Below are 57,671 nucleotides of genomic sequence, written 5' to 3' on the forward strand. Positions count from 1 at the left end.
GTCTCAACCCGCGCTGTTCTGCGGATAGCAGATGATCGAGAGATAGCGCATCGGCAGAACCGTCAGCACTTCCGGCCCATGCGGCGCATCGGCGTCGAAGAACAGGCTGTCGCCGGGCTTCATCGGATAGAGGTTGCTGCCGTGTCGGTAAACGACTTCGCCTTCGAGCATATAGAGGAACTCCATGCCCTCATGCTGGAAGGTGGGGAAGACATCCGAATCCTCGGTCAGCGTGATCAGATAGGGCTCGACGACGACACCGCTGGTATTCGAGCCGATATGTCCCAGCAGATTGTACTGGTGGCCGGCGCGCGTGCCGCGGCGCTCGACATCAAGCCCTTCGCCGGCCTTGACGAAGACAGCGCTGCGCTCCTCTTCGAAGCGGCGAAAGAAGGCGGTGACGGGAACGCCGAGCGCGCGCGACAGCGCCTGCAAGGTCGTCAGCGACGGTGAGGTGATGCCGTTTTCGATCTTCGACAGCATGCCGAGCGAAATATCGGTGGCGACGGCAAGATCGGCGACCGTGATGCCGAGCTTCTTGCGGAACGCCCGCACCTCGCGGCCGATCGCAACCTCCAGCACCTTTTCGCGAGTATCGCGAATGGCATGCGGGTTCTGGGTGAGCGGTGTGCGGATGGTTCGCCCGTCGGCTGCCTTGGGCAATGGCTTGGTCTTGGCCGCGGCGATGCCAGGCTTGGAATCTGAAGACTTTTTCGCCATGTCGCCGCCCCGAACCCTGTGGATTTATTTCACTCAAGGTGAACATATTCGTTGCCGATACATGAGCGCAACCGCCGCAACAAGCCCTGCGCGACGGATTGCCCGGTTTTCCCGATGTTTGGTCCGCGACCGCTTTTCCCCGAAAGTTGCGATCGTGCAACGCTGTTTCGACGCAAGCCCTGTTGACAGCGCGGGAGCGCCAATTACTGTCCCTGTCAGTGAAATTTGTTTCGTTAGGGAAATCAGAACGGGAGGTCCGCAATGAAAAGTCGTGTTGCCGTCATTGGTGCCGGACCGTCCGGTCTGGCGCAGCTCAGGGCCTTCAAATCGGCGGCCGACAAGGGCGCCGATATTCCCGAGGTCGTCTGCTTTGAAAAGCAGTCCGACTGGGGCGGCCTGTGGAACTACACCTGGCGCACCGGCCTCGACGAGCACGGTGACCCGGTGCATGGCTCGATGTACCGCTACCTCTGGTCGAACGGGCCGAAGGAATGTCTCGAATTCGCCGACTACACGTTCGAGGAGCATTTCGGCCGGCCGATCGGCTCCTATCCGCCGCGCGCCGTGCTGTGGGACTACATCAAGGGCCGCGTCGAAAAATCCGGCGTGCGCAAATGGGTGCGTTTCAACAGCCCGGTGCGCATGGTCACTTTCTCGGACGAGACGAAGAAGTTCACCGTCACCGCGCATGACCGCGCCAACGACGTCACCTACTCCGAGGAGTTCGACAATGTCGTCGTCGCCTCCGGGCATTTCTCGGTGCCCAACGTGCCTTATTTCGAGGGCTTCTCGACCTTCAACGGCCGCATCCTGCACAGCCATGATTTCCGCGACGCCATGGAATTCAAGGGCAAGGACATATTGATCATCGGCCGTTCCTATTCGGCCGAGGACATCGGTTCGCAATGCTACAAATACGGCGCCAAATCCATCACCTCCAGCTATCGCTCCAAGCCAATGGGCTTCAAATGGCCGGAGAACTGGAAGGAAGTGCCGCTGCTGCAGAAGGTCGTCGGCAAGACGGCGCATTTCAAGGACGGCAGCACCAGGGAGGTCGACGCCATCATCCTGTGCACCGGCTACCTCCACGCCTTCCCGTTCCTCACCGACGATTTGAAGCTCAAGACCGCCAACCGCATGTGGCCGGATAGTCTCTATGAGGGCGTCGTCTGGGAGAAGAACCCGAAGCTTTCCTATATCGGCATGCAGGACCAGTTCTACACCTTCAACATGTTCGACGCGCAGGCCTGGTTTGCCCGCGATGTCATCATGGGCCGCATCAAGCTGCCTTCGGCCGAGGCGATGACCGCGCACGGCGCGAAATGGCGGGCGCGCGAGGAGACGCTGGAAGACGCCGAGCAGATGATCTGGTTCCAGGGCGACTACACCAAGGAATTGATGGACCAGACCGACTATCCCGGCTTCGACGTCGAGGCTGTCAACCAGACCTTCATGGAGTGGGAACACCACAAGATGGAGAACATCATGACGTTCCGCGACAATGCCTACCGCTCGCTGATGACCGGTACGATGGCGCCTCTGCACCATACGCCCTGGCTGCAGGCCATGGACGATTCGATGGAGAGCTATCTCGAAGTGAAGGGCGTGGCGGCGGAGTAGGTTACGTTGAGGATAAAGTCGGTTCTGCTTAATCGACGACTGGCTGCTAGTAGAGGCATCTCAGTTTTAGATTAGCGTTTCTTCCTAAATTTCCGGAGGTCTGTTTCGAGTGTATAGTAAGTAGTTCCTCTATTATTTCCCTTTGTCTTTAATTCGTTGGATGACACCATAGCACGAACAGTAGATTGTACCAGTGTTTTGTCCTCTGATGTTGCCAAGGCCAATTTCGCTAAGTTTAAGCCGGGCACATTTTTCAGAGCGTCGTTGATTCGTATCTTGAGTGTATCAGAAGCAGAGTCCGACCGACTTGTAAGTGGTGGGGCCTCTTGCCGAATCAGAATCATAAGTTTTGCTTCGAGGTCAGAATTCGAGATATACTGAATTCGATCTATTCCTTTTATATCCGATGGTACTTCCTGGTTCTGATCTAGTCTAGGATTCAAAAGTATAAAATATCTCTTAGACAATCCAATAGCTATACCAAGTTCAAGGGCAACGTTAGGATTCCATCCTGTTATGTCAAAGAGTGAAATGTCAGAGCTTCTTATATATTCTGTGATTTTATGGAGTATATGATCGCTCGTAATCTGCTCGTCCGCAAATTTGAAGGTTACAGGGTAGGTTTTCGAAACAGAAGAAAACGTCGCCTTGTAGTCATCTAGCGGAAAAATTTTGTAAGGGCAGGCTACGAATACGCTAAGTTTAGACATTTTGATCGTTCCCCCTAATGAATAAAGATAGGTGACTCTACTCGAATCCGCAGAGAACATTAACGTTTGAATTGCAGTAAAGTCGAGGCGACAAATCTGAAGCGCTACCCCAATCTCGCCCGCGCCTTCGCCGTCCACGCATTGAACAGCCGGTCGGCGACAATGCCGATGAAGGCGATGGCCAGCCCTGCAACGATGCCGCGGCCGGAATCGGCCTTGGACAGCGCGATGAACACTTCCTGGCCGAGATCGCGGGTGCCGACCATGGCGCAGATGATGATCATCGCCAGTGCCATCAGGATCGTCTGGTTGACGCCGAGCATGATCTCCGGCAGCGCCAGCGGCAGTTGCACGCGAAAGAAGGTCTGGCGCTTGGTGCAGCCCGACACCTTGGCCGCCTCGATCAGTGCCGGCGGCACCTGCCTGATGCCGAGATTGGTGTAGCGGATGGCCGGCACCACGGCGAAGGCGACGGTGGCGATCATCGCTGTGACGTCGCCGACCCTGAACAGCATCACCACCGGGATGATGAAGCAGAAGGACGGCAGTACCTGCAGCGTGTCGATGATGGGCGTCACGATCTTCTCGAAACGGTCGCTGCGCGCCGCCATCAGCCCGACCGGAATGCCGATCAGGCAAGCGATGAAGGCCGAGATGCCGCAGAGATAGACCGTCGCCATGGTCTTTTCCCAGAGACCGGTGACGGCGCAGAAGGCGGTCAGCGCGGCGACGAGAGCAGCAAGGCGCCAGCCTGAAAGCTGGTAGCCGGCAAGGCCGAGCAGGAATACCGCTCCTAGCCACGGAAAGCCTTCGCAGAAGGCGCGCACCGGGTTCAGCACATTGAGGATGAGCGCCACCCGGAAGGCTTCGATCGTGTCGAAGAAATTGAGCGTGATCCAGTTTACCGCTGCCTTCCAAAGCGGCGCGGTGGTGAGGGTCATCGCTTTCGGCAGCGCCGCGAACGCTGGCACGAACAGGCCAAGCAGCGTCGTGATGGCGAGGATGGCGATGGCAAGCGTCAGATTGGGATAGCGCCGCCAGAAGCTTCGGCTGGCCTCCTGATGGACACTGCCCTTTGCCTGCTTGTGCGCGATAGCCTGGCTCAGCCGGTCGAGCGCGATGGCCAGCGCGACGATGGCCAGGCCGGCTTCCATCGCCTCGCCGACCTTCAGCGCGCGCAGCGCCAGGAGCACGTCGTAGCCGAGGCCGCCGGCGCCGATCATCGAGGCGATGATCACCATGTTCAGCGCCAGCATGATGACCTGGTTGACGCCGACCATCAGCGTCGGCCGCGCCGACGGCAACAGCACCTTCCAAAGTTTCTGGCGCGCCGTGCAGCCGGCCATCTCGCTGAAATCGTCGATCTCGGACGGCACCCTGGACAGGCCGAGCATCGTCGCCCGCACCATCGGCGGCGTGGCGAAGATGGCGGTCGCGATCATCGCCGAAACCGGGCTGTTGCCGAACAAAAGCAGCATCGGGATCAGGTAGGCGAAGGTCGGGATCGTCTGCATCAGGTCGAGCGCGGGCGAGATGATGAGCCTCTCGGCCCAGGGCTTGCGCCATGCCCAGATGCCCACGAACAGGCCGGTGACGATGCAGAACGGCACGGCGATCGAGATCAGCCCGAGCGTCAGCATGGCGCTGGTCCATTGGCCGAATAGCGCGATGTAAAGGAAGCAGCCGCCGACCAGCGCGCCGAGCTTCCAGTCGCCGGCGGCGCGTCCGGCGAGATATGCGGCGGCGCAGACGCCGACCCAGGACAGGCGCGGCAGCACCAACATGTCCGCGCCATGGCCGATCTTGAAATTCTTGGCCAGCAGGCTGAGCGCGAAATCCAGCGGCACGCCAAGCACAGCGGTGATCGAGCGGGTCAGCCAGGAGAAGTTCGACTTTATCCAGCGCATCAGCGCGCTGACCCAGTCGGCGACCGGAACGACCGCCTCAGCCGGATAGTTGACGGCCCAGGGCAGGCTCTCTTGCAGCAGGAACACGAGGAGCACGGCGGCGAGCGCGCAGGCCCAGATCGCCAGCCAGCGTTGAACCGGCGGCCTGGATTCGCTGGCGCTTGCCGTCACCGTCATGCGCCGGCTCTCGGGCGCTCTATGCCGGCCAGCAGATCGATCACCGCTTGCGGCGTCACTTCGCCGATCGGCTTGCCGGTGCCGTTGACCACGGCGAATGGCTTGCCGGCGGCAACGATATCAGCCGAGAAGCTTGATATCTTGGCATCAGGCGCCACGACACCGCCATGCTCTGAGCCGTCGCAGGCGCGCATCAGGCTCTTTGCCGAGATCACCTTGGCGCGGTGGACGTCGCGGGTGAATTCGGCGACATAATCGGTCGCCGGATTGACCACCAGCTCTTCCGGCGTGCCGATCTGGATGATCTCGCCGTCCTTCATGATGGCGATGCGGTCGGCCAGCCGGATGGCTTCGTCGAAATCATGGGTGATGAAGACGACGGTCTTGCGCAGCATGGTCTGCAGTCGCATCAGCTCGTCCTGCATCTCGCGGCGGATCAGCGGATCGAGCGCCGAGAACGGCTCGTCGAGGAACCATATCTCCGGCTTGGTGGCGAGGCTGCGGGCGATGCCGACACGCTGCTGCTGGCCGCCGGACAGCTCGCGCGGATAGAAATGCTCGCGGCCGCTCAAGCCGACAAGTTCGATGACCTCGCGGGCCCGCTTTTCGCGCGTTGGCCGGTCCTGTCCCTGGATGCCGAGTGGAAAGGCGATGTTCTCCAGCACGTTGAGATGCGGCAGCAGGGCAAAATTCTGGAACACCATGCCCATGCGGTGGCGCCTGAGCTCGATCAGCGCGGCATCGGAAATCTTCAGCAGATCCTTGCCCTCGAACTCGACCTTGCCATGCGTCGGCTCGACCAGCCGCGACATGCAGCGCACCAGCGTCGATTTGCCGGAGCCGGACAGGCCCATGATGATGAAAATCTCGCCCTGGCGGATTTCGAGGTCGACGGCGCGTACCGCGCCGACCAGCCCAGCCGCCGCGACCTCCGCCATGCTGGCCTTGCCGTCGCGCTCGCGGATGAAATTGGCCGCGTTCGCCCCAAACAGCTTCCACACATTGCGGCAGGCAAGCTTGATCGGCCGGGCATCCTTGCCGGCCGTTTTGAGACCCAGTTCAGTCGCTTCGCTCATGCAGTCGGCCTTCTGGAATCCGAAGAAGTCACATTGGCAAAGACCCCCTCATCCGGCCGCTTCGCGGCCACCTTCTCCCCGAGGGGAGAAGAGGTCGCCGGCGCCGACATTTGCCTCTTCTCCCCAGCGGGGAGAAGGTGGCCGCGAAGCGGCCGGATGAGGGGGCCTCACATGCGAGAGCCTGGAGCAAGAAACCCGGCCCCCGAGGGCCGGATCTCTTGGTTTCCAGTCGGAACGATCACTGCGCCCAGGCTTTCCAGTCGGCCTCATGGGCCGCGATCCAGGCGGCGGCGACGTCTTCCGGCGTCTTGCCGCCGAGATCGATCTCGCCGCTCATCTTGTTGAGCTCGTCGGTGTCGACCGTGTAGGCCTTCGCGACCTTGTAGGCGACCGGCCATTTGTCCTTCATGCCGGCCCAGGAATATTTCCAGATCTCGCCATGCGGCTTGCCGCAGTCATATTTGGCATCGGGATTTGCGCCCCATTTCGGGTCGTTGTAGCACTCCGTCGTATATTCGGGGAATTCGACCCACTCGCCCTTGTATTTGGCCGGCGCCCAATGCGGCGAATAGACCCAAAGCATGATCGGCGCCTTGCGCTGATAGGCTGAATCGAGCTCCGCGAACATCGCCGCGTCGGTGCCGGCATGGATGACGGTGAAGGGCAGCTTCAGCGCGACGACGCGCTCGTCGTCGTAGCCTTCCCATGTCACGGGTCCGCCAAGATAGCGACCGCTCGGCGCCGTTTCCGCCGTCGAAAATGCCTCGGCGCATTTCGGCTCCTTCAGCGCTTCCCAGTTCGGCAGGCCGGGGCACTTTTCCTTCATGTATTCGGGGAACCACCACTCTTCCTTGGCCTTCGGCCCGAGCGCGCCGAGCCGCTCGGTCTGCCCGGTCGCATCGGAGGCCTTCATGGCTTCGCCGGCCGTCGTATCCCAGAACTCCATGCCGACATCGAGATCGCCATTGGTTAGGCCGGTGGTCAGGCTGGAGAGATAATCGGCGGTCGGGTACTCGACCGTGTAGCCGAGCTTTTCAAGGATACCGCCGAGGATCTTGGCGTTCAGATTGACGCTGGTCCAGTCGAACAGCGCGATCTTGATCGGGTCGTTGGATTCAGGTGCGGCCGCTTGCGCCGCCGGCGTCAGCGCGCTTGCCGCGGCAAGTGCCAAGGCTCCCATTGATAAATTCGAAATCAAACTCCGAAATGACATGCTAGTTCCCCTGTCAAACTCTGGTGAAGATTATCGTCCATTCCCTTCTTGCGTCTTTTTTGATTGTGTTGGAAACGCTGGTCGTTGCGCAAGGCCGTTGGCGCCACATTGCTGCCGGAACTGATGCCGGCGCGGAAGGCGTGGTGCCCGATTTGATGAGGATGTCGTGCGGGATGGGGCCGCCTCATGGCTGCCCATGGATTGCTGCGCGAGCAGTAGCAGTCAGCCGTGGATCGATCGCCGGTCTTACGGTGCTCTGTAACCTGCGAGCCATCAAGGTCCCATGATCCCTGGCTCGGCAAACCATCTGGCCCGCCAAAGCCGTTTCATGGGATGAAATTATATATACCAAGGTTCATATCATGCAACGCATAATGCTATTTCTGCGTGCAATTCGCTGCTGTTCGAGTGTCCTCACGACATGATCAGGCCGCCATCGACATTGATGGTCTGGCCGGTGATGTAGGCCGCGTCGTCGCTGGCCAGAAAGCTGACCAGGCCTGAGACGTCCTCGCCGCTGCCGGCGCGGCCCATCGGGATATTCTTCACCCATTCGGCCATCAACTCGCCGGGCTTGTAATCACCCATCAGCTTGCCCCAGGCAGCGTCGTTATAGGCCCACATGTCGGTGTCGATGATGCCGGGACAGATCGCGTTGACGGTGATCTTCTCCTTGGCCACCTCCTTTGCCAGGCTCTGGGTGATGCCGACGACGCCGAATTTCGACGCCGCATAGTGCGGCGTGTAGATAAAACCTTGCCGCGCCTGGCCGGATGCGGTGTTGATCAGCCGGCCTCCTTCGCCATGCTTGCGGATGCGCGCGATCGCCTCCTGGCAGCACAGGAACACGCCCTTGGTGTTTACCGCCATCACCTTGTCCCATTCGGCTTCGGTCATTGCCTCGATCCTGGCGATGGTGATGACGCCGGCATTCTGCACCGAGATGTCGACGCGGCCGAATTCTTGTTCGGCCAGATCGTAGAGCGCGGCGACCTCGTCCTTCCTGGTCACGTCCATCCGCAGCGACGCCACCTTGGCGCCTTCCGCTTTCAGGCAGGCGGCGACTTCGTCGACGCGCGGGTCGATGGCGCCGACGACGACGGCAGCGCCCTCGGCCGCGAAGCGCCTGGCCATGGCCGCGCCAATGCCGCCGCTGGCGCCCGTGATGACCGCCGTCTTTCCCTCAAACCGCTTCTGCACTTTCCTGTTCTCCTACCAGCAGACAAAGCCGCCATCGACGATCAGGTCGATGCCGGTGACGAAACTCGAAGCGCGGCTGGCCAGGAACACGGTCGGGCCGACCATTTCCTCCGGCGTCGCCATGCGCCCCATCGGCGTGTCGCGCTCGAATATCTTGACTTGGTCGGCGACCTCCGGCCGCTTGTTCATCGGCGTCAGCGTGTAGCCGGGGCTGACCACATTGACGCGCAGGCCGCGATCGGCCCATTCCATGGCGAGGCTCTTCGACATGTGGATGACGGCCGCCTTCGACGAATTGTAGTGCGCCTGGGTCAGGCCGCGATTGACGATCGAGCCCGACATCGAGGCGATGTTGATGATCGAGCCCTTGCGCCGCTCGAGCATGGTGCGCGCCTCCGCCTGGCAGGACAGGAACACGCCACTGACATTGACGTCATAGAGCTTCCGCCATTTTTCCAGCGACAGCGTCTCGGCCGGCTCAGCCCCGGCGATCCCGGCATTGTTGACGGCGATGCTCAGCGCGCCGAGTTCTTTCTCCGTACGCTCGACCGCCGCCGCCAGATCGTCTTCGGAAGTCACCGTGCCGGTCAGCACCAGCGCCTTGCGGCCAAGCGCCGTGATCTTCTGCGCCGTCTCTTCCAGCCCGCCTTTGGAGGCATGGCCGAAACAGGCGATGTCGGCGCCGGCTTCGGCGAGACCAATGGCGATCGCCTGGCCGATGCCGCTGCCGGCGCCCGTCACCAGAGCCACGTCCCCGTGAAGATCGAATAGTGTCATCGTCGGTCCCTCTGCTCCAACCGCCGGATCTCCCTGAAATGAAGGGGCGCCAGTCCTGCTGGCGCCCCGCGCGGTCCGGTGCCTGGGAGGGTATCACCTGCTGCGCTTTGTTCCGATTCCCTTGCCGTGCCTCAACTCGTCGCGAGTTCCATCACCGCGACATTGCTGGCCTCGCTGCGGTCGAGAATGCCGCGCTGGCGGCCGCGGCTCAGCACCAGCACCCGATGCGACAGGCCGAGCACTTCCTCGAGGTCGGAACTCACCACCACCACCGCCATGCCGGAGCGGGCGAGGTCGGCGATGACGTCGTAGATCGCGGCACGCGCCCCGACATCGATGCCGCGCGTCGGCTCGTCGAGGATGAACACCTTGGGCGGCCGCGACACCCATTTGGCGATGATCACCTTCTGCTGGTTGCCGCCGGAAAGCTTGCTGACCGCCTGGTTCGGCTTGCCTTTGACGCCGAGCCTGGAGATGCCGGCCTCGGCGAATTTCCGCACCGCCTTTGGAAACACCCAGCCCTTCGGCGCGACATGGTCGAAATTGCCGAACGCCAAATTCTCGCCGATCGTCTGGTCGAGCACCACGCCTTGCGCCTTGCGGTCCTCGGGCACCAGCACGACGCCGGCCTTGATCGCCGCCGCCGGGCCATTGAGATGCACCGGCTTGCCGGCAACGCGCACCGAGCCCGACGAGATCGGATCGGCGCCGGCGATCGCCCGCACCAGTTCCGTGCGTCCGGCGCCGATCAGTCCGGCGATGCCGAGAATCTCGCCGGCCCGCACGGAAAAGCTCACCTTGTTGAAGCTCTTCTCCGGCGAGGACAGGTTTTCGACCTCAAGCAGCGTCTGGTCGCCCGGCGGCGACAGTTGCGGGAACATCCGCTCCACGCTGCGGCCGACCATCTGCTCGACTATCGCGCGCACCGGGACGTCGGCGCGTTCGTGGCGGGCGACGATGCGCCCGTCGCGCATCACCACAACGCGGTCGGCGATCGCGGCGATCTCGTCCAGCCGGTGGCTGATATAGATGAAGGACATGCCTTCCACCTTGAGCTTGCGGATCTGCTTGAACAGCAGTTCCGTTTCCTCGCCGCCAAGGGCAGCCGTTGGTTCGTCAAGGATCAAGAGCTCGGCATTCAGCGTCAGCGCCTTGGCGATCTCGACCTGCTGCTGGGCGGCGATGCGCAATGTGCGCACCTTGCGCTCCGGCGAGACGTCGAGGCCGAGGCGCCTCAACTGCGCCGACGCCTGCGCGTTCATCGCCGCGCGGTCGATGCGGCCGCCGCGCATCGGCAGGCGCCCGACATAGACATTCTCCGCCACCGACAGGTCAGGCAGCAGCTTCAGTTCCTGGTGGATCATGCCGACGCCGGCATCGATGGCCGCGGCGGGGGAGGCGGGGGAATAAGGTTTCCCCCGCCAGGTGATGGTGCCGGCATCGGGCTTGGTCGAGCCGGCGATGATGTTGGAGACGGTCGACTTGCCGGCGCCGTTCTCGCCGAGCAGCGCCACGACCTCACCCGGCCGCACCTCGAAGCTTGCATCGGCCAGAACCTGGACTGGTCCATAGCTCTTGCAGAGGCCGCTGACGAAGAGCCCGTTGTGCGGGCTTTCGCCATGGTGAGGATCAGGAGACATCGTTGCGCTCGTCAACTCTTGGGAATGCCAGGCCCTAGGGATGCTTGGCGATGAACTGCTCGACATTGTCCTTGGTGGTCAGCGTCGCGTCCTGCAGCTGTTCGGCGGGAATGGTTTCGCCGGCCACCAGCTTGATCGCCGCATCGACGGCAAGCCGGCCCATGCCTTGCGTCTGCTGCGTCGCGGTGACGTCGAAGACGCCGTCCTTCAGCGCCTTCAGCGCCGCCACGTCGCCGTCGAAGCCGGCAACCCAGACCTTGTGGCCGGGATTGGCAACCTTGACCGCCTGGGCAGCACCAAGCGCAAGAGCGTCGGCCTGGCCGATGACGATCGAGACATCGGGATGCGCCTGCAGCAGATCCTGCGTCAGCTTGAAACCTTCGTCCTGGTGCCAGCCTTCGCTCCACAGCTCGCCGACCACCTTGATGTCGGGATAGGCGGTCAGCGCTTCGCCGCAGCCCTTCGAACGGTCGACTTCCGGCGTCGTGCCCTTCTGGCCGTGGATGATGATCAGCTCGCCCTTGCCGCCGGCCTGCTTGGCGATGTAGTCGCACACCGCCTTGGCCGAGGCCACGCTGTTGGTGGCGATGAAGGTGTCGCCCGGTGCGCCATCGGCGTTGCGGTCGACATTGACGACCGGAATGCCGGCAGCCTTGGCGGTCTTGGTCGGAACGGTGGCGGCAGTGGCGCCGGCCGGGATATAGATCAGCGCGTCGATGTTCTGCGTAATCAGGTCCTGCACCTGGCTGACCTGCGTCGCCGAATCGCCCTTGGCGTCGACGGTGACGACTTCGATGCCCTTCTCCTTGCCGTAGGCTTCGACGGACTGCTTGATCTGGTTGAAGAAGTCGGCCTGCAGATTGGCGACCGCGAGGCCGAGCTTCTTGGCTTCCTTGGCCGAGGCCATGTCGGTGAGGCCGAGCAGCGGAATGACGGCCGCGGCGGCAAGCAGCAGTGAACGTTTGGTCAGCATGTGTTTCCTCCGTTGATGTTCAATCTGTCCCGCCTGCGCATCACGGCGCCCCTTGGCCGAACATTCCCAGTTTCGGATCGACCGATCCGTTTCCGCCCGGACATCCCAGGCGAATCTCATTGCGCCCCACTCTTCATTGCGCTCTGCGCCGCCAGGTGTCGGTGGCGACCGCCAGCGCGATCACCACGCCGATCACCACCTGCTGGATGAAGGGCGAGACGCCGAGCAGGTTGAGCCCGTTGCGCAGCACGCCGATGATGAGCACGCCGATAACGGTGCCGCCGATCGAGCCGACGCCGCCCGACAGGCTGGCGCCGCCGATCACCACCGCCGCGATCGTGTCGAGCTCATAGCCGAGGCCGGAGCTCGGCTGCACGGAATCGAGCCGCGCCGCGAGCACGATGCCGGCGAGACCGGCGAGCACGCCGCAGATCGCATAGACCCAGTTGGTCAGCGACTTGACCGGAATGCCGGAGAGCCGCGCGACCTCGGCGCTGCCGCCGATCGCATAGAGGCTGCGGCCGGTGGCGCGATAGTTCAGGAAGATCGCGAAGATGATGGCGAGTACGATCATCAGCCCGACGGTGACCGACAGGAAACCGAAATGACGGGTGATCGACAGGCTGGTGAACCAGTCGGGAAAGCCGACGATCTGCGAGCCGTCGGTGATCATGTTGCCGAGGCCCCGCGCCACCGACATCATGGCCAGCGTGGCGATGAAGGGCGGCAGTTTGGTAACCGTCACCAGCAGGCCTGACACCAGCCCGCACAGGCCGGCGACGACGAGCGCTGCGGCGATGCCCGATGGCAGGCCGAGATTGAGATAGTCGGGATGGGCGACAAAGCCCATCACCATGGATGCCAGCGCCAGCACGGAACCGACGGATAGATCGATGCCGCCGATCAGGATGACCAGCGTCATGCCGATCGCCATGATGCCGAGCACGGTGATCTGGTCGAGCACGTTGAGGACGTTGCGCACCGTCAGGAACGTGTCGGTGGTCAGCGTCAGCGCCAGGCACAGCAGCACCAGGCCGATCAGCGGTCCCATGGTTCCGGCGAACAGCGCCGAAAGCTTCGCGCCGGCCGCGGCCTGTACGCCGGTCCCGGCTTTCAAATCGCTCGCATCATTGCTCACAGCCACTTCGTCTCCTCCGTCAGCGAAGCGGCGATGGCCCGCCGTCCGCCTTGTTCACCAGGCACCTCCCTGTGAACAATTTATCTTTGATATGCAATTTTGTTCAGCTAAACTGTTCATTAGAAAATTGTCAAGGGCCGTTGCGCCATTCGGCGGCGTTTGCGCCGCCAGACGGTTTGCCCTCCAGGGAAGTCAAAGGCATGATGCCTTGCCGGAATCGGGTTCCCCGGTTCGCACGTCTCCTGGTCATGGGGGGACGGCGGCCGGGACAAGGTAGGACGGCTGTGGGCAGCCGTGGGAGGGCACGAGGATGGCGGTGATCGAGAACGAAAAAGCCTCGCGCTTTCCGGATGGCGAGCTGAAGGCCCGCGCCGCCTGGCACTATTATGTCGAGGGGCTGACGCAGGAGAGGATTTCCGAGATCCTCGGCGTCGGCCGCATCAAGGTGCATCGCATCCTCTCCGCCGCCCGCGAGGAGGGCATCGTCCAGTTCCGCATCCGCGACACCGTCGTCGAATGCGTGCAACTGGAAGAGAGCCTGAAGCAGCGCTTCGGCCTCAGCCAGGCCGTCGTCGTGCCGTCCGCCGCCGACAGGAGCAACGCGCCGCTGATGATCGGCCACGCCGCGGCCGCCTATCTGGCCGACAATGTGAACCCTGGTGATGTCATCGCGCTCGGCTGGGGCCGCACGCTGAAATTCGCCATCAACGAACTGCCGCGGCGGCCGATCGCGAGAACCACGGTGGTCTCCATGCTTGGCGGCCTCACTCATGCCCAGCCGCTCAACCCGACCGAGAGCGCCTGGGAGTTCGCCGAAAAGATCGGCGCCGAATGCTTCCTGCTGCCGGTGCCGGTCTATGCCGACAGGCCGGAGCAGCGCGACGCCTTCATGAGCCAGCGCAGCGTCCAGGATGTCGTCTTCCGCGCGCGCAGGGCGAACATCGCCGTGCTCAGCGTCGGCTCGTTCTCCAACGACAGCCCGATCGCCAATTACGGCTTCATCAAGCCCAGCGAACTCGAGGAATTGCAGGCGGCCGGCGCCGTTGGCGACATATTGTGCCATTTCATCGATGCCGAAGGCCGCCCGGTCGACCATGAGGTCAATCGCCGGGTCTGCGCCTATCCGCTGCAGGACCTCTCCGACATTCCCAACATCATCCTGGTTTCGGGCGGACAGGAGAAGGTGGCCGTCATGCGGGCAGCCCTTGCCAACGCCAGGGTTTCGGTGCTGATCACCGATGAGGATGCAGCCAAGGGCCTGCTCAACCGCTAGATATCGCGGCGCTGAGGATTTGAAAGAGATCAAGGCTGTCGCAGCCGATCTCAAATACAGCGGCGCAGAATTTCGCTCTGTAGCGATCCTTCCCACCCCCCTCTGTCCTGCCGGACATCTCCCCCGCAAGGGGGGAGATCGGCAATTGCGATGCCGTCGCTCATCCTGCAACGCTTGTGGTTGGCGAAAACGGTGATGAGGGCTCAATCTCCCCACTTGGGGGGAGATGGCCGCCAGGCCAGAAGGGGGGTGCTGTCCCGCCGACGCAAAGGCTGTCCGAAAGGTCTTCGACCTGTCAAAATCTCTAAACTTCTTCGCCAACTTCGCCGAGACGCGCGTGGATATCGCGCGTCGCGTGATAGAGGTCGCGGTAGATTTCTTTGCGCGTGCGGTAGAAAGGGACCAAATCGCCGACCGGGTCGACATGCCTGGTCGGCGCTGCCGTCATCGCTTCCGCCGCAGCCTCGGGTGAGGCAAACCATCCCACAGCCGAGGCTGCAAGCATGGCAGCGCCGAGCGCCGCCGCTTCGTTGACTGGCGAGACGGAAAGAGGTCGTTCCAGCACACTGGCCATGATGCGCATCAGCAGCTCCGAATTGGTGCCGCCGCCGGCCGCGATCATCGCCGTTGGCTTGCCGCCGGTCTGGCCCTCCATCGCTTCGCTGGCGATGGCCTGCTCGAAGGCGATGCCTTCCAACACGGCGCGGAAAAGATGCTTCGGCTCATGGTCGAGCGACAGGCCGACGATCGCGCCGCGCGCCGCGCCGTCCCAATAGGGGCTCATGACGCCGGCCCAATAGGGCATGACAAGCAGGCCGTCGCTGCCGGCGGCGACATCGACCGCCGCTTTCTCCAACGCCGCCGCGGAGGCCGAGCCGGTCGTGCGCACGATCCAGTCGACCAGTTGCATGCCGGAGCGCAGCACCGTCTCCAGCATGAAGCCGGAGCCGGTTGGCGAGACCAGCGTTCGAAACGTGTCGGACGTGGTGACCTCTTGGGAATAGCAGCCGCAGACGACACCGGAGCCAAGCGAGAGGTAGCTCTTGCCCGCGCCATGAACGCCCATGCCGAGGCCCATCGCCTGGCCATCGCCGGCGCCGGCGATGATTGGCGTGCCTGCCCTCAGACCGGTTAGTCCCGCAACGCCTTTACTAAGTCCGCCGCACACCGTGCCCGGCGCCACCAGTTCCGGCAACTGGTCCGGTCGCAGCCCGGCGGCCTCGACAAGGCGTGGGTGCCAGCTACCGTTCTCGACATCGAGAAGCCCAAGCGGGTCGGCACTGGCAGTGCTGGTGACCAGCCGTCCGGTTAGTCGATGGACAAAGAAGCCGTGCACGTCGACGATTGCAGCGGCGTTGTGGAGTGCCCGCGGCTGGTGCTCCGCCAGCCAGGCGATGGCGTAGAGCGCCGGCGTCGGGTCCGGCGGCTTGCCGCTCCAGTCGCGGATCGCCTCGCGCCCAAGTTCGGCCGAAAGCCTGATGACCTGCGGGCGGGCGCGCTCGTCCAACCAAAGAATGGCGGGGATCAGCGGCTTGCCGCCGCCGTCGATCAGCGTGAAGGTCTCGCGCTGGTGGGCGATGGAAATAGCCGCTACGCGCGCGGCGCCGACCTTGTCGGTGACCGCTCTCAACGCACCGAGCAGCGCCGTCCACCAATGTTCGGCATCCTGCTCGAAATGGCCCGGCTTGGGATTGGAAAGCGGATAGGTTTCACGCGCCTGGAACAGTTCCTTGCCGTCACGCGTGAAGGCTATCGCTTTCACGGCCGTCGTCGAGGCGTCGATCCCGATTACGACATCGTCCATCAGGTGGAGATCCGGTTGAGATCAGGCGGCGTTGGTAACGAACCGTCCGTCCGACTGGTCGAGACGACGGCGGATCTGGGTTATCACCATCGAATCGTCGGGTACACAATTTTCATAGGTGAGGAAGTCGCCTGTCTTGACCGGCTTGACCACCTTGGCGCGCTCGGCCAGCCCGAGCGGCAGCGCACCCTTGGCGCGCGCGTCCTCCCAGGTCATGGCGAAGCCGCGATAGTCGTTCTCGCCGATCATGCCGAGCGACTGTCCGAGCCCAAGGTCGCTCTTGGCCACCGCCACCGCCTCGGCCACCGGATGGTCGAGCGGCTCCATGTCGGCGCGCTTGTAGACCACGGCGCGCGCCGCAGACAGCGGCACTTCCAGGCTGGTCAGATGGTAGGGGCGGAAGATCGTGAAATAGGGGCCCTTGCCGACCTTGAGGTCGACCATGCGCTCCAGCACGCGCGGATGCCGGGTCTCGATGATGCAGAACACGCCGGGCGCCACGCCCTTGCCGATCGAATAGTCGACCACGCCCTTGCGATGCAACACGCCGCCATCTTCGCGCGGGCAAAGCACGTTGGCGAGTTCCTCCAGCGTCGCCGCCGGACCGTGCATGCCGGGCACATCGGGCACCAGGCCGGTGGCGTTGGCGATCGCCACCATTTCGATCGCCGTCTTCGAGCCGTCGACGAACTCGACCAGCATGCGCGCATTCATGTTGCGCTCGCTCGCTTCTTTCTCGTAGTCGGCCGGCATGGCGTCGATCTTCAGCGGATTGTTCTTGCCCTTGCCGGCGGCGATGATGTTGAAGCCGAGGCTCCTGGCAAAGCCGATGATCTCCAGCGTGCAGGCGGGCTCGTCGCCGGCCGCACCCGTATAGACCACGCCGGCCTTGCGCGCTTCTTCTTTCAGGAAACGCCCGATGGTGATGTCGGCCTCGACATTGAGCATGACGATATGCTTGCCGTTCTTCATCACTTCCAGCGCAAACAGCGTGCCGATATTGGGATTGCCCGTGGCATCGATGATGACGTCGATGCGGCCGGCGGCGGCCAGCGCATGCAGGTCTTCGGTCACCGCGAGCTTGCCGGCCTCGATGGCGCGATCGATCGCCGAGGCATTGGCCGCCTGCACGATGTCGGAACCGTCGTGGCCGGCGAGCAGCGCCGCGTCGATCGCCGCTTGTGGCCGGACCTCTGAAATGGCGCCGATCCGCATGCCCGGCATCAGCGCCACCTGAACGACGATGTCGGTGCCCATCTGCCCGGCGCCGGCAAGCCCGATGGTGATCGGCCCCTGCTTTTCAGCGCGCTGCAAAAGTTCCGCTGCGAATTGCGGATGGGACATGTCGCTTCCTCCAATTCCTGACGCGCCGCCGCGCCGAATTCATCTTTTGAACATTCCTATTTCCATTTGAAAAATATTTCAACGGTCAAATCGGCGGTTGCAGCCCAAAATTGCGATCTCTGCTTGCAGCGCGGTCGCAAGCATGCGCCGATTTGCAGGTGAAGCCGTTCTTTAGGCTGACGTGGTGGCCCGCTGCCTGGACGGCGACGCTGGCCAGCGCGCACTCAGTGGGGAAGACCGTTTCTTCGGGCTTGGCAGCTCGTCCGTCTCGCTTCTGTCAGCCGAAGCGAGGTATCTCCACGCCCGCGCCGCCTTGCAGGGCCGACTGATGGGCGCAGATTCCCGGAGCCGTCCAGTCGGCGGCAGTTATTTCATCGATGGCGGGCTTGCGATCCTCGATAATGCTGCGGACGAATTCATGGACCAGGTGTGGATAGGATCCGCCATGGTCGTCCGCTGCATGCCCGGCGATTTCGGCGGGAAGCAGCTGCGCGAAATCAGGCACGCTGATCCGCTCGGCCTCGGAGCGGCGGGCGCCAGGGAATTCGCCAAGCTTCGAAAGGCGAAACAGAACCGGTCTTTCCTCTTCGAGCTGCTGCCATTCGAAAGTGGCGTCCTCGCCGTAGATGTTGAACGCTTCCGTATAGCCGCGCGCCGAATGGAACAAGGCCCGCGACACTTCCATGGCCAGCGGTTCGTCGCGGTCCAGCGCAAAGATCGCGCTCTCGATCGGGAAGGGATTGCCGTAGGGCTTATGCAGCTCGTCACGAAGATGGCCGGAGCCAAGGCAATGGACCTTGCTGGCGCGGGTCCCGGCCAGCGCCAGCAGCGGCGCAATCACATGCGTCGTATACCACATCGGCGGCAGGCCGGCCCAATAGGGCTGCCAGTTCTCCATGTCCTGGTAGTGCGCGCCGCGCAGGAATTGCAGGCGGCCGAACATGCCTTGCCGGGCAAGGGTCTGCACATGCAGGAATTCTCGCGCATAGACCTGCGTTTCCATCATCATGTAGTTCTTGCCGGATTTTCGCACCGCCGCGATGATGGCGCCGATATCTTCGAGCGAAGTCGCCATCGGCACGGCGCAGGCGCAATGCTTGCCGGCCTCCAGCACCTGGATGGTCTGCCGCGCATGGTCGGGGATTCCCGTGGCGAGGTGCACCGCGTCGATGTCGGGATCGTCGAGAACCGCATCGAGGTTTTCGGCGAGCCGGCCGATCCCGAACGTCGCACCTTGTTCCACGCGGCGCGACTGCCGTCTGTCGCAAAGCGTGACGTGACCCACATCGGGATGCTGCCGGTAGATATCGACAAAGCGGCCGCCGAAACCGAGCCCGACAACGGCAATGTTGAGTTTTCGCGAAGCTGTCATTGCGGGATCAGCGCGCCAGCGGCGGGAACTGTCCGGCGATGTTCTGTACGAACTGCTCGTTGGCGTGGATGGTGCGGCCGGCATTATGTGGGGTATGCACCACGTTGTCGCGCCCGAGCAGAGGGTCGTCCAAAGCCAGCGGCTCGACGTCGAACACATCCGCGGCGAGCGCCAGTTCGCCCTCCAGCACACGGCGGCGCACGGCGGCCATGTCGCAGATTGTCGCCCGTGTCACCAGCACGACCAGGCAACCGCGCGGTAAGGCATCGATCAGCGCCGCGGTCACCAGGCCGCGGGTCGTGTCTGTCAGCGGCAGCATCGGCGCGAAGATCTCGGCGTCGCGCACCAGTTCCGCCAGATGCCATTCGCGCCGTGCCCCGGCGCGGTGAAAGCCGGGTTCCTGCGCGAACGGATCCCAGGACGCGACATCGGCGCCGAGCATCCGGCAGAAGGAGGCGAAGCGGCTGCCGATATTGCCGGCGCCGACGATACGCACGCGCTTGCCGGCGATTGTACCGTTGGCGAATTGCGGATCGTCGCCGAACTGGCTGCCCCGCTGCCCATGGCCCGCACCGGAAGCCGGCGGGCTGTAATCCCAGGGCGCCAGGTCGCTCAGGATCTGCCGGTGCGTCTGCGGAATCCGCCGCAGGGCGGCGAGGCTGAGCCCCAGCGCGAACTCGGCGACGGACTGGCCCCAATAGCCTTCGGATGTCGACCTGTAGATGCGGATTGACCGTCTTTCGGCCTCGGCGCGAACCGCCTCGCCAAGCTCGGACTCTCCCAGCCCGATCTCCTCCAGTCGCGGCAGCGCCGCCAGGCCCGCCAGATCGAGGTCGACGCCGAGAAGAGCGAGGCGACGCAGGCTGCCCGAGCTTTTTGGAATGGGCACAGGTTCGGCACCGCCAATCCGGACGAACTCCACCGCGCCGGTTCGCTCCCACAGGGCCTTCCAGTATTCCGCCGCGAAGGGCCAGATGCCATCGAAGTAAGAGTTCACGATGATGGCGCTGCGTTGCTCACTCATTTGTGCCCTCATGTCGGCGTGGCCAATAGTCGAGCAACTTAGAGAGCGACTCTCGCTATCTCTACGCAAATCCGGTCAAAAACTAAGCACTCTTGATCACGGGCCACTGAGGTCAGCAGCAGCCAATCTTTGATCGGTTGCGCATAGTTTTTGACCAAATTGACGGCGAAATGCCGAAGATTATGCCCTAGGTTTTATTCTGCTACACGCTCAAGTCGACGCCCCTGATCCAAGTTAAATCGCGCTGGTAGGCGCGCCAGCTAGGCCAGGCGGACGCTCGCCTATGGCCCTGCAAAGGCCCTGAAAAATGCGAGAAACTTTCGAAATAACAACCGGCAGAACGCCAACAATGGGAGCCTGTCATGACATTCTACAAGAGCGGTGAGGACCGCGTTCCTGATCACATTCGGCAATTGGCGGAAGAAACGAAGGCATGCAACATGGACCGCCGTGAGTTCTTGGCTACGGCGAGCGTGTTCGGTGCCACGACCGCAATGGCATATGGCATGCTGGGGCTGCCCGTTCCGACAAAGGCGATAGCTCAAGAACCAAAAAAGGGCGGAATCCTTAAGGTGGCGATGTGGGTCAAGGATCCGAAGGATCCTCGGATGGCCGATTGGTCGGAAATCTCGAACGCGGAACGACAGGCACTCGAGCCGCTCGTCGAATACACGCGTGACTATACCTTCGAACCCTGCTTGATCGAAAAATGGGAAGTAAACGAAGACGCCACGGAATACATATTGCATGTGCGTCCGCATGTCTCCTGGACTGACGGTACGCCGTTTACCGCCGACGACGTGATTTTCAACATAACGCGTTGGGCCGACAAAAGCGCAGAAGGCAATTCCATGCCCGGCAGGATCGGCACGCTCATGGATGATGCAACCGGCAAGCTGCGCAAAGGAGCTGTCGAGAAGGTCGGCGATATGACAATCCGGCTGAAGTTGTCTCAGTCTGACATTTCGATCATCCCGAACCTTTCTGACTATCCGGCCCTCATCGTACACAAGAGCTTCGACGCAAAGGGCGGCAATTTTGCCGCGTGCCCAATTGGTACAGGCCCGTTCGAACTCGTGTCCTACGACGTTGGTCAGAAAGTGGTTTACAAGCGGCGGGAGGATGGGAAGTGGTGGGGCGGCGAAGCGCTGCTCGACGGCATCGAATTCATAGACTACGGCACCGACCCCGCTGCGACGGTCTCGGCCTTCGAGGCGGGAGAAATTCATATCAACTACGAGACGACGGCTGACTATGTGTCGATCCTCGACGGACTTGGGCTGGTTAGGTCGGAGGTAATCTCGGCCGGAACGGTCGTGGCCCGCACCAACGTCAACAACAAGCCATATGGTGACCAAAAAGTTCGCAATGCATTGCAACGCGCGGTCGACAACTCGGTTGTACTAGAGCTTGGCTACGGAAACGCCGGCCAAGTTGCCGAAAATCATCATGTATGCCCGATACATCCAGAATATTTCGAGCTCGCAAAAGTAGTCACAGACAAGGTTCAAGCAAAGGCGTTAATGCAAGAAGCCGGCCAGTCGGACTTTGAGCATGAACTCATTACCCCTGACGAGGATTGGATAAAGGCCTCTGGCGATGCCATTGCAGCACAATTGAGAGAGGCTGGAATCAAGGTCAAGCGAACTGTGCTTCCAGGGTCAATCTTCTGGAATGATTGGACCAAATATCCGTATTCGATGACCGGTTGGAACATGCGGCCGCTTGGGGTTCAGGTTTTGGCTCTTGCCTATCGCACGGGCGAAGCGTGGAATGAGACGGGGTGGTCCAATCCTGAATGGGACGCAAAGCTGGACGCGGCACTCGCAGTCGCCGACGCCCAAAAGCGAAAGGAAATGATGAAGGACATCGAGCAAATCCTGCAGGATTCCGGCATCATTATCCAACCGTTTTGGCGCAAGCTTTTCAATCACTCCGTCAAGGCAGTGAAGAACGGCGGCATGCATCCCACCTATGTCCACGAATACGCCAAAGTCTGGCTGGACGAATGAGACAAAACGATCGGGACCGCAGACGGCCATGTTCGGTTTGGGAGTCTCGATCTTGGCAACCTAATTTAGACGTCTCCATTCACGCGGCGACATCCGAAATGATTTCTGGAATGCTCGATTGAAGCCGGACAGGGTATCGAAGCCTGCCTGCTGACTGATGTCCAAGATCGAAAATGTTGTCGACCGCAGGAGAGAACACGCGGATTGGAGCCGTAGGTTGAGCCAATAGGCTTGGGGTGATTTGCCCACTGCCTGTGCAAACAGGCGCCGGAAATGAGGCTCACTCAAGCAGCAAAGGGCAGCCAGTTTGGACACGCGCAGCGGTTCAGCATGATGACTTGCCAGATAGTTCAGGGCTGGGGCCACGCGCAGGAAGTTTGCGTGCGGAATGGTCGCCGGCTGGTCCTTTGGTGCGAGCCGCTTCAATTCGATCATGATGAGCCAGGTGAGCGCCTTGACCGCCGATTGGTAGTCCGGGCGGTGGTCGGTCAGCTCGGAGATCAACCGCCTTACAAGCGGCTGCACCGGCTTTGCTCTGTCCCCATCAAGGACATTGATAAAGTTTGGGCCGGCTAGTGGACTCGGATCAAGCAGAACCGCATCGGTCGATGGCCCGAGAAGTCGGACAGGATCGAGATTTATCCAGCTCCAATAGCTGTCGGTCCCAGGCGTGCTGCGGGCACAGTGCGGCTCGGCGGCGTTGATAACGGAAATGCTGCCTTCCATGAAGGGCATCACCTTCCCTGCAACGATGAAGATGCCGGAGCCAGCATGGCAGTAGCCTATCTCCAACTCCTCGTGGAGTTCGAGATAGTTGATCGGATGGTCCGCGTGCTGATGTAGCGGACCGCCGCCAAGTACCGGAAAGCTCGGCTCGAGGTGGATCGGAGCAAACTCAATGGGGTACGATAGGCCTGATCGGATTCGCACGGTTTTTGACCAGATTCACGGTGATACTGAAACATTTTGCTTGTAGTCAGGTAGCCGATCACCGGCAAGGGCTAAAGGTTCTGCGGTGGCTATGATTGCTCGCATTCCTTCCCAAGTCGCACAACCTGACGCCTTAAGGGAACTTGCGAGACGAACAAGGCTCGGAAGGCATCTCATGCGATCTCAGGACACTCCGCGAAAAATCATAATCGATGCCGACCCGGGGCAGGATGACGCGGTCGCGATCCTGCTTGCCCTGGCGAGTCAGGAAATCCAGGTCCTGGGAGTGACTACAGTGGCGGGCAACGTGCAATTGGCTCTTACCGAAAAGAATGCCAGGAAAATATGCGAGCTCGCCGGCAAAACGGAGACCAAAGTTTTCGCTGGCGCAAGTTGTCCATTGGTGCGCCCGTTGGTGACAGCGGAGGAGTGGCATGGGGAGGCAGGTCTTGGCGGACCAACACTGCCTGAACCCTTGATGCCCCTTCAGAAGCTTCACGCGGTCGACTTCATCGTACAAGCGCTAATGAACGAGGATCCTGGCACGGTCTCGCTATGCCTGCTTGGGCCGCTCACCAATATGGCGCTTGCCTTGATCCGAGAGCCACTCATCTCCAGCAGAATCGACCAGATCGTACTGATGGGTGGAGGCTTTTTCACGGGAGGCAATGTGACCCCGGCCGCCGAATTCAACATCTATGTCGATCCTCATGCTGCCGACATCGTATTTCGCTCGGGAGTGCCGATCGTTGTTATGCCGCTCGATGCTACAAACAAGGTGCTTACAACACGAGAGCGGGTAGCTGCGTTTCGTCGTCTAGGCACCAAAGTCGGTACCGCGACGGCTGATATGCTGGAACTGTTCGAGCGCTCTGACACAGGGAGGCGCTTCGGTGAAGGAGGGCCGCTGCACGACCCCTGTGTCATTGCCTATCTGATCAAACCGGAACTCTTCGCGGGCCGTGAAGTCAACGTGAGTATCGAAACTGTGTCAGATCTCACGATGGGCATGACAGTAGCAGATTGGTGGAGTGTCACGGATCGGCCGAAGAACGCCATAGTGATAAGTGAAGCGGATGCCGACGGTGTCTTCGCCCTACTGGTTGAGCGGCTAGAGAGACTTTAGCCGGGCCAGCGTTTCCGGCATCGAGGCGACAGCCATGGGGCAAATCTTCCTCGGCAAGGCGTCGGTGGCATAAGCGTGGGTCAGAAATAGCCGTCCGACGCAGCCGTGGCTTCCTTCGGGATTTCGACGCCGTCGACCAGGATCTTGTCGACCAGCTCATGATGGAAGCACACCAGCCCCTTTATGCGCTGGGCTTCGTGCACCGGCTCGGGATAGTACCAGACGAGGTTCTCGTGGCGCTTCTTGCCGGTCGTCACGTGATAATAGTTGGAAATGCCCTTGTAGGGGCAGCGCGAAATGTAGCGGCTGGGCGCGAACATATCGAGCCGGGTGTCGGAGATCGGCAAATAATGCCGCACTGGATGGCCGGTCTCGAACAGGAACACGCCGCGGCGCGAATCGGCCACCTGCTCGCCGTCGAGGATCACCTGCACGCGCCTTGATGAGAGCAGGCAGTCGACGCGGCGGAAAGGGTCGCGGGCATGGACGAAGATTTCCTCGTCCTCCTCGAACCAGTGGCCCATCTTGCTCCAATGGAAGGACATGTAATCCGCTATCGGCGGGCAGCCCTTGACCGGGTCGAGATAGCGCCAGGCGCCATCCTCGACCAGCGTGATGCCGGTGTTCAGCGAAAAATGGGTGGCGACGCCCTTGAACGGGTCCTCCGTCGTCGTTTTGCTCGGCAGCAGGAACTCCTCGCGCACATCGCCGATCGGAAAGTAATAGACCGGCAAATGATCGGATTCGTAGAAGACCAGCGCCTTGGTCGTGTCAGCGACGGTCATCGAGCCGACCTGCACGCGCAGCCGCTTGGGGGAGGGCATGGTGAAGGCGACGTAGCCCGGTTCGAACTCATACTGCGCGATAGTGTCGAGCAAGGGGAAATGCGGCCCGCGGCCGCGCAGATGAGGCTTGCGAATGGTAGTCTCCCGTTTCTTTTCTTTCGTGACTGGGCGTTGGTGCGCGGTCATGGTCAGCCTATGGACACGCGGTCGAGCAGCAGTCCGGCGGCGATCGGCGGCAGGCCGCTGACATTCTTGCGCACCGGCACCAAAAGGTCGGGGAAATAGCTGAAGATGACCGGCGTCTCGTCGAGCAGCAGTTTCTGGATGTCTGACGCTGCGCTCTGTTGCGCGCCGATATCGAGCGCCTTCAGATAGCTGGTGACCAGGCCGTCATAGGCGGCATTCCTAAAATGTGCTGCGTTCCATGGCCCGTCGCTGACCAGCGGGCTTTTCAGGAACACATTCGGCACGCTGCGATGCGCGTAGTCGGTGATGCCGAGCGGGCTGTCCAGCCAGTCCGACTGGCCGAACACCGCTTTGCCGTAATATTTGTCCTGGTCCTCGATGTTGAGAGCGATGCGGGCGCCGATCTCCTTGGCGAAGTTCTGGAACAATTGGGCATAGCCCGGAATGTCGGAATAGCGCAGCGTCGTCAGCGTCATGTCGAAGCCGCTGGCTAGGCCCGCCGCTTCGAGCAATTGCTTTGCCTTGGCGATATCCTGCACTCGCTGCGGCACCGATTTGTCGGTCGCCGGGAAGGCTGGCGCGAACGGGCTGTCATTGCCGGTCGCCGCCATGCCGCGGCACAGGCCATCGACCAGCTTGCCGCGGTCGATGCACAACGCCAGGGCCTGGCGCACGCGCTTGTCGGTGAAAGGCGCCATGTCGCAACGCATGTGCAACTGACGGTGGGCGGTCGAGGCGACGCGCAAGACGGTGATATCGGGGCTGTTCATCACCACCTGGCTGACATCGAGCGGGACGGCATCGAGCAGGTCGACCTCGCCCGCCTGCAGCGCCAGGATGCGCGGCTGCACGTCGCCGTAGAACTTGAATTCGAGGCGGTCGGGAAGCGCCTTTTCGCCCCAATAGTCGGGATTGCGGATGAAGGTGGCGCCGACCTTCGGCGTGTAGCTCTCCAGCCGGAACGGTCCGGTGCCCTCGAAGGTCTTTTCGTAGTCGCCCTTGTAGCTCGCCGGCAGGATGACGGCGTTGTAATTGTCGATCGACACCGAATAGGGAAAGCTGCCGTTCGGCGCGTCGAGATGGAAGGCGACGGTATGGTCGTCGACCTTCCGGGTGCCGCCCTTCGACAGCAGCCCCTTGAACACCGACAGCGCGTTCGAGGAGCCGCCGGTGTCCGAAAGCCGGTCGAAGGTCGCAACGACATCGTCCGCCTTGAAGTCCTCGCCATTGTGGAATTTCACGCCCTTGCGCAGCTTGAAGGTCCACACGCTGCCGTCCTCGTTCGGCGACCAGCTTTCGGCCAGCACCGGCTTCAAGGTGAGGTCTGGCTGGGTGATGCAGAGGAATTCGGCGGTCTGGAAAACCAGTTGGTAGCTGCCGCTGTCGTAATAGGTGACGGGGTCGATCGCGCCGCCCGGCGTCGCGACGCCGGCGCGCACGGTGCCGCCCGGCTTGCCTTCGGCGCGCGCCTGCGGTGCTCCAAGGCCAACCGCCGAGGCGATGCCGCCGAGAAACGGCAGCGACAGGCCAAGCATGCTGCCATGCCTGAGGAATTCACGCCGGCCGATCCTGCCGGCCAGCAACTCGTCGATAGCGGAATTTTCGATTGCGGTGAGGTTTCTGCGGGCGGTATCGATCGTCTGGAAATGCTTTGGCATGGCGGCATTCCTTGCTTATCGTGGGGGCTCCGCCATCTAGTTCACTGTTGACCGCACCCGGAAAGCGATATTTTTTGATGGGGGTCATCGAAATTTTCGATGCGAGGGGCCGGAGATGGACACCGAAAATCTGCGCAGCTTTCTCGAGGTTGCCGCCCATGGCAGCTTCACTGTCGCGGCCAACAGGCTCAACCTTGCCCAGTCCACCGTCAGCGCGCGGATCAGGGGCCTGGAAGAGCAATTGGGACGCCGGCTTTTCGTTCGCGACCGCGATGGCGTCGCGCTTACCCCGGCAGGGCGGCAGTTCCTGCCGCATGCCTCCTCGATCACTCGCACCTGGGAGCAGTCGAGACAGGACATCGCCGTTCCCGACGGCTATGAGACGCTGCTCAGGCTGACCGCTCCGGCCTATCTGTGGGACCGCATCACCTCGCCCTGGATCGCCTGGATGCGCGAAAGGCGGCCGAACGTTGCGCTGCGGCTCGAGGGCAGTTTCCCTGACCTGGCGATCGACCAGATGGCCGAGGGCCTGCTCGATATCTGCATCCTCTATCTGCCGCGGCCGCATCCCGGCATCGTCTACGAGACGCTGGCGATCGATCAGGTGGTCCTCGTCCAGCATGCCGCGCAAACCGGGTCATGGACCGAGAATTACATTCTTATGGACTGGGGGTTGGAATTCCGCATCGAGCACGACCGGGCCTTTGCGGCGATGGTGAAGCCGGCAATATCGGCCGGGCTGGTTTTCATCGGGCTGCAGCATGTGCTTTCGCAGCAGGCGGCCGCCTATCTGCCGCTCAGCGCCGTGAGCAGCCACATCGAGCACGGCGAACTGAAGCGCGTCGAGGGTGCGCCGGTGTTCCAGCGGCCGATCTACCTCGCCTATCCAGGCAATCCCGCCTCGTCGGACGTTCTGGATATCGCGCTTGCGGGACTGCGGACGCTGGCAAAAGACTGGTCGGGTGGCCAGGGTTTTTCGGAAGGCGACCGCGCTTTCAGCATGGCGGATTGAGATACACGCGAGGTGTCTTCAGGCCGGTTCCGTTTGCACCGCCTTCTGCTTCTGCAATCTTGCCAGTTCGGCATAGGGGATGTGGCAGCGGATCGTGTGTCCGGGCTCAGCCTCGGCCAGCGACGGCTCCTGCTCTTCGCAAATCGCCCCGAGCTTGCGCGGGCAGCGCGTATGGAACACGCAGCCCGATGGTGGATTGGTGGCGCTGGGGATTTCTCCGTCGAGGCGGATGCGCGACGTCTCCGTCTGGTCGAGCTTGGGCACGGCCGACAGCAGGGCTTCCGTATAGGGATGATGCGGCCCGGCAAAGACATTCTCGGACGGCCCCAGCTCCATGATGCGGCCGAGATAGAGCACGGCGATCTGGTCCGAGAGATAGCGAACGACAGCGAGATCATGCGAGATGAAGATGTAGCTGACATGCTCCTTCGATTGCAGGTCGGCGAGCAGGTTGAGGATCGCCGCTTGCACCGACACGTCGAGCGCGGAAGTCGGTTCGTCGCAGACGACGATGCGCGGCTCGCCGGCGAAGGCCCGCGCAATGGCGACGCGCTGCTTCAGCCCGCCCGAGAGCTGGCGCGGCTTGACGGCGAGATGCCGGTCGGTAAGCCGGACCGAACGCACGAGCTCATCGAGGCGGGCCTGCAGGGCGGCGCCGCTCAAGCCCGCCAGCCGCTTCAGCGCCCTGCTGATCAGGTGGCGGATCGAATGCGACCGGTTCAGCGCCGAATCCGGGTTCTGGAAGACGATCTGCATGGCCTTGATCTGGTCCGCGGTGCGGTTGTCCAGACGCGCTGCCAGCGGCTTGCCCTCGAGTTCAATCCTGCCGCCTTCATCGGGCGGCACCAGGCCGAGCAGCAGCCTGGCGATGGTCGTCTTGCCGCTGCCGGATTCGCCGACCAGGCCTAGCGTCTCTCCAGGCCTCAGGCTGACCGATACATCCTTCACCGCCCGCAGCGCATGGCCATGGCTGGCATAGGTCTTGTTCAATCCTTCGACGCGTAATACGGACTCGGCTGCTGCTTTCGGCGTGGAAGCCGCCGCATCGCTCGGCGTCGCGCGCGGCAGCGATTGCGCCTGTTCATGATAGTGGCAGCGCGACAGCCGGCCACCCAGATCATAGAGCGGCGGCAATTCGGTGCGGCAACGGTCCGTCGCCAGCGCGCAGCGATCGGCGAAGGCGCAGCCTCTGATCGCAGCACCAATGCCGGGCAGGAACCCTGGAATGGTGTCGAGGCGACCGTGATCCTTGCGCTGTCCGCCGCGCGGCAGGCAGCGCAGCAGCGCCACCGTATAGGGATGGCGCGGGTCGTTGAAGACGACGTCCGTCGGCCCTTCCTCGACCAGCATGCCGGCATAGAGCACGCCGACCCGGTCGCACATGTTGGAGACGACCGCCAGATTGTGGCTGATGAACAGGATCGAGGCGGAGAGTTCCTGCCGCAGCTGCGCGATCAGGTCGAGCACTTCGGCTTCCACCGTCGCGTCGAGGCCGGTCGTCGGTTCGTCGAGGATCAGCATGGTCGGGTCGTTGGCCAGCGCCATGGCGATGGCGACGCGCTGCTGCATGCCGCCCGAAAGCTGGTGCGGATAGCGCTGCATGACGCTGGCCGGGTCGGAGATGCGCACGCGGTTCAGCATGGCGATGGCCTTGTCGCTCGCGGCCTGTCCCGAGACGCCGCCAAGCTCAAAAATCTCGGTCAGCTGGCGGCCGATGCGCAGCGAGGGGTTCAGCGCCTTGCCCGGGTCCTGATAGACCATCGACACGCTTTCCGCACGCGCCCGCCGCAGCGCTTCGGCGTCGAGCTTCATGACATCCTGGCCGTCGAGCGAGATCGCCCCGCCGGTGATCGAGCCGTTGCGCGGCAGATAGCGCACGACGGTAAGCGCCACGGTGGATTTGCCGCAGCCGGATTCGCCGACCAGTCCGTAGGCTTCGCCCTGGCCGATGCCGAGGCTGAGGTTGCGCAGCACCGCCCGGTTGCGGCCGCCGACGCGGTAGGCCACGGAGAGGTCGTGCAATTCGAGCGCGTTCGCGGGTTTGGCGGGTTCAGTCATTGAGCGCCCCCTGGACACCGTCCGCCGCCAGATTGACGCCGATCACCAGCGAGGCGATAGCGAGCGCGTCGAACAGCACCGTCCACCAGAAGCCGCCGCCGATCATGCCGTAATTGCTGGAGATGCTCAGCCCCCAGTCGGGCGAGGGCGGCTGGATGCCAAAACCCATGAAGCTCAGCGTCGCGACCGCGAAGATCGCATAGCCGAGGCGGACCGTCGTCTCGACCAGGATCGGCGGAATGACGTTGGGCAGGATCTCGACGAACATCGTATGCAATGCGCTTTCGTGCCTGAGCTGGGCGGCGGCGACATAGTCGAGTTCGCGTTCGGCAAGCACGGCCGAGCGCACCGTGCGGGCGATGATCGGCGCGAAGCTGAGGCCGATGACGACGATGACCGTTGCCTTGGAGGTGCCGAGCGCGACGATGGCAAGCAGCGCGACGATGACCACCGGGATGGCCATGAAGGCTTCGAGGATGCGGCTGACGATGTCGTCGACGATGCCGCGGAAATAGCCGGTGAACAGACCGAGCGCGGTGCCGGCTATCGTCGCCAGCAAGGTGGCCAGCGGGGCGACGGTCAGGATATCGCGCGAGCCGACGATGACGCGCGAGAAGACGTCGCGGCCGATCTGGTCGGTGCCGAACCAGTGCTCGGCCGAAGGCGGCGCCAGCGCGTTGATGATGTCGTCGGCAAGCGGATCGTAGGGCGCGAAATGTTCGCCGAACAGCGCGCAGGCGACCCAGAACAGTACGATGCCGAGGCCGGTGAGGAACGTGCCGGACCTGAGCAGCGAGAAGAAGACCTCCGCCCAGGGGCCGCGCCGGCCGGTATTGTCGGGCATGCTGGTCTGGGCGTCGGTGGCGCTCATTGGTCTGTCCCCAGCCGGATGCGCGGATTGAGCACCGAGTAAAGAAAGTCGGCGGCAAGGGTTGCCACGGCATAGACGATGCCGATGGTCAGGATGCCGGCCTCCAGCACCGGAAAATCCTTGCCGCGCGCGGCGGTGAAGATCAGCGAGCCGATGCCCTGGTAGCGAAACAGCGTCTCGATGACGACGAGGCCGCCGATGAGATAGCCGGTCTGGGTGGCAATCACGGTGATCGTCGGCAGCAGCGCATTGCGCAGCACATGGCGCCAGATCACCGTTCGCCATGGCAGGCCCTTGAGCACGGCGGTTCTCGTATAGTCGGAATCGAGCGCCTCGATCATGCCGGAGCGGGCCATGCGGGCGATGTAGCCGAACAGCACCAGAAACAGCGGCAGCGACGGCAGGATCAGATAATAGAGCTGGGTGAAGAAGCCGGCATCCCTTGGCCATGCGGCCGAAATCGGCAGCCAGCGCAGCCAGACGCCGAAGATCAGAATGAGGATGATGCCGGTGACGAACTCCGGCAGCACCGTCACCGACAATCCGCCCAGGCTGATGATGCGGTCGAGCGGCCGGTTGAGGTTGAGCGCGGCAATGACGCCGCCGAGAATGCCGATCGGCACCACCAGCACGAAGGCGACCGCCGCCAGCTTCATCGAATTGCCCAGCGCATCGATGACGAAAGGCGCCACCGGCGAGCGGAAGATATAGGACGTGCCCATGTCGCCCTGGATGAAGTTCCAGATCCAGCTGCCATATTGGGTCAGCAGCGGGCGGTCGACGCCGAGCGAATGATTGAGCGCATCGACCGCGCGCTGGTCGGCGAACGGACCCAATATGGCCCGCCCGACATTGCCCGGCAGCACCTGGCCGCCCAGAAACACCATGATGCTCAACAGGAACAATGTGACGAGCGACAGGGCGATGCGTCGAACGAGGAAGCTTAGGATGGCACCGACTCCTTATGAAGCCCCGTGGTTCGAGACAAGTCGGGGATGTCGGACAAACTCAGCGCAGCCGGCGGATCGAACGCCGTGACCGGCGGAACGGTCCCCGAGAAGCGCGACACCTGGACCAGCGTCGAATTGCAGGTCGGCGACTGGGCCAGCCGCGACGTGCCTCGATCGGCCGTAAGCACATTCGGGTTGCCGTGCTTTTCCAGACTGGGCGACCGCCCGGGTTCGGAAGGATCGAACCAGGCGCCGGTCGGCAGTTGCACGACCCCCGGCATCAGCCCCTCCGTCAATATGGCGCCGGCCAGGCACGATCCGCGATCGTTGAAGACGAGAACGACCTCTCCGTCCTGAATTCCGCGCACTGCTGCGTCGGTTCGGTTGATCCACAGCGGGGCGCGGCCCGACACCTTGCCGGCGCGGCTGACCGAGCCATGGTCGTACTGGCTGTGGAGCTTGTCGGCCGGCTGCGGCGACAGCAAGTGCAGCGGGAACTGTCCAGCCAGGCTGCTGCCCAGCCATTCCAGCGGCTCACGCCATACGGCATGGCCTGGACAGTCATCATAGCCGAAGGCATCGATCGTCGAGGAAAACAGCTCGATGCGCCCCGATGGGGTCGCCAGCCGGTGCCGCTCGGGATCCGCGCGGAAAGTGCCGAGGAATGTCTGCGAGTTGATTTGCCGCCTCAGCTCGGCATGGCCGTCATGCCAGAAGCGCTCGAATGGCGGCATCTCGATGCCGACGGCGGCCGCGTTCTTCGCTGCCTGCGAATAGAGAAGCTGGATCCATTCGTCCGCGTCGCGCCCTTCGGTGAAGGGTTCCCGCACGCCAAGCCGCGTGGCCAGATCGGCAAAGATCCGGTAGTCGTCGCGCGCTTCCTCGACCGGTTGGATGATCCGTTTCATGGCGACCATGAGATTATCGCGATTCGAGAAGGCGAGATCATTTCTCTCCACCGTCGTCGTGACCGGAAGCACGATGTCGGCATGCCGCGCCGTCGCCGTCCAGAAGGGCTCGTGGACGATGATCGTCTCCGGACGCTGCCATGCCTCGACGAGCCGGTTCAGGTCCTGATGATGGTGGAACGGATTGCCGCCGGCCCAGTAGACCAGCCTGATATCGGGATAGGACAGAGCGGCGCCGTTGAACTCGAACGATCCGCCCGGATTGAGCAGCATGTCGGCTACGCGCGCGACGGGTATGAAGCCCGATACCTTGTTGTGGCCCTGGGGCAGGGACGGCCATCGAAATCCGAGCTCCGGTCTTCCCGCGCCGTTGGTCGAGGAATAGCCGAAGCCAAATCCGCCGCCCGGCAATCCGATCTGACCGAGCAAGGCGGCGAGCGTGATCGCCGCCCAGTAGGGCTGTTCGCCATGGTCGGCGCGCTGCAGCGACCAACTGACCATCACCATTGTGCGCTTGGCCGCCATCTCTCTCGCCAGCGCCACCATCCTGTCCTCGGCCATACCGGTCAGGGATGCCGCCCATGCCGGGTCTTTCGGCTGGCCGTCGCTCTCGCCCATGATGTAGGCCCGGACGATCTCGAAGCCGGTACAGCAGCGCGCCAGAAACGCTTCGTCGTGGCGGCCCTCGCTGATGAGGGTATGACACAGAGCCAGTATGAGGGCGGTGTCGCTGTTCGGCCGCAGCGCAAGCCACTCGGTGTCGACGCCTCGCGGCGCATCATCGCGTACGGGCGACACGTTGATGAGCCGGGCGCCGTTGCCAACCGCCTTGCGCAAGGCGGCGGAAGCCTCGTGCCGGCCCGTGCCGCCACCCTGGATCTGCGCGTTGCGCCAGGGCAGCCCGCCGAAGGCGACGATCAATTCGCTATGCCGCACGATGCCGTCCCAGGTGGAATGATTGCCCGTAAGGCCGTCGGTACCGCCAAGCACATGCGGCAGGATCACCTCGGCCGCACCGTAGGAATAGCTGAGGATCGAGCGTGTGTAGCCGCCAACCGTGTTGAGGAAGCGGTGCACCTGGCTCTGGGCATGGTGGAAGCGCCCGGCGCTGGCCCAGCCGTAGGATCCGGCATAGATCGCAGCGTTTCCGTGCTCGACGCGGACCCGGTCCAGTTCGGCGGCCACAAGATCCAGTGCCATTTCCCAGGGGACTTCGACGAAAGCTTCGCCGCCGCGCCGGCCGCGGCCGGTCGATCTGTCTCCTTCGAGCCAGCCACGCCTGACGGCGGGGCGCGAAACGCGCATATCTCCCTCGGTCGTGCCGAGCAGGGACCTGCCGATCGGCGACGGATCGGGATCGCCGCTCCACGGCTCGATACCGACAAGCTTGCCGTTCTCGGCACTGACCTCGTATGTCCCCCAATGCATGGTGGTGAGCAGGGTTCTGGACTCCATGGGATGCGTCAATGCTGGATCATCGTCCCGCCATGGCCAATGCCGGGCAAGGCGCCGACCACCCTGTCCCGGCTGGTCGCGAAGTGCCAGCCCCTTTCTCGGGGCTGGCGGTCGCGGGCATCAGCTCTTCCTCCCGGTCAGGCCTTCGCGGCCTTTTCCAGGAACAGCTGCGACATGGCGGTCGGCTGCACGCCGGTCAGGCCCTTCGTGGTCGCCGTCAGATAGTCGTAGAAATAGCCGAAGATGACCGGCGTTTCCTCGAGCAGCAGCTTCTGGATCTTGCCGGCGTCCGCCTTTTGCGCTTCGAGATCGAGGGCTGCGATGTAGCTGGTCGCCAGCGTGTCGTAGTCCTTGTTCTTGAAGTGCGCCGCATTCCAGGTGCCGTCGCTCTTGAGCGGTGCGGCCAGGAAGACGTTGGGTACGCCGCGATGGCCGTAGTCGGTGATGCCCATCACCGAGTCCAGCCAGTTCGACTTGCCGAACACCGCATCGCCGTAATAGGCGCCCTGGTCGAGGATGTTGAGTTCGAGCTCGACACCGATCTCCTTGACCCAGTTCTGGATGAGCTGGGCATATTCAGGGATTTCCAGATAGCGCTCGGTGGTCAGCGTCACCTTGAAGCCGTTGCCGGCGCCGGCTGCTTCCATCAGCTGCTTGGCCTGCGCGATGTCCTGCTGGCGCTGCGGCACGGTCGGATCGGTGGAAGGATAGGCCGAGGCGAATGGGCTGTCATTGCCTTCGATGGCGCGCCCCTTCATCAGGCCGGCGACCAGCTTCTTGCGGTCGAGGCAAAGCGCGATGGCACGGCGCACGCGCGGGTCCTTCAACGGATCGGAATCGCAGCGCATGTGCAGTTGCTGGTGCGCAACCGATTTCAGGCTGATGATGTCGATGGCCGGATCGGTGAGCAGGCCGACGCCGGCCAGCACCGGCAGCTGGTTGATGATGTCGACCTGGCCGCCCTGCAGCGCCAGGATCATCGGCTGCGTGTCGGCGAAGAAGGTGAACTCGGTGCGATCCGGCAGCGCCTTGTCGCCCCAGTAATCGTCGTTGCGCACGAAGGAGGCGCCGACCTTCGCCGTGTACTTTTCCAGCTTGAAAGGCCCGGTGCCGTCGAAGCTCTTCTCGTAGTCGCCCTTGTAGCTCGCCGGGATGATGACGGCGTTGTAGTTGTCGGACGACACCATGTAGGGGAAATTGCCGTTCGGCGCGTCGAGGTGGAATTCGACGGTGTAGTCGTCGACCTTCTTGGTGGCGCCCTTCTGCAGGATGCCGGTGAACACCGACAGCGCGTTGGACGAATTGGCAGGATCGGCGAGGCGGTCGATGCTGGCCACCACGTCATCCGCCTTCATCTCGCCGCCGCTGTGGAACTTGACGCCCTTGCGCAGCGTGAAGGTCCACACCGTACCGGTGTCGTTCGGCTTCCAGCTTTCGGCCAAGGCCGGCTTGAGCACGAGGTCCGGGCCGTCGATGCAGAGGAATTCGGCGACCTGCTGCAGCACGACAAGGCCGCCGGCGTCGGCGATGGTCACCGGGTCGATGGCCGCGGCGGGCACGCTGCTGGCTACGCGAATGGTGGCGCCGGCGGCGCCCGCGGCGCGGGCGAGCGAGGGCGCGGCGCCTAGGCCCGCGGCCATGCCAATGCGGCCGAGCAGCGGCAGCGACAGGCCAAGCAGGCTGCCGTGGCGGACGAAATCGCGGCGGCTGACACGGCCGTCGACAAGACCGTCGATGAGATGGTTTTCGAGCGGCGAGCGATTGCGCCGGATGAGATCGAGAATGCGATAGTTCTTGCTCATGGGTTCTACCCTTTCCCCTGTGTTCTTGTGATTGACGAATTCAGGATGTTCTCCGTATCCCGGCCGTCAACGAGGTTGTCGAGACTGTAGCATGCGGTCTTGGCTGGTCCATCCCGTCCTTGCGGCGGAGGGGCCGGTTTTTCTTAAGGCACTGCTTCTACCTGTTCATTCCCATTCGTGGCTGCGGCTTTCCTGTTGTATCTGTCTCCTGTCGGTTCGTGTGATCACTCCTAGTTCAACGGCAGGCGCCGATAGGTCCCCGGCTTTGCCGGGTCATGATATTTGTTGCACGGTCCGTTCTCGATGAAGTCGCGGTGGCAGGCGGCGAGGTTTTCGCGCGACAGGGTGACGCCAAGGCCGTGACCTTCGGGCACCCGCACGACATTATTCCTCGGCGAAAACGGCCCTTCCTCAATGACATCCATCGGCAGCATGCGAAACAGCGACTGGTTCGGTTCCCTGATCCAGCCGAGTGCCGCGCACAGATGCAGATAGGCGGCGCTGCCGATACCGCTGTCGCCGCTGTAGCACCAGAAATCGATGCCGGCATGCTCGCAGGCGCCGACAAAGCGCAGCATGCGGCCGATGCCGCCATGCATGGTCGGATTGCCGACGAAGGCGTCCGGCACTTTGGTCTCCATGGCGCGCGCTATGTCGATATTGTGGGTCGAGAACGGGATCGAGCAATGACGGCGCAATTCGCGCATCTCCTCGATGGTCGCCACCGGGTCTTCCCAGTTGCGCACGCCGAGCTCCTCCAATGGCCGCGCCAGCCGTCGCGCCGTCGCCAGCGAATAGGCCTGGTTGGAATCGATGCGGATCATCGCGTCGTCGCCGAGTTTTTGGCGGATCGATTCCACCATCTTCAGCGAGACCTTCGTATCCCCGGTCGAAAACTTGCCCTCGAAGAAGGTCGTGCCATGTGTCTCATGCAGCTGGACGCAATAGTCGGCGACCGCTTCTGGCGTCTTCTCGCCCTTCACCTGAGGCCCATCGCCGCGCAGCGAGAAATAGTCGGTAAAGGGGATCTCCTTGCGCACCGCGCCGCCGAGCAATTGGTAGAGCGGCTGCCGCCACGCCTTGCCGCGCAGATCCCACAGCGCCATCTCGATGGCGCCGAAGGCCATGATGCGGCTGCGGTCGTTGATTGACTGCACGCCGGTCCAGTAGGGCAGGCAGGCTTCTTCGGCGCCGGCGATGTCGAAGGCGTCGCGACCGACCAATCGTGCCGCAAGATTGTCATTGATGATCGCCGCGGCCGCCGGCGTCGGCGCCTCGCCAAGGCCGATCAACCCGTCCTCGGTCTCGACTTCGACGATGGTTGGCGAAAACCCGTCGAGCTCGCCGAACACCCAGGCGTATGGCGCCTCCAGCCGGAGGTTTATCGGTGTGGCCTGGATGCGACGGATCTTCATCTCAACTGCCGACCTCGAAGAAGGGTCTGCCAAGCAGATCGGGAACGACATCGATGCCGAGGCCCGGTCCGTCGGGAATGCCCATGCGGCTGCCCGTGACCGGCGGCATGTTCGATGCGGTGCGCACCGTCACCCATTCATGGAAGGCGATGGCATGCAGCCGGCGTTCCTGCGGCGTCGACAGCGACAGATGCGCCATGGCTGATGTGTCGATCTCGGCGCCGCCAGTGTCCTCGACGGTGATCATGAAGCCGAGATCGACGGCAAGGTCACGGATCTGGCGCGTCTTCGTCACGCCGCCGAGCCGCGAGATCTTGAGCGTCAGCCCGTCGGCCGCGCCCTTGCGGTGGATGTCGAGCATGTCGTCCAGCGAGGCGACGGATTCGTCGAGCACCATCGGCTTGTCGAGCGAGCGGCGCACCGACATGCATTCGTCGATCGTCGTGCAGGGCTGCTCGAACGTGTAGTCGATGGCGCGCGTCGCATCGGCGAACTGACGCGCCTGATAGGGCGTCCAGCCGGCATTGGCGTCGCAGAAGATGACGGTGCCCTTCGGCACTGAAGCCGCGACCGCGCTGACCCGCTCGATGTCGTCATGGACATTGCCGCCGACCTTTACCTGCAGCCGGTGGAACCCATCCTTGACGATGCGCCTGGCGAGTGCCGCCATGGCATCGACCGTGCCATGCGTGACGACCTTGTAGAGTTCGGCCGTCTCGCTCTCGCGCCCGCCGAGCAGCGTGACCAGCGGCACATCGGCCGCGCGTGCCGCCAAATCCCAGCAGGCCATGTCGAGCGCCGACTTGATATAGGGATGGCCCTTGAACACCGTGTCCATCAGCCGGCCGATGCTGGCCAGCCCGCGCGGGTCCTGGCCGATCAGATGCGGCGCGATTTCGACGACCCCGGCGCGGGTGCCGGCAGGGAAGGCGGGCGAGTAGAAATTCCCGAGCGGCGCCATCTCGCCCCAACCGGTCAGCCCGCTGTCGGAAGTAATGGCGACGATCACCGCGTCGAAGGCGTCGGCGACGCGCCCCTTGGACATGCGGTAGGGTCCGTCCACGAAGGGCTGCACGACATGGTAGGCCTTGATGGTTTTGATCCGCACGTTTCTCTGTCCATTGTCTGTGATGCCCCGACGAAGCCGCCAATTGGCGGCTTCTGTCGGCCTAGCCGTCCATGGCGGCTTCCGTCGGTCTCAGCCGCCTTCCGGCCGGCCGCGCGCGTGGCCGGCACGATCGGCCCTGGCGCCCTTGGATGCCCGCTGTTCGAGGCTGCGCGCATAGGCAAGCAGTTCCTCGAAATCGAGATCGATGTGCTCGCGGGCATGGCGCTGGGCGGCGCGCATGTCCTTGCCTTTCAAGAGCCGCACATAGGTTTCGTGAACGTCTTCGGCCGGCACCGGCTCGTTGCGTGCATGCTGGTGTAGGGCAAAATACATCTGCAGCCGGCTGGTCAGCCGCTGCCAGGTCTCCAGCAGCACCGAATTGTCCGACCATTCGTAGATGAGGCCGTGCAATTGCAGCGCCGTCTCGATCTGCCTTGTAGTGTCGAGGTCGCGGGTCGCCTGCTTCACCGCCTCGTGGCGCCGATCGAGCTCGGCGAAGAAGCGCTGGTCGCGCAGCTTCCAGGTCAGTTCGATGGCGAATTCGTCCAGCACCTTGTTGAGCGAATAGGCATCGTCGATATCCTTGGCGGTGACGTCGATGACAAAGGTTCCCGCATAGGGAATGCTGGTCAGTATGCCTTCCTGCACCAGCTCGCGCATCGCCTCGCGCAGTGGCGCGCGGCTCACCCGCATCTGTTCGGCAATCCTGAGTTCGTTGAGTTTCTGCCCTGGTTCGAGCTGGCCGGTCAGGATCGCGCGCCGCAGCAGCGCCACGATCTCGGCCCTGCGTGTCGTATCCGCGATCGGACTGAAATCCAGCTTGCCCATTCGGCTACTCCAGAGGTACCGAAAGCTAGACAAGCAGATTGTCGACAATCTAACAAGAGGTTATTTCTGGATTCTGGTTTTGAGGTCTGTTGATGTTCAGGCTGGGCCGAGCCGGAAACCCAAGACGGATTGAATCCGCCCTTTACTTTTCCGGGCGTTGGCGCTGCCCCCTCACCCTTACCCTCTCCCCGTTCTCCACGGGGAGAAGGGCCCGCAGGGCGATGAGGGGCGGCGCCGGCTTCGACGATTGATATCGCAAACCTAGAAACCCGAGCGCCTCAGGCCGCCCTGCCGTAAAAGCCGACCCGCTCTTCGTCGCTGAACATCACGCCTGGCTTCTCGTAATAAGAGAACACCGCGATCATGCGTTCGCGCTCGCCCTCGACAGTGGTGACGCGATGCGCGGTGTTCCTGCCGCGGAAGATGTTCAATGTGCCTGGCTTCATGCGCAGTATCTTGGCCTCGGGGTCACGCCCTTCAAGCAGCTTGGCGACGCCCTCGTAGTTGGGATTGTCTTCCGACCTCAGGTCGGTGCGGTATTCGAGATCGCCGCCGCGTTGCGATGCCTGCAGCAACAGGGTCGTGGTGAATTCCGAACGGTCGAAATGCCAGTTCAGGGCCTCGCCGGCGCGGTAGGCCATCACATTGGTGCGCGCCAGCGGGTCCTGCATGACATGCAGCTTCGTCTTGCCCATCGCCGCCGCCAGGAAGCGCAGCAGCGGTTCGTATTCATATATGGCAAGCACGACGCTGCCGGGAATCTGGTCGGCGCAGACCGTGTGGCTGATCGTCTCGACCTTGCGCAGCGCCGGATGGTCGGGCGCCAGCTCCGGGATCGATGGCTTGAAGTAGATGTTATGCATCCGCTTGTGCATGTGCGATCGCGTGGCCATCACAGGCTGGATTTCCCGCGCCGCCTTTTCGGCCACTCCGGGGCGCAGGAAACCTTCGAGATTGAACATGCCGTCGGCTTCCAGCGCCGCGACCGAGGTTTCCACGAGGCGCTTCCATTCGGCACCGCCCTCGCGGTCGAGCGGGTAGCGGTCCAGGTCGAGAATGTCTTTCATCGTTGCGTCCTCGTGAAATCCTGCAGCGACTAGACAGCAAGGAAATCTTTCTCTCAACGCGGAAAATTGTTAGGCTTGCATAAGGAAAACTTGGGAGAGGGCAGGATGGAAAAACTCCCGCCGCTAAATGCGATCAAGGCTTTCGAAGTTGCTGCGCGAGCCGGCAGCTTTACGCTGGCCGCCACGGAGCTCGGCGTGTCGTCGGCGGCGGTCAGCCAGCAGATCCGCAATCTGGAAAACTGGTTCGGCAAGCAGCTGTTCGTGCGCAGCGGCAACCGCATCGCGCTGACCGATGCCGGCCATGCGATCTACCCGCAGACCGCACGCGCCTTGGGCGACATCGCGGCCATTGGCCGGCGCATGCTGGAAGGGGGCTTGAGAACGCGTCTTGTCGTCAGCGTGCCGTTCTCGCTGGCCGAACTGTGGCTGGCGCCGCGGCTGGCCGTGCTGCTCGATGCCTTTCCGCGGATGGCGATCGACATCCGCGTCGAGGATGACCCAGTCGATGTCGTGCGCCAGAACATCGATCTGCGCATCAGCTATGGCGACTATCACTATCCTGCGCTCAGGATGGTCCGCCTTGTCCATGACGATGTGCTGCCGGTCGCGGCGCCTGATTTCTGGCAGCGTCACAACAACGGCGTCTCCGGCCTGGCGGAGCTGCATGAAAGTCTTTTCATCCACACCAATTGGGGGCCGAACTATGCCTCGCACCCAAGCTGGGCGGACTGGTTCTCGGCCGCCGGCGGCAGCCGCGCGCCCGATCCCTCGCACGGACGGCGCGTCGGCCTGTCCAGCCTGGCGATCGCCTCGGCGAGGCTGGGTCTCGGCATTGCGCTTGGCCAGCGGGTCATGGCCCGTGCCGATCTCGAAGCAGGGCGTCTCATCGCGCTCTCGTCCGTTTCGGTCCGTCTCGGCCAGCCCTATTGCGCCTTCATGGCTCCCGCCAAGGCCGAGCGCGCCGACGTGGCCGGTCTGGTCGAGCTGCTTGGAGCAATTCCAGGAAAAGTGCACAGCGGTTTTCCTGGGAAAAGCGCGCAACGCTTTTCCCAGGGAATTGCGTAAAAACAAACATAGCAAAACGGCGCCCTCGACGTGGGGGTCGAGGGCGCCACAGGACCGGGTCTGATGGGGGTTATCAGGTAGCCGGTTTCTGTTGTGGCAGGGGCGAAACCGGCATTCCCGGTCCGATCTTCTGCAGATTGCCGGTGATCACCTGGTCGCCTTCCGACACGCCGCTCGATATGGCGATGAGATCGCCATTGATCGGTCCGAGCGAAACGATGCGCTGGTCGACGGTGTTGCCCTTGCCGACGACATAGAGGTATTTGCCGAGCTGGCTCGAGCCCAGTGCCGTCTGCGGCACCATCAGCGCATCGGGCTGCTGCTTGATGTGCAGCCTCACACGCACATATTGGCCAGGCAGCAGCGTGAACTTGGCGTTGCCGATCGTCGCCCGTGCCGTGATGGTGCCGGTCGAATGATCGATCGTGTTGTCGATGAAGGTGAGCTGACCTCTCTGGCGCGGTTCCGTATCGCCTGGAAGCAGCACATCGACATCGACAGGCCCCGCCGCGCGGGCTTCCTCGATCTGTGCCAGATCCGTTTCGCTCGGATTGAAGGTGACATAGATCGGATCGAGCTGCACCAGTGTGTTGAGCACGGTGCCGGCGACGCTGACCAGCGTTCCGATCGAGGCCTGATTGCGGCCGATGCGCCCGGCAAACGGGGCGCGGATTTCGGTATAGCCAAGGTTGAGCTCGGCGGTCCGGACGGCGGCCTGATTTACAGCGAGCGACGCCTGGGCCTCGCGCAAGGTGCTGGTGCGCTGGTCGAACGCATCCTTGGCGATGTATCCGCTCTTGGCGAGTTCGGTGCCGCGGCCGAGATTGGAGCGTGCGTAGTCAAGCGTTGCCGTGTCGCGTTGGACCTGAGCCTTCGCCTGGTCAAGGGCAGCCTCGAAATCCTGCGGGGCGATCTTGTAGAGAAGATCGCCTTTGCTGACATCGCTGCCGTCGGCGGCAGCCTGCTCCTCGAGATAGCCCGGCACGCGCGCCTGCAGCGTGATGCTGCGGATCGACTCCACCCGGGCCGCATAGTCGAGGTAGATCGGGATCGTCTTCTTGACGACGTTCACCACCGGCACCGGCATGACGAACGCTGCCGGCGCAGGTGTCGCGGCCGCTGTGCCGGCATTGAGGCTGAGATTTCCCATGTCGAGCCAGTGAACGCTCGCCATCGAGATCGCCCCCAGCGCGACAGCCGCTCCCAACGCGATTTTCCATTTGCGCATGATCGATGTCTCCAATCCTATTCGGCCGCTTCCGCCAATCGCACAGGCGTTGGTTCGGCAGTCGGTTCAATATGGTCTTGTTCATGTTCGGCCGCGGGTTTGCTCTGCCCGCGGCCCTCGCGCAGTTGCTCGATCACCGCATAGAAGACCGGGACGAACACCAGCGACAGGATCGTTGCCGCGACCATGCCGCCAAAGACGGTGGTGCCGATCGACTGACGGCTCGCTGCACCAGCGCCTGTGGAGAACATCAGCGGCAGCACGCCGAGGATGAACGCGAAGGCGGTCATCAGGATGGGCCGCAGCCTGAGCCGCGCCGCTTCCATAGCGGCATCGACGATGCTCAGGCCTTCCTCGCGCCGACGCCGGGCGAACTCGACGATCAGAATGGCATTCTTCGCCGCCAACCCGATCAGCATGACGAAGCCGATCTGCGAATAGACATCGATCTGCATGCCACGCACCAACAAGGCAACAAAGGCACCGAACAGGGCAAGCGGCACCGCGAGCAGTACCATGAAGGGCATGGCCCAGCTCTCATATTGGGCGGCAAGGATCAGGAAGACGAAGATCATGGCGAGACCGAAGACAATCGAGGCGATCGATCCGGCCTTGAGCTCCTGATAGGTGATGCCGGTCCATTCGTAGCCGAAATCCCTCGGTAGTGCCGTGGCGGCGGCGCGCTCCATGGCCGCCACCGCCTGGCCGGACGAGAAGCCGGGCGCGGCGCCGCCATTGATCAGGGCCGACGCATTGTTGTTGTAGTGCGGCACGGTTTCCGGGCCGACGATGGGCACCAGCTTGCCAAGCGTGCTCAATGGCACCATGCCGCCGGCGGCGTTGCGCACATAGAGCCGCGAAATGTCGGCAGCACCGGCGCGCGCATCCTTGTCGGCCTGAATCGTCACACGAAAAGTGCGACCGAACAGGTTGAAATCGTTCACATAGAGCGAACCGAGATAGATCTGCAGCGTGTTGAACACATCAGGCAGGCTCAAGCCCAGCAGCTTCGCCTTGTTGCGGTCGAGGTCGTAGTTGAACTGCGGCGTCGAGGTCGAGAACGACGAGAACAATTGCTGCGGGTTGAGCTCGGGCTGCTTGCGCGCCTCGGCGAGCACGGCTTGCGTCGCGTCGTTGAGGGCGGCGCTGCCGCGGCCGGTCAGATCCTCGACCTGGAATTCGAAACCGCCGGTCGTGCCGATGCCGGGGATCGAAGGCGGATCGAAGCTTAGTGCAAACGCTTCCGGAATTTCCATCAGCTTCGAGCGCACGTCGGCGACGAGCTTCGAGGCGCTCTGGTCAGGGCCGCGCTCGTCCCATGGCTTCAGGATGGCGAATTCGACCGCCGAGTTCGACTGGGCGGCGCTGGTCAGGAAGTTCAGGCCGCTGATCGAGCCGACGATATCGACGCCGGGCGTGTTCTGCAGGATGTCGCGTGCCTTCCGGGCCACCGCGTCGGTGCGCTCCAGCGACGCCCCATCGGGCAACTGGATAACCACGAAGAAATAGCCCTGGTCCTCGACCGGAAGGAAGGTCGAGGGCAGACGCTGCCAGACGAAATAGGTCGCGACGAGTCCGGCCGCGAACACCCCGAGCATGATCCAGCGCAGGCGGATGAGGAAGCGCACGCCATGGGCATAGGCATGCGACAGCCGTTCGAAGCCCGCATTGAACCAGCGGAACAACACGAACTGGGTCTCCGGGCGGTGGCGCAGGAAGGCGGCGCTGAGCGCCGGAGTGAGCGTCAGCGAGACGAAGGCGGAGATGCCAAAGGAGATCGCGACCGTCAGGGCAAACTGGTTGTAGAGCCGGCCGGAAACGCCGGGTATGAAGGCGACCGGCACGAACACGGCCATCAGCACGGCGGTCGTTGCGATGATCGGGCCTGTGACCTCGGCCATTGCCGCGCGCGTGGCGGCCAGCGGTTTAAGGCCGGCCTCCAGCTGGCGCTCGACATTCTCGACGACGACGATCGCATCGTCGACGACGAGGCCGATCGCCAGCACCATGCCGAGCAGGCTGAGCATGTTCAGCGAGAAGCCGAACATGTACATGACGACCAGTGTGGCCACCAGCGACACGGGAATCGCGATCGTCGGGATGATCGTGGTGCGCCAGCTTTGCAGGAAGATGAACACGACGGCGACAACCAGGACCAGCGCCTCGCCAAGCGTGACCAGCACGTCATGCATGGAAGCCGAGACGAAGCGCGTCGTGTCGTAATGCATGGCGTAGCTGACGCCCTTCGGGAAGCGGCCCGACAGTTCCTGCATCTTGTCCTTGACGCGCTGCTGCAGATCGAGCGCGTTCGAACCCGGCATCTGGTAGACCGCGAGCACCACGGTCGGATCCTTGCCGAAGAAGGCCGACGACGAATATTGCAGGGCGCCGAGTTCGATGCGGGCAACGTCGCGCAGCCTGACCAGCGAGCCGCTCGCGGCATCGGCGCGCACGACGATGTCGCCGAATTCCTCGGGATCGCTCAGTCTGCCGACTGCGTTGACCTGCATCTCGAAGGCGGTGCCGGCCGGCGCCGGCGACTGTCCGATCTTGCCGGCCGCGACCTGGACATTCTGCTCGGCGATGGCGTTTTGGACATCGACCGCGGTGATGCCGAGATTGGCAAGCTTGTCGGGATCGAGCCATATGCGCATCGAATAGCGCCGCTCGCCGAAGATCTGCACGTCGCCGACGCCGGGCAGGCGCTTCAGCGGGTCCACCACCTGCAGGTAGGCGAGGTTGCTGAGCGCCACCGGATCGACGGAGCCGTCGGGCGAGGTTAGGTTGACGATCAGGACGAAATTTGGGTTCTGCTTCCTGATCGTCACACCACCCTGGTTGACGATGGCCGGCAGCGAGGATGCTGCCTGCGACACCCGGTTCTGGACATCGACGGCGGCGGTGCTGAGCGAATAGCCGACCTCGAAGGTGATGGTGATCGTCGAGGAGCCGTCATTGGAGCTCGACGACGACATGTAGGTCATGCCCTGGACGCCGTTGATCTGCTGTTCGAGCGGGGTCGTGACGGTGTCGGCGACCACTTGCGCGCTGGCGCCGGGATACTGGGCGCTGACCACGACCTGCGGCGGCGTGATGTCGGGAAACTGCGAGACGGGCAGCAGGAAATAGCAGATCGTCCCGGCGAGCACCATGATGATGGCGATCGCCGATGCAAAGATCGGACGGTGGATGAAAAAGTTCACCATGAAACGCACGCCTCGTTAAATGCTTTTGCTTCGCCAAATGCCTTGGCAATCCTGGACAGCCGCCGGCTGTGCCCGGATCCCGCGTCTGCTGAAAAACGAGACGGCGGCGCCTTGCTGTCCGGATACTGCTCTTCCGCCAGCGACCGCAGCATCCTCTCGAATGCGCGCGGGTCGACGCGGTCCGCCTTCATCACCAGCCGGATCATCGGATCCCGGATGGCTTCATCGATTGTCAAATCCTTGCGCTGCGACATCGAAGCGGCTCCTTGCTGGCGATTCGCATCGAATGATCGCGAATCGTTTTTGTCGTTCTCACCGGCCGAAGCCGCATGACAGGCAGTCCTTGCCCTGGTTCCGTCCCGGCTGTGCCTAACGGCGATGCCAATCGTTGACGGGGTGCAAGATAGGTGTTACCAGTAAGTAACATTCGTGAAGTTACAGATCGGTAACACCCTAGTCAAGAGGTGTGCCGAATTTTTAGGGAGCCCCCATTCTTAGGGAACCAAGGAGACTTCGATGGCAGATGGCACTTCGGAACGCGTCCGGCCCCGGGATCGGATCCTGGAGACGGCGCAGGACATGTTTCACAAACATGGCATCAAGGGCGTCGGCGTCGACGCCATCACCGAAGCCGCCGGCACCAACAAGATGACGTTATACCGTCATTTCGAATCCAAGGACGATCTGATCATCGAGTGCCTGCGCGCCACCGCATCCAAGGCCGGCGCGATGTGGGATGCATTCGAGACTGAATATCCTGGCGACAAGCTCGCGCAACTGCACGCCTGGGTTCGCAAGGCCGCCGAGATGCTCAGCGCCGACAGCCGCGGCTGCGATATGGCCAATGCCGCCATCGAATTGAGCGAGACCGATCATCCGGCAAGGCGTGTAATCAAGGAACTCAAGGATGCCCAGCGCGAGCGCCTGGTGAACCTGTGCCGGGAGGCCGGTGTTGGCCAGGCCGAGCTTCTCGCCGACACGCTGTCGCTATTGCTCGAGGGCGCCCGCGTCAGCCTGCAGAGCGTCGGCGCCGAAGGCCCCAGCGCGCAGTTCGTCCGCATGGCTGAAGGCCTGATCGCATCGTTCAAGGCGCGATAGGGCTCTGCCTGCGCCTCCGCGTTTTTGCCGCGGACGACATCTCCAGGAACGAAAATGAAAAAAGCCCGCTGCCGGGAGGAGGTGGCAGCGGGCTTGATTTCGAACACGGCGCGGGAGGAGGTGCACCGAATTCAAGGCCGGCATCGCATCTGGGAGGAGTAGATGGCCGACACCTGCGAACTTACGGATTGCCTAACGATTCGGCAATTGCAAAAGATGCATAGCAGATGTGCAGATTTGCCGTATCACCGCTGAAGCCGGAGAACGGCATCATTGCACCGGGACGTTTTCCTTGAAGATCAGGCGTGGCTCGATGAATTTTCGGGTCAGATAGGGCGCCGAGGACGCGATCGAGCCGAGCAGGCGAATGACCGACTGCTCGGCGATCAGCCGCGCATTCTGGTCGATGACGACATCGAGCAGGTCGTCGACGAGATAACCGCGTGTTGCCCGCGTCAGGTCATGGCAGATGAACACCGGCTTCCTTTGCGGCCTGGCTTCCAGCAGCGCCTTCGCCACGCCCGAGCGTCCGGCGCCGACGCAATAGATGCCGAGCAGCTCCGGCTCGTTGTGCAGTGCCTGCATCGTCGCGGTGTAGCTGATATCAGGCTCGTCGTTGATCTCGACGGCGCTGGTCACGGTCAGATTGGGGAACTCTTCGCTCAGCACCGAGCGAAAGCCCATTTCGCGTTCCTCGTGCCCGCGATAGGAGCGTGAGCCGACGACCATTGCCAGATGGCCTGGGCGTCCGCCCAGGAAACGGCCCATCAACAAGGCCGCGGTGCGGCCGGCAACGCGGTTGTCGATGCCGACATAAGCCGAACGTGGCGCGCCCGGCACGTCGGACACCAGCGTGACGAGGCGGATGCCGGCCTCGACGATCTCGCGCAGGATGTTGCGGGTTCGCGGGTGATCGATCGCGATCACGCCGACGCCGTTTGCCCTAAGCGAGAGGTTTTCGATCGCCGCCTGCAATGCTCCGGGCGAAATGCCGGCGAGGTTGTGGATCCGGCAGGAGGCGACCAGCGGCAGGCGCGCCGCGTAGTCCTCGATGTGCCTTGCCAGGTCCATCATGAAGGCGTTGGAGCCGATCGGCAGGAAGAATTCGAGATGCGCCGGCCGCGAGGGCAGCGCCACCTGGTCGACCACCGGCAGATAACCGAGCTGCTTGGCCGCTTCCATCACGCGCTGCCGGTTGGCGGCACTTGCGCCCGGCCGGTTGTTCAAGACCCGGTCGACCGTCGCGGTCGACAGTCCGCAGCTCCTGGCTATATCCGAAACGGTGGCTTTCATGGTCCCAGTCATAGGAGCGGATGCGATCCCGTGCCAGACATGCGGCTACCGGCTCTGGTTGAGGTGTTCAGGCTCCCGAATGCTTGCCGTCGGCGATGGCGTCGCGGATCTCCTTGTCGGACATGCCGGTGATGATCCGCTCGACCTCGGCGACGTTGGTCGTCTTCGGGTCGATGTCGTCGGCGACCACCTTGCCCCGGCGCATGACGACGATGCGGTCGACCACCTGGAAGACATGGTGGATGTTATGGGCGATGAAGATGCACGAGTGGCCCGAATCGCGGGCGCTGCGCACGAAACTCAGCACGCCTTGCGTCTCGGCGACGCCGAGATTGTTGGTCGGCTCGTCGAGGATGATCAGGTCGCTGTCGAAATGCATGGCCCGCGCGATCGCCACCGCTTGCCGTTCGCCGCCGGAGAGCGAGCCGATCGGCGTCGTCGGCGGGATGTTCTTCGAGATGCCGACCTGCTTCAGCAGATCGCGGGCGACCACGTTCATCGCCTCCTGATCCATTCGGTTGAGGAAGCGCGGTGGCTTGATCGGCTCGCGCCCGAGAAACAAATTGCGGGCGATCGACAATTGCGTGACCAGCGCCGAGTCCTGATAGATTGTCTCGATGCCGTGGGCGATGGCGTCGCTGGTGCTGCGGAAGTCGACCTTCTTGCCGCGGATGAAGATGTCGCCGCTGGTCAGCGGAACCGCACCCGACAGCACCTTGATCAGCGTCGACTTGCCGGCGCCATTGTCGCCGAGCAGCCCGACGATCTCCCTTTCATTGACATGGAAATTGGCGTCCACCAGCGCCTGCACACGCCCGTAGGACTTGCGGATGTTTTCCATGCGGACAAGCGGTTCGGCCACGGTTCACGTCCCTGCCTGATGCCGGCGTTCCAGCCATGAGTGGAGCGCCATCATGCCGAGGATGATGGCGCCGATGAAGATGTTGTAGGCAAGGCCCGGCACGCCGATCAGCACGATGCCGTTGCGCATGACGCGCAGGATCAGGATACCGAGCACGGTTCCGATGATGGTGCCGCGCCCGCCGGTCAGCGCGGTGCCGCCGATCACCACCATGGCGATGACTTCGAGTTCGTAGCCGGTGCCGCTGTTGGGGTTGGCCGCCGAGGTGCGCAGCGAGGAGATGACGCCGGCGAGCGAAGCCATCAGCGACGACAGGATGAACAGGCCGATCTTGACGCCGCTGACATTGACGCCGCGCGCCCTTGCCGCGTTGGGGTTGCCGCCCGCCGCCTGGATCCAGTTGCCGGTGCGGCTCTGCGTCAGCACATAGCCAAGCGCGATTGCGGCTGCGATGAACCAGAACAGCGACATGTAGATGCGGAACGGCCCGATGAAGAAGTCGCCGACCAGCACTTCCGCGAGCCAGCTGCCTTCGGCGCTCCAGGTGCGTTGCGGGAAACCGTCGGTGACGAACAGGGCAGTGCCGCGCACGACAAGCAGCATGCCGAGCGTCACCAGGAAGGACGGGATCTTGAGCTGCGTGACGAACCAGCCATTGACCAGCCCGATGAAGGCGGCGACCACCAGCGCGATGAGGAAGCCCATTTCCAGCGAGGTGACGCCGCTGTTGAACAGGGTCCACATCAACACCGGCGAGAAGCCGAATACCGATCCGACGGAGAGGTCGAATTCACCTGAGGTCATCAGCAGCGTCATCGCCAGCGCGATCAGGCCGAGCTCGACCGTGAAGGCCAGCGTGTTGGAGATGTTCTGCGGCGACAGGAAGCTGGGGTTGATGCTCCAGAAGACAGCGATCTCGACGACGAGCAGCACGAAGGGACCGAATTCGGGCCTCGCGATCAGGCGTTGGATGAGGGAACGATTTTCCACCTTGGACCCGCGAAAATGAGTGGAATTGCCTGGAACCTGCACCGCATCCGGCAGGTCGGCGGAAGGGAAGGACAGTCGCGACCGCAGGTGCGGCCGCGACTATTCTGATTGCGGATTATTTGCCGGCCAGGATCTTGTCGTAAACCTCGGCGGTGTCCTTCTCGTAGAGCGCGCCGGTGATCACGTTGAAGCCGGGTGGGATGCCGCTGGCGGCCATGTTGGCCAGCGAAAGCGCGACATAGCTGGTCGCCTGCGGATCCTGCCACTGCGCGGCATTGACGTAGCCGTTCAGCACTTCCTGGGTGGTGTCGAGCGAGTTGCCCCAGCCGACGACCGGGATTTCGCCCGGCTTGACGCCGACCTGGTCGAAGACCCGCTTGATCGAGCCGGTGACCAGGTCGCCGAGGCCGATGATCGCCTTGACCTTGGCCCTGTTGGCGGTGAGGTAATCGACCATGCGGTTGATCACTTCGGCCTGGTCTAGCGTGGCTTCGGTGATCTCATAGGTGATGCCGAGCGGCTCGAAGACGCTCTTGATGCCTTCCTCTTCCTGGACGCCATAGGTAGCGCCGGGAATTTCGACCGGCATCCAGACGAAGTCGCCCTTCTTCACCAGGCCCTTGTCGACCAGATACTGCGCCCAGTGCCTGCCGAAGGTGACGTTGTCGCCGCCGACATAGGCGTTGAAATTCGCCTTCGGGTCGGGCGTGTTGAAGTTGATGATCGGGATGTTCGCCGCGCGGGCTTCCCCAACGATCTCGACAAGGCTGCCCGGATCGGGGCTGGTGGTGACGATGCCGTCGGCCTTGGCCGATATCGCCGCGCGCACCGCCTCCTGCTGCGACGCCACGTCGCCATTGTGGAACGAGGTGTTGACGGTGTTGCCGGTGTCCGTCGCCCATTGCTTGGCGCCGGCAAGGAAATAGGTCCAGACCGGGTCGGCCGGGCCGCCATGCGAGACCCAGTAGAAGGTCTTGGCCTGTGCCGCCGCCGGAATGGCCAGCGCCATGATCAAGCCGAATACAAGCAGTCGTAGTCTTGTCAGCATTTGATTTCCTCCCATTTTGAAAGTGACCTCCACATCGGGCGATCCGGGCAAAGCCCTGACCGTACCTCCTGTCATCGCCGATCCGGACGCTCCAAGAGCATCCCCTTTTTCGGTCGATGGCAAGCCTCCATCCACCAAAGGATGTTGGCGCAAGGCACGGCGCCATCAGCAATCCCATCAGATTGCATCAGTTTGGCTGATATTTTCCAAGCGGGAAGCACCGCAGCAGCGCCTCAGGCGCTGCTGCGGTGCCGGGTAGGGGAATGCATATTGAAAGCCGGCCTGCCGCCGGTGCCTGCTCAGAACCGATAGGTCAGACCGCCCTTGAGCGCATTGGTGCTGGTCTCGCTGGCCAGCTGGCCTTCATAGTCGACGTTCAGCGAGAGGTTCTGGCTGACATTGAAGTCGAAGCCGGCGCTGAGAACGAAACTGTCCCTGGCGATCGGCGTCCCGGCAACGCTGAAGCTGCCGCCGGTCTCGATAAACGACATGGCAAGCTCCGGCGTCACGTCGCCATAGGCATGGCGCCAGGCGAGCGTGGCATGCGGGGTCAAGGTGCCGGCGCCGACGACGAAGCTTTTCGCCAGCCGCAGGCCAAGCGTGGAATAGGGCACGTCAAAGGAAAGGCCGGACGAGCTCAGGCCGGTGGCGGGCGCATTGGTCTCGCTGAAGCTGTCCGTCTCGATCCGGCTCCAGGCCATCTGCGCGAAAGGCTCGAAACCCATGCCGCCGGCTTCCGCCGCATAGGCGGCTTCGACGAAGAGATTGGTGGTCGACCCGTCATAGGAAGCTATCGGCTGTTCGGCGACGCCGAGCATGCCGGCGGTGCGCTTGGTATCGATGTCGCTCCAGCCATGGCTGGCGCCGCCGCGCAAACGGAAATCGTCGAAGCTGGCGCCCGCATAGGCCGCAACCAGAACCGTCGAGGCATCGGCGCTCGACAGCCGCGCGTCGACATCGCTGCTGGCCGAGGCGTAGCCGGCGGCAATGCCGAACGTTGCATAGCCCATGGTCACATCCGCGCCGGCGAGAAAGCCGCCAAGGGAGCTGTCGAGCTTGGCCGCGTCGCCATTGCCGTTGGCGCTGTTCCACTGGCCGAAGCCTTGAGCCCAGGCGGAGTAGACCGGTCCCGTCGCCCCGGCTCCCGGCGCATTCATCGGAAACGGGCTGGCCGGCGAGGTCGGACCATAGGCCAGAACGGGACCGTCGAAGGCGAGCGCCGCCGTGGCGGGCGACGTGCCGGCCGAGGCTTGGCGCAGGCGGCCGACCAACGTGTCGGCGACCAGCGTGCTTTGATTGAACAGCGTGTTGCCGAGCGAGGCATGCGCCTCGCCTGAAAGCAGGTCGTAGCCTGTCGCGATGTCGTCTTCTTCGCCGGCGGTCGCGGCGGCGAGCGTGGAATGGAGCGTGCCGCCGCCCGCTGCGCTGAGAGCGTCGGCGACCGCCGCCTGGTTGGCGGTCTTGGCGAAACTGGCGAAGGAGACGCCGTTCGACGCCAGCTCCAGCGTTATCGAAGCGCCATCGCGCCCCAGTGTCGCGTTCGTGAACAGGAAGTCAGGGGCGACGAGCGCGTCGAATTGTCCGTCCGGCGTCGTGGTCTGCGAGGCCGAGACGATGGTGTAGGTTCCGAAGGAGAGCGACCCGAGGGCGGACAGCTCGACCGTGCCGCCATTGATCGCCGAGGTGCCGGCAACGATCTGGTCCGAACTGCTCCCGCTGATCTCGACAGCGTAGGTCGAACCGGCGTCGAATGTCGCCGTGCCGTCCACCGTGATGGCGCCGACCGAGTTGCCAGGCGAAACGGTGCCGCCCGCCGCCACCGTGAGGCCGCCGAGGGTCGCATTGCCGCCCAGCATCGCCTCACTGCCGACACTGACGTTGGCCGAGGCGAGCGAGCCGTTGAGGATGAGGCTGCCGTTCACCGTCACCGCGCCGGCAAAGCTGCTGGTGCCGGTGGCGGTGAAGCTGGAGCCGGCTCCGACGAGCAGCGTCTCGAAGTCGCGATATTGCGCGTCGTTGCCCAATAGACCGAGATCGATACCGCCGGTGCCACCCAGCTCGAACGTATCGCTGCCGGTACTGCCGGTGACATAACCGACCATCTGGCTGCCCGAGCGATAGATGAACAAGTCGTCGCCGTCGCCCATGTCGACGGCCTTGGCATTGCCGCTCTGGATCAGGCCGGCATTGTCGATGATATCGTCATTGGCGCCGATGAACGTGACGGCAACGCCGTCCGAGCGGATCACGCCTTCATTGGTGAGCGTGGTGGAGAAGGGCGCCGGACCCTGCGCGCTGTCGTCGATGAGGATGGCACGCCCGACATTGTCGACGCCCTCGTTGAAATAATTGTCATAGGCCTCGATGACACCACCGGCATGGTTGTCGATCACGCCGCCGCGCCGGCGGCGATGCCATCGGCGGTGTTCAAATCGCCGTCCTTGGTTCCCGTGGCGCCGGTGCCCTGTATCAGGCCGTAATTGTCGAGCGCGACCTGGCCGTCGACATCCACGCCGTCGCCATCGCCGTCCGGCACCGCGGGATCGCCATCGTCGTCGAGGAGGCCGGTCACCGCGCCACGAATGGCGCCGTGGTTGGTCACCGTGACGACGGTGTCGCCGGAACTGTCGATGTTGATGCCCGATCCATTGCGGCCGACAATGAGGCCGCCGGCCTCATTGTCCACATTCATCTCACCGTCGCCGGTTATGCCGTGCTTGGCGCCGAGAATCTGGCCGCCGGCCTTGTTCACCACCGTGCCGCCGGCGTCCTGGAAATCGACGCCGTCGCCATCGCTGGTCAGGTCGACCGACTGGATGAGGCCGTAATTGGTCACGGTCGCGCCGGCGCCCGGGCGCATGGCGTCGGCGCTCTGCGACTGGATGATGCCGGTGGCATGGTTGGTGACGGTGATCACATTGTCCGGCGACGTGAGGTCGGCGAAGTCGAGCGCCTGGCCTTCGCCGCCGTCGATCAGGCCATGGTTTCCAATGCTGATCACCGCGCTCGAGCCATTGTTGTCGGCGCTGATCTTGAAGGCGTCATCGGTGCCGAGAATTTTGCCGCCGAGCTGGTTGACGAGTTCAAAGGACTTCAGCGTCTCGACATTGCCGTCATCGTCGAAGCTGAGGGCGCGGTTGCCGTCCTGCGCCTCTATGGTCCCGGAGTTGATCAGCGTAATGGTGCCGGCACCGAAGCGGATCGCGTCGTTTTCCAGCGCGGTGATGGTGCCGGCATTCTCGATCAGCACCGTGGCTGTCGCCGATGTGGCGCCATTGAGATCGAAGACCTGGCCGGTGTTCGAAGTCATCGAACTGGTGTTCACCACATGCAGATTGCCGTTATTGAAGGCATTGTTGATGCGCAAGGTGTCATTCGCGGATTCGATGCTGCCATCGTTCCGCAGCGTGAATGGCCCGCTTACCGTCCCGCTGGTGTCGATGGCCCGGCTGCCGCTGATGATATTGCCGTCATTGACGATGCTGACGCCGGCGGGGCCGGTGGCCGCGCCGTTCCAGATGATGGCGCTCCCTGGCACATCAAGTGTGCCGCCGGCTTCGATCTGCCCAATATCGGTACCGGAGACGGTTTGCTGGCCGGTCTGCGTCGTGCCTGTCACGACCGTGAAGGAATCGGCGCGGGCGGTGAAAGGAACGGACAGGACAGTCGCGGCCGCGAGCAGCGCAAGATAGCTCACCGACGACGAGAAGAAGCGGTTCATGATGGAGGCCCCAAGCCAGTTCTAAAGCCAGTTTTGTCTCATGCCCCGCTAACCAATGCGGATGACAAACAGGTGACAGCCGGGGTGATGTCGCTATGACCGCTCGTGTATTTCGCAACCTGGCGCAGCTCGCCCAAAACCGCTGCCCGCTTTTTGGGCGACATGCGTCATAAATCCTCCTCTAGATGAGGTCTGCTTTGGCAAGGTCTCGCATCAGATGGCTGGCGCCGTAGGTCCAGTGCGGGCAATCGGGCGACAGCCGCACGCGGTTGACCAGGGCGCCGAATTTCTCCGACGAGATGGTAACGATGTCACCGACCTTGTGCGTAAAACCCTTGCCCTTTTCGCCGCGGTCCTTCGACGGCACGAACATGGTGCCGAGATAAAGCGCCAGCCCGTCCGGGTACTGGTGATGCGGTCCCATCGCGGCCGCGACCAGCTCTTCCGGCGAGCGGCTGATCTCGGCCATCGAGCTCGCACCCTCCAGCGAAAACCCGTCCTCGCCCTCGACCTTCAGGTGCACGATGGCCTGCTTCACGTCGTCGATGGAAAATGTTGCGTCGAACAGCCGGATGAATGGGCCAACTGCCGCCGAGGCGTTGTTGTCCTTGGCCTTGCCGAGCAGCAGAGCCGAGCGTCCTTCGACGTCGCGCAGATTGACGTCGTTGCCGATCGTGGCGCCGACGATCCTGCCGCTGCTGGCGGCGATCATCGCGATCTCGGGTTCGGGATTGTTCCATGTCGACACCGGATGCAGGCCGACATCGGCGCCGAAGCCGACCGAGGCCATCGGCTGGCACTTGGTGAAGATCTCGGCATCCGGGCCGATGCCCACCTCCAGATATTGCGACCAGGCGCCGCGCGCAATCAGCTTGGCCTTGATCTCCATCGCCTCCGGCGAACCGGGCCTGAGCTTCGACAAATCATGGCCGATCAGCCCGGCTATGTCGGCGCGAATGGCGTCCGCCTTCTCCGCCGAGCCGCGCGCCTGTTCCTCGATGACGCGTTCGAGCAGGGATACCACGAAGGTCACCCCTGATGCCTTCACCGCCTGCAGGTCGACGGGGGACAGCAGGTATGGCTGTGCCGGATCGCGCGCGGCCTGGAAACTGTTGGCGGCGATCGCGTCAAGCGAGCCGACCGCTCTGCCCTTGGCCGAGCGCACATGTCCGGCAGGATCCGCCATCTCGCAGATGTCGCGTATGGTCGGTGCGGCGCTCGACGTTATGTCGAAGATAGTGCCGTCGCGCACCGTGACGACCAGCGGATGCGACGCATCGCTCGTCCTGGCGCGGCCGATGAAGAGGCCCTCGGCGGGTAGGTGCGTCGGGTTGGTCATGCCTTGAAATCCTCCATTGTCTCGTCCTGCCGCGGCAGTCGTCCCGGCCGTGCGCCACAATCAAGCCGGCCTGATCGGCGCGGCGCGGCACTTTCAACAAATTCCAGCCAAAGGTCTATCCCGTCCTCAAGGCGAGATCTGCTATCTGGCGGTCTCTGCGCCCCTGGACCTCAATCGACTTTGATTTGTCCCAATGGTGAGATGGAAAGGTCGTTCAAAACCATTGATGCGCGGTGGTAGCCCGGCTATTCGGCGGCCTCGCGAACGGGTATCAGCCGCCGCTCGACCTGCTGGAGATGCAGGCGCATGGCTGCCGCCGCGCCGCCGAGGTCGCGCTCGGCGATTGCTTCGACGATCCGTTCATGGTCGGCAAAGCTGTGATGATCCGGCGGCGGGCGCGCGCCTTCGGAGCGAAGACGCCCCCAGACCACGGTCCGGCGCACGGCGTTCAGCACATCGAACAGGCCAAGCAGCACATTGTTGCGGCTGGCCTGCGCGATCTGCCGGTGCAGCAGATTGTCGATGTTCTCGTATTGCCGCCACGTCACGGCCTCCCGCGTCTGCGCCAGCGATTGCCGCATCGCCGCGATGTCGGAAAGCGTGGCGTGCAGCGCCGCTTCGCGCGCGATCTCGGGTTCGATGATGAGGCGCGCGCGCATCACGTCGGCAGGGTTTGTGCGGCCCGCGATTTCGGAAATCCCGATCGTCTCCTCGACCGGCCCCCTGCCGACGAAGGTGCCCCTGCCGACGTGACGCCAGATGCGGCCGTCCTTCTCGAGCACCGCCAGCGCCTTGCGCAGATCGCCGCGCGACACGCCAAGGCTCTCGCACAGCTCGCGCTCCGCGGGCAGCCGGGTTTCACCGGAATGGTCCATCTGGGCCAGATAGGCCTGAAGCTGAACCAGGGCGGCTTGGCCGCCACTGCCGGCATCGTCCATCAATTTAACCAATCCGCCTATTGTTTCCCTTTGCTGGTGTTAAAACGATTGCCGCAAACCGTCAACTGCCAAGTTTTCTCGGCTAACGGGCATCGTGTGAAGATGTTTCTCCTTGACCAATCGGCTTAATTTGCTTAACCAATTAGGAAAATGGTTACAAAAAACGGGAGGAATGACAATGGCCAGACTATCCAGACGCACCATCCTAGCCACCGCTTTCGCGGCGGTCCTGTTAAGTGCGCCGCCCCTGTCGGCGGCAAGCGCGGGCGACATGCGCATCGCATTCGGCGACCTTCCCGGCATCGAATCCATCCAGACGCTCGCCGCGATAGAGCGCGCCAAGGAGCGCGGCGTGAATGTCGAGCTCATCGTGCTCAATGACGAGGACCTGGCTGCCCAGGCGATCGTCGGCGGCCAGGCCGATGTCGGTATCGGCGCGCCCTATACGCTGATCCAGAAGGCGGGCGTGCCGATCCGCATCTTTGCGCAGATTTCGACACTGCGCTTCTTTCCTGTCGTGAACAGCGAATTCTACAAGGAATGGAAGGATCTGGACGGGCAGGACGTCGCCGTTCAGGCGCGCGGTTCCGGCACCGAGGCGGTCATGCTGCTGATGGCGAAGAACCAAAGCATCAAGCTCGGCAACATCAGCTACGTCCCGGGCTCCGAGGTGCGCCGCAATGCGCTGCTCCAGGGGACGCTGAAGGCGTCGATCGTCGATGCCGCCAACAGGCGCGCGCTCGA

44 protein-coding genes (1 of these 44 running past the window's edge) are annotated in these 57,671 nt (G+C 63.0%); 8 read left to right on the forward strand and 36 right to left on the reverse strand.

Annotation, left to right across the window (positions count from 1 at the left end; all coding sequences use genetic code 11):
- Window positions 1–3 precede the first annotated feature (3 nt).
- Window positions 4–720 carry an XRE family transcriptional regulator gene (locus MESS4_RS11420; protein ID WP_006330153.1) on the reverse strand — a complete coding sequence of 239 codons (717 nt, stop codon included), beginning with the start codon at window positions 718–720 and terminating at the stop codon, window positions 4–6.
- Window positions 721–981: 261 nt separating this feature from the next.
- Here MESS4_RS11420 and MESS4_RS11425 point away from each other — a divergent pair, with 261 nt between their 5' ends.
- On the forward strand, window positions 982–2,340 hold the full coding sequence (locus MESS4_RS11425) for an NAD(P)/FAD-dependent oxidoreductase (RefSeq protein ID WP_006330154.1): 1,359 nt from the start codon (window positions 982–984) through the stop codon (window positions 2,338–2,340).
- Window positions 2,341–3,154: 814 nt separating this feature from the next.
- Here the strand turns inward: MESS4_RS11425 and MESS4_RS11430 are convergent.
- From MESS4_RS11430 to MESS4_RS11465, 8 genes are all read right to left on the reverse strand, one after another.
- Window positions 3,155–5,134 (reverse strand): ABC transporter permease subunit, encoded by a 1,980-nt coding sequence (locus MESS4_RS11430; protein WP_006330156.1) that lies wholly within the window; start codon window positions 5,132–5,134, stop codon window positions 3,155–3,157.
- Complete coding sequence (locus MESS4_RS11435; protein WP_006330157.1) at window positions 5,131–6,210, reverse strand: glycine betaine/L-proline ABC transporter ATP-binding protein; 1,080 nt, start codon at window positions 6,208–6,210, stop codon at window positions 5,131–5,133. Before MESS4_RS11435 ends, MESS4_RS11430 begins: the two co-directional genes overlap by 4 nt.
- Window positions 6,211–6,448: 238 nt before the next feature.
- The gene (locus tag MESS4_RS11440) at window positions 6,449–7,423 is read right to left on the reverse strand and encodes an ABC transporter substrate-binding protein (protein WP_036241082.1); all 975 of its coding nucleotides are present in this window, start codon (window positions 7,421–7,423) and stop codon (window positions 6,449–6,451) included.
- Between the two features lie 414 nt (window positions 7,424–7,837).
- Window positions 7,838–8,623 carry a glucose 1-dehydrogenase gene (locus MESS4_RS11445; protein WP_006330163.1) on the reverse strand — a complete coding sequence of 262 codons (786 nt, stop codon included), beginning with the start codon at window positions 8,621–8,623 and terminating at the stop codon, window positions 7,838–7,840.
- Between the two features lie 12 nt (window positions 8,624–8,635).
- Window positions 8,636–9,400, reverse strand: coding sequence for an SDR family oxidoreductase (locus MESS4_RS11450; protein ID WP_006330164.1), 765 nt, complete (start codon window positions 9,398–9,400; stop codon window positions 8,636–8,638).
- 131 nt (window positions 9,401–9,531) lie between these two features.
- Window positions 9,532–11,040, reverse strand: a complete 1,509-nt coding sequence (locus tag MESS4_RS11455) for a sugar ABC transporter ATP-binding protein (protein ID WP_006330165.1) — start codon at window positions 11,038–11,040, stop codon at window positions 9,532–9,534.
- Window positions 11,041–11,074: 34 nt separating this feature from the next.
- Window positions 11,075–12,013 (reverse strand): sugar ABC transporter substrate-binding protein, encoded by a 939-nt coding sequence (locus MESS4_RS11460; RefSeq protein WP_006330168.1) that lies wholly within the window; start codon window positions 12,011–12,013, stop codon window positions 11,075–11,077.
- A 133-nt stretch (window positions 12,014–12,146) separates the two neighbouring features.
- Entirely contained in the window at window positions 12,147–13,130 is a 984-nt protein-coding gene (locus MESS4_RS11465) for an ABC transporter permease (protein WP_036241088.1), read from the reverse strand.
- A gap of 331 nt (window positions 13,131–13,461) precedes the next feature.
- Between MESS4_RS11465 and MESS4_RS11470 the strand changes: the two genes are divergently transcribed.
- Window positions 13,462–14,424: a sugar-binding transcriptional regulator gene (locus tag MESS4_RS11470; RefSeq protein WP_006330170.1), complete on the forward strand. Its 963-nt coding sequence runs from the start codon at window positions 13,462–13,464 to the stop codon at window positions 14,422–14,424.
- A gap of 304 nt (window positions 14,425–14,728) precedes the next feature.
- Here MESS4_RS11470 and MESS4_RS11475 read toward each other — a convergent pair whose 3' ends face one another.
- The 4 genes from MESS4_RS11475 to MESS4_RS11490 all read right to left on the reverse strand — a co-directional run bounded on the left by MESS4_RS11475 (window position 14,729) and on the right by MESS4_RS11490 (window position 19,968).
- A complete protein-coding gene (locus MESS4_RS11475) occupies window positions 14,729–16,228 on the reverse strand; it encodes an FGGY family carbohydrate kinase (RefSeq protein WP_006330172.1) in 1,500 nt (499 codons plus the stop codon).
- A 21-nt stretch (window positions 16,229–16,249) separates the two neighbouring features.
- The gene (locus tag MESS4_RS11480) at window positions 16,250–17,572 is read right to left on the reverse strand and encodes an oxidoreductase (protein WP_006330173.1); all 1,323 of its coding nucleotides are present in this window, start codon (window positions 17,570–17,572) and stop codon (window positions 16,250–16,252) included.
- Window positions 17,573–17,849: 277 nt separating this feature from the next.
- Window positions 17,850–18,944, reverse strand: a complete 1,095-nt coding sequence (locus tag MESS4_RS11485) for a Gfo/Idh/MocA family oxidoreductase (RefSeq protein WP_006330174.1) — start codon at window positions 18,942–18,944, stop codon at window positions 17,850–17,852.
- A 7-nt stretch (window positions 18,945–18,951) separates the two neighbouring features.
- Window positions 18,952–19,968 carry an NAD(P)-dependent oxidoreductase gene (locus MESS4_RS11490; RefSeq protein ID WP_006330175.1) on the reverse strand — a complete coding sequence of 339 codons (1,017 nt, stop codon included), beginning with the start codon at window positions 19,966–19,968 and terminating at the stop codon, window positions 18,952–18,954.
- A 362-nt stretch (window positions 19,969–20,330) separates the two neighbouring features.
- Between MESS4_RS11490 and MESS4_RS11495 the strand changes: the two genes are divergently transcribed.
- On the forward strand, window positions 20,331–21,980 hold the full coding sequence (locus MESS4_RS11495) for an ABC transporter substrate-binding protein (RefSeq protein WP_006330176.1): 1,650 nt from the start codon (window positions 20,331–20,333) through the stop codon (window positions 21,978–21,980).
- A gap of 60 nt (window positions 21,981–22,040) precedes the next feature.
- On the opposite strand, the gene MESS4_RS11500 is transcribed toward MESS4_RS11495, so the two are convergent.
- Window positions 22,041–22,910 carry an AraC family transcriptional regulator gene (locus tag MESS4_RS11500; RefSeq protein ID WP_006330177.1) on the reverse strand — a complete coding sequence of 290 codons (870 nt, stop codon included), beginning with the start codon at window positions 22,908–22,910 and terminating at the stop codon, window positions 22,041–22,043.
- Window positions 22,911–23,085: 175 nt separating this feature from the next.
- On the opposite strand from MESS4_RS11500, the gene MESS4_RS11505 reads away from it, so the two are divergent.
- Window positions 23,086–24,036, forward strand: a complete 951-nt coding sequence (locus MESS4_RS11505; protein ID WP_006330180.1) for a nucleoside hydrolase — start codon at window positions 23,086–23,088, stop codon at window positions 24,034–24,036.
- Window positions 24,037–24,116: 80 nt separating this feature from the next.
- Here MESS4_RS11505 and MESS4_RS11510 read toward each other — a convergent pair whose 3' ends face one another.
- Both MESS4_RS11510 and MESS4_RS11515 read right to left on the reverse strand, forming a co-directional pair.
- On the reverse strand, window positions 24,117–25,007 hold the full coding sequence (locus MESS4_RS11510) for a DUF427 domain-containing protein (protein ID WP_006330184.1): 891 nt from the start codon (window positions 25,005–25,007) through the stop codon (window positions 24,117–24,119).
- A gap of 2 nt (window positions 25,008–25,009) precedes the next feature.
- The gene (locus MESS4_RS11515) at window positions 25,010–26,665 is read right to left on the reverse strand and encodes an ABC transporter substrate-binding protein (protein ID WP_006330185.1); all 1,656 of its coding nucleotides are present in this window, start codon (window positions 26,663–26,665) and stop codon (window positions 25,010–25,012) included.
- 115 nt (window positions 26,666–26,780) lie between these two features.
- Here MESS4_RS11515 and MESS4_RS11520 point away from each other — a divergent pair, with 115 nt between their 5' ends.
- A complete protein-coding gene (locus MESS4_RS11520) occupies window positions 26,781–27,677 on the forward strand; it encodes a LysR family transcriptional regulator (RefSeq protein WP_006330187.1) in 897 nt (298 codons plus the stop codon).
- A gap of 18 nt (window positions 27,678–27,695) precedes the next feature.
- Here the strand turns inward: MESS4_RS11520 and MESS4_RS11525 are convergent, their stop codons facing one another.
- The 9 genes from MESS4_RS11525 to MESS4_RS11565 all read right to left on the reverse strand — a co-directional run bounded on the left by MESS4_RS11525 (window position 27,696) and on the right by MESS4_RS11565 (window position 40,139).
- Window positions 27,696–29,735: an ABC transporter ATP-binding protein gene (locus MESS4_RS11525; RefSeq protein ID WP_006330188.1), complete on the reverse strand. Its 2,040-nt coding sequence runs from the start codon at window positions 29,733–29,735 to the stop codon at window positions 27,696–27,698.
- The gene (locus tag MESS4_RS11530) at window positions 29,728–30,606 is read right to left on the reverse strand and encodes an ABC transporter permease (protein ID WP_006330189.1); all 879 of its coding nucleotides are present in this window, start codon (window positions 30,604–30,606) and stop codon (window positions 29,728–29,730) included. The genes MESS4_RS11525 and MESS4_RS11530 overlap by 8 nt, the downstream gene beginning before the upstream one ends.
- Window positions 30,603–31,493 (reverse strand): ABC transporter permease, encoded by an 891-nt coding sequence (locus MESS4_RS11535; protein ID WP_006330197.1) that lies wholly within the window; start codon window positions 31,491–31,493, stop codon window positions 30,603–30,605. The genes MESS4_RS11530 and MESS4_RS11535 overlap by 4 nt, the downstream gene beginning before the upstream one ends.
- 56 nt (window positions 31,494–31,549) lie before the next feature.
- On the reverse strand, window positions 31,550–33,919 hold the full coding sequence (locus MESS4_RS11540; RefSeq protein ID WP_006330199.1) for a molybdopterin guanine dinucleotide-containing S/N-oxide reductase: 2,370 nt from the start codon (window positions 33,917–33,919) through the stop codon (window positions 31,550–31,552).
- Between the two features lie 137 nt (window positions 33,920–34,056).
- Window positions 34,057–35,721 carry an ABC transporter substrate-binding protein gene (locus MESS4_RS11545; protein WP_006330201.1) on the reverse strand — a complete coding sequence of 555 codons (1,665 nt, stop codon included), beginning with the start codon at window positions 35,719–35,721 and terminating at the stop codon, window positions 34,057–34,059.
- 230 nt (window positions 35,722–35,951) lie between these two features.
- Window positions 35,952–37,136, reverse strand: coding sequence for a mandelate racemase/muconate lactonizing enzyme family protein (locus MESS4_RS11550; protein ID WP_006330202.1), 1,185 nt, complete (start codon window positions 37,134–37,136; stop codon window positions 35,952–35,954).
- 1 nt (window position 37,137) lies between these two features.
- Window positions 37,138–38,244, reverse strand: coding sequence for a mandelate racemase/muconate lactonizing enzyme family protein (locus MESS4_RS11555; RefSeq protein ID WP_006330204.1), 1,107 nt, complete (start codon window positions 38,242–38,244; stop codon window positions 37,138–37,140).
- A 90-nt stretch (window positions 38,245–38,334) separates the two neighbouring features.
- On the reverse strand, window positions 38,335–39,072 hold the full coding sequence (locus tag MESS4_RS11560) for a GntR family transcriptional regulator (protein WP_006330205.1): 738 nt from the start codon (window positions 39,070–39,072) through the stop codon (window positions 38,335–38,337).
- Window positions 39,073–39,350: 278 nt separating this feature from the next.
- Window positions 39,351–40,139, reverse strand: a complete 789-nt coding sequence (locus MESS4_RS11565) for a 2OG-Fe(II) oxygenase (protein ID WP_006330214.1) — start codon at window positions 40,137–40,139, stop codon at window positions 39,351–39,353.
- Window positions 40,140–40,244: 105 nt separating this feature from the next.
- On the opposite strand from MESS4_RS11565, the gene MESS4_RS11570 reads away from it, so the two are divergent.
- A complete protein-coding gene (locus MESS4_RS11570; RefSeq protein WP_006330215.1) occupies window positions 40,245–41,204 on the forward strand; it encodes a LysR substrate-binding domain-containing protein in 960 nt (319 codons plus the stop codon).
- A gap of 73 nt (window positions 41,205–41,277) precedes the next feature.
- On the opposite strand, the gene MESS4_RS11575 is transcribed toward MESS4_RS11570, so the two are convergent.
- The 3 genes from MESS4_RS11575 to MESS4_RS11585 are packed head-to-tail and all read right to left on the reverse strand — an operon-like array spanning window position 41,278 to window position 45,892.
- A complete protein-coding gene (locus MESS4_RS11575; protein ID WP_036241090.1) occupies window positions 41,278–42,432 on the reverse strand; it encodes an efflux RND transporter periplasmic adaptor subunit in 1,155 nt (384 codons plus the stop codon).
- Window positions 42,433–42,449: 17 nt separating this feature from the next.
- A complete protein-coding gene (locus MESS4_RS11580) occupies window positions 42,450–45,638 on the reverse strand; it encodes a multidrug efflux RND transporter permease subunit (protein ID WP_006330217.1) in 3,189 nt (1,062 codons plus the stop codon).
- A complete protein-coding gene (locus MESS4_RS11585; protein WP_006330218.1) occupies window positions 45,632–45,892 on the reverse strand; it encodes a hypothetical protein in 261 nt (86 codons plus the stop codon). Before MESS4_RS11585 ends, MESS4_RS11580 begins: the two co-directional genes overlap by 7 nt.
- Window positions 45,893–46,154: 262 nt before the next feature.
- On the opposite strand from MESS4_RS11585, the gene MESS4_RS11590 reads away from it, so the two are divergent.
- Window positions 46,155–46,736 (forward strand): TetR/AcrR family transcriptional regulator, encoded by a 582-nt coding sequence (locus MESS4_RS11590; RefSeq protein ID WP_006330219.1) that lies wholly within the window; start codon window positions 46,155–46,157, stop codon window positions 46,734–46,736.
- 270 nt (window positions 46,737–47,006) lie between these two features.
- On the opposite strand, the gene MESS4_RS11595 is transcribed toward MESS4_RS11590, so the two are convergent.
- From MESS4_RS11595 to MESS4_RS11625, 8 genes are all read right to left on the reverse strand, one after another.
- Window positions 47,007–48,029, reverse strand: a complete 1,023-nt coding sequence (locus tag MESS4_RS11595; protein WP_006330220.1) for a LacI family DNA-binding transcriptional regulator — start codon at window positions 48,027–48,029, stop codon at window positions 47,007–47,009.
- 67 nt (window positions 48,030–48,096) lie between these two features.
- Window positions 48,097–48,891 carry an ATP-binding cassette domain-containing protein gene (locus MESS4_RS11600; RefSeq protein ID WP_006330221.1) on the reverse strand — a complete coding sequence of 265 codons (795 nt, stop codon included), beginning with the start codon at window positions 48,889–48,891 and terminating at the stop codon, window positions 48,097–48,099.
- A 3-nt stretch (window positions 48,892–48,894) separates the two neighbouring features.
- The gene (locus MESS4_RS11605; RefSeq protein WP_006330222.1) at window positions 48,895–49,881 is read right to left on the reverse strand and encodes an ABC transporter permease; all 987 of its coding nucleotides are present in this window, start codon (window positions 49,879–49,881) and stop codon (window positions 48,895–48,897) included.
- A gap of 115 nt (window positions 49,882–49,996) precedes the next feature.
- The gene (locus tag MESS4_RS11610) at window positions 49,997–50,929 is read right to left on the reverse strand and encodes a substrate-binding domain-containing protein (protein WP_006330223.1); all 933 of its coding nucleotides are present in this window, start codon (window positions 50,927–50,929) and stop codon (window positions 49,997–49,999) included.
- 299 nt (window positions 50,930–51,228) lie between these two features.
- Complete coding sequence (locus MESS4_RS34485; protein ID WP_006330224.1) at window positions 51,229–53,322, reverse strand: autotransporter outer membrane beta-barrel domain-containing protein; 2,094 nt, start codon at window positions 53,320–53,322, stop codon at window positions 51,229–51,231.
- Window positions 53,319–54,650: a hypothetical protein gene (locus MESS4_RS34490; protein WP_006330225.1), complete on the reverse strand. Its 1,332-nt coding sequence runs from the start codon at window positions 54,648–54,650 to the stop codon at window positions 53,319–53,321. The genes MESS4_RS34485 and MESS4_RS34490 overlap by 4 nt, the downstream gene beginning before the upstream one ends.
- Before the next feature lie 181 nt (window positions 54,651–54,831).
- Window positions 54,832–55,989, reverse strand: a complete 1,158-nt coding sequence (locus tag MESS4_RS11620; RefSeq protein ID WP_006330226.1) for a fumarylacetoacetate hydrolase family protein — start codon at window positions 55,987–55,989, stop codon at window positions 54,832–54,834.
- 245 nt (window positions 55,990–56,234) lie between these two features.
- Window positions 56,235–56,927, reverse strand: coding sequence for an FCD domain-containing protein (locus MESS4_RS11625; RefSeq protein WP_006330230.1), 693 nt, complete (start codon window positions 56,925–56,927; stop codon window positions 56,235–56,237).
- Window positions 56,928–57,105: 178 nt separating this feature from the next.
- Here MESS4_RS11625 and MESS4_RS11630 point away from each other — a divergent pair, with 178 nt between their 5' ends.
- Window positions 57,106–57,671 carry the 5' portion of an ABC transporter substrate-binding protein gene (locus MESS4_RS11630; RefSeq protein WP_006330231.1) on the forward strand. 430 nt of this gene lie beyond the right edge of the window, so 566 of the gene's 996 nt are visible here — the first part of the coding sequence; it begins with the start codon at window positions 57,106–57,108; the stop codon falls past the right edge of the window.

The sequence above is a fragment of the Mesorhizobium sp. STM 4661 genome, from assembly GCF_000359125.1.
Taxonomy (GTDB): domain Bacteria; phylum Pseudomonadota; class Alphaproteobacteria; order Rhizobiales; family Rhizobiaceae; genus Mesorhizobium.

Excerpts from the sequence above, each read along its gene's own strand:
- MESS4_RS11565 (WP_006330214.1), bottom strand. The coding sequence starts at position 40,139 with ATGAAAGACATTCTCGACCTGGACCGCTACCCGCTCGACCGCGAGGGC.
- MESS4_RS11575 (WP_036241090.1), bottom strand. The coding sequence starts at position 42,432 with ATGCGCAAATGGAAAATCGCGTTGGGAGCGGCTGTCGCGCTGGGGGCG.
- MESS4_RS34490 (WP_006330225.1), bottom strand. The coding sequence starts at position 54,650 with ATGAACCGCTTCTTCTCGTCGTCGGTGAGCTATCTTGCGCTGCTCGCG.
- MESS4_RS11455 (WP_006330165.1), bottom strand. The coding sequence starts at position 11,040 with ATGTCTCCTGATCCTCACCATGGCGAAAGCCCGCACAACGGGCTCTTC.
- MESS4_RS11460 (WP_006330168.1), bottom strand. The coding sequence starts at position 12,013 with ATGCTGACCAAACGTTCACTGCTGCTTGCCGCCGCGGCCGTCATTCCG.
- MESS4_RS11585 (WP_006330218.1), bottom strand. The coding sequence starts at position 45,892 with ATGTCGCAGCGCAAGGATTTGACAATCGATGAAGCCATCCGGGATCCG.
- MESS4_RS11625 (WP_006330230.1), bottom strand. The coding sequence starts at position 56,927 with ATGGACGATGCCGGCAGTGGCGGCCAAGCCGCCCTGGTTCAGCTTCAG.
- MESS4_RS11540 (WP_006330199.1), bottom strand. The coding sequence starts at position 33,919 with ATGGAGTCCAGAACCCTGCTCACCACCATGCATTGGGGGACATACGAG.
- MESS4_RS11420 (WP_006330153.1), bottom strand. The coding sequence starts at position 720 with ATGGCGAAAAAGTCTTCAGATTCCAAGCCTGGCATCGCCGCGGCCAAG.
- MESS4_RS11490 (WP_006330175.1), bottom strand. The coding sequence starts at position 19,968 with ATGAGTGAGCAACGCAGCGCCATCATCGTGAACTCTTACTTCGATGGC.
- MESS4_RS11525 (WP_006330188.1), bottom strand. The coding sequence starts at position 29,735 with ATGACTGAACCCGCCAAACCCGCGAACGCGCTCGAATTGCACGACCTC.
- MESS4_RS11505 (WP_006330180.1), top strand. The coding sequence starts at position 23,086 with ATGCGATCTCAGGACACTCCGCGAAAAATCATAATCGATGCCGACCCG.
- MESS4_RS11510 (WP_006330184.1), bottom strand. The coding sequence starts at position 25,007 with ATGACCGCGCACCAACGCCCAGTCACGAAAGAAAAGAAACGGGAGACT.
- MESS4_RS11570 (WP_006330215.1), top strand. The coding sequence starts at position 40,245 with ATGGAAAAACTCCCGCCGCTAAATGCGATCAAGGCTTTCGAAGTTGCT.
- MESS4_RS11560 (WP_006330205.1), bottom strand. The coding sequence starts at position 39,072 with ATGGGCAAGCTGGATTTCAGTCCGATCGCGGATACGACACGCAGGGCC.
- MESS4_RS11495 (WP_006330176.1), top strand. The coding sequence starts at position 20,331 with ATGACATTCTACAAGAGCGGTGAGGACCGCGTTCCTGATCACATTCGG.
- MESS4_RS11440 (WP_036241082.1), bottom strand. The coding sequence starts at position 7,423 with ATGTCATTTCGGAGTTTGATTTCGAATTTATCAATGGGAGCCTTGGCA.
- MESS4_RS11610 (WP_006330223.1), bottom strand. The coding sequence starts at position 50,929 with ATGCTGACAAGACTACGACTGCTTGTATTCGGCTTGATCATGGCGCTG.
- MESS4_RS11470 (WP_006330170.1), top strand. The coding sequence starts at position 13,462 with ATGGCGGTGATCGAGAACGAAAAAGCCTCGCGCTTTCCGGATGGCGAG.
- MESS4_RS11480 (WP_006330173.1), bottom strand. The coding sequence starts at position 17,572 with ATGTCCCATCCGCAATTCGCAGCGGAACTTTTGCAGCGCGCTGAAAAG.
- MESS4_RS11520 (WP_006330187.1), top strand. The coding sequence starts at position 26,781 with ATGGACACCGAAAATCTGCGCAGCTTTCTCGAGGTTGCCGCCCATGGC.
- MESS4_RS11580 (WP_006330217.1), bottom strand. The coding sequence starts at position 45,638 with ATGGTGAACTTTTTCATCCACCGTCCGATCTTTGCATCGGCGATCGCC.
- MESS4_RS11595 (WP_006330220.1), bottom strand. The coding sequence starts at position 48,029 with ATGAAAGCCACCGTTTCGGATATAGCCAGGAGCTGCGGACTGTCGACC.
- MESS4_RS11590 (WP_006330219.1), top strand. The coding sequence starts at position 46,155 with ATGGCAGATGGCACTTCGGAACGCGTCCGGCCCCGGGATCGGATCCTG.
- MESS4_RS11545 (WP_006330201.1), bottom strand. The coding sequence starts at position 35,721 with ATGAGCAAGAACTATCGCATTCTCGATCTCATCCGGCGCAATCGCTCG.
- MESS4_RS11535 (WP_006330197.1), bottom strand. The coding sequence starts at position 31,493 with ATGGTGTTTCTGGGCGGCCAGGTGCTGCCGGGCAATGTCGGGCGGGCC.
- MESS4_RS11515 (WP_006330185.1), bottom strand. The coding sequence starts at position 26,665 with ATGCCAAAGCATTTCCAGACGATCGATACCGCCCGCAGAAACCTCACC.
- MESS4_RS11435 (WP_006330157.1), bottom strand. The coding sequence starts at position 6,210 with ATGAGCGAAGCGACTGAACTGGGTCTCAAAACGGCCGGCAAGGATGCC.
- MESS4_RS11550 (WP_006330202.1), bottom strand. The coding sequence starts at position 37,136 with ATGAAGATCCGTCGCATCCAGGCCACACCGATAAACCTCCGGCTGGAG.
- MESS4_RS11475 (WP_006330172.1), bottom strand. The coding sequence starts at position 16,228 with ATGGACGATGTCGTAATCGGGATCGACGCCTCGACGACGGCCGTGAAA.
- MESS4_RS11485 (WP_006330174.1), bottom strand. The coding sequence starts at position 18,944 with ATGACAGCTTCGCGAAAACTCAACATTGCCGTTGTCGGGCTCGGTTTC.
- MESS4_RS11425 (WP_006330154.1), top strand. The coding sequence starts at position 982 with ATGAAAAGTCGTGTTGCCGTCATTGGTGCCGGACCGTCCGGTCTGGCG.
- MESS4_RS11450 (WP_006330164.1), bottom strand. The coding sequence starts at position 9,400 with ATGACACTATTCGATCTTCACGGGGACGTGGCTCTGGTGACGGGCGCC.
- MESS4_RS11530 (WP_006330189.1), bottom strand. The coding sequence starts at position 30,606 with ATGAGCGCCACCGACGCCCAGACCAGCATGCCCGACAATACCGGCCGG.
- MESS4_RS11620 (WP_006330226.1), bottom strand. The coding sequence starts at position 55,989 with ATGACCAACCCGACGCACCTACCCGCCGAGGGCCTCTTCATCGGCCGC.
- MESS4_RS11430 (WP_006330156.1), bottom strand. The coding sequence starts at position 5,134 with ATGACGGTGACGGCAAGCGCCAGCGAATCCAGGCCGCCGGTTCAACGC.